This window comes from Amycolatopsis sp. cmx-4-61 (assembly GCF_046548775.1).
In the GTDB taxonomy this organism is placed as follows: Bacteria; Actinomycetota; Actinomycetes; order Mycobacteriales; family Pseudonocardiaceae; genus Amycolatopsis.
The window spans coordinates 57,672-104,000 of the sequence record NZ_JAEBEI010000027.1; the positions used below are offsets into that span (position 1 = coordinate 57,672).

At 70.3% G+C, this 46,329-nt stretch carries 46 protein-coding genes (1 of these 46 cut by a window edge); 14 read left to right on the plus strand and 32 right to left on the minus strand.

Annotation, left to right across the window (positions count from 1 at the left end):
• Positions 1-9,804, minus strand: the 5' portion of a protein-coding gene (locus ACLJOU_RS42445) for an SDR family NAD(P)-dependent oxidoreductase (protein WP_410574938.1). Its footprint begins 8,016 nt before the window's first position; 9,804 of the gene's 17,820 nt are visible here — the first part of the coding sequence; it begins with the start codon at positions 9,802-9,804; its stop codon lies beyond the left edge, outside the window.
• Between the two features lie 327 nt (positions 9,805-10,131).
• Here ACLJOU_RS42445 and ACLJOU_RS42450 point away from each other — a divergent pair, with 327 nt between their 5' ends.
• Positions 10,132-10,278 carry a hypothetical protein gene (locus tag ACLJOU_RS42450; RefSeq protein ID WP_410574939.1) on the plus strand — a complete coding sequence of 49 codons (147 nt, stop codon included), beginning with the start codon at positions 10,132-10,134 and terminating at the stop codon, positions 10,276-10,278.
• Positions 10,279-10,433: 155 nt separating this feature from the next.
• Here the strand turns inward: ACLJOU_RS42450 and ACLJOU_RS42455 are convergent, their stop codons facing one another.
• Complete coding sequence (locus ACLJOU_RS42455; RefSeq protein WP_410574940.1) at positions 10,434-10,637, minus strand: hypothetical protein; 204 nt, start codon at positions 10,635-10,637, stop codon at positions 10,434-10,436.
• A 320-nt stretch (positions 10,638-10,957) separates the two neighbouring features.
• Here ACLJOU_RS42455 and ACLJOU_RS42460 point away from each other — a divergent pair, with 320 nt between their 5' ends.
• Positions 10,958-11,143: a hypothetical protein gene (locus ACLJOU_RS42460; RefSeq protein WP_410574941.1), complete on the plus strand. Its 186-nt coding sequence runs from the start codon at positions 10,958-10,960 to the stop codon at positions 11,141-11,143.
• Positions 11,144-11,924: 781 nt separating this feature from the next.
• Here the strand turns inward: ACLJOU_RS42460 and ACLJOU_RS42465 are convergent.
• From ACLJOU_RS42465 to istA, 3 genes are read right to left on the minus strand one after another with little or no spacing between them, the layout of a single operon-like run.
• Positions 11,925-13,331, minus strand: a complete 1,407-nt coding sequence (locus ACLJOU_RS42465; protein WP_410574942.1) for an adenylosuccinate lyase family protein — start codon at positions 13,329-13,331, stop codon at positions 11,925-11,927.
• Complete coding sequence (locus ACLJOU_RS42470) at positions 13,328-15,127, minus strand: aldehyde dehydrogenase family protein (protein WP_410574943.1); 1,800 nt, start codon at positions 15,125-15,127, stop codon at positions 13,328-13,330. The genes ACLJOU_RS42465 and ACLJOU_RS42470 overlap by 4 nt, the downstream gene beginning before the upstream one ends.
• The gene (istA, locus tag ACLJOU_RS42475) at positions 15,124-16,776 is read right to left on the minus strand and encodes an IS21 family transposase (RefSeq protein ID WP_410574944.1); all 1,653 of its coding nucleotides are present in this window, start codon (positions 16,774-16,776) and stop codon (positions 15,124-15,126) included. The genes ACLJOU_RS42470 and istA overlap by 4 nt, the downstream gene beginning before the upstream one ends.
• Positions 16,777-17,502: 726 nt before the next feature.
• Between istA and ACLJOU_RS42480 the strand changes: the two genes are divergently transcribed.
• A complete protein-coding gene (locus tag ACLJOU_RS42480; protein ID WP_410574945.1) occupies positions 17,503-17,895 on the plus strand; it encodes a hypothetical protein in 393 nt (130 codons plus the stop codon).
• 27 nt (positions 17,896-17,922) lie between these two features.
• Here ACLJOU_RS42480 and ACLJOU_RS42485 read toward each other — a convergent pair whose 3' ends face one another.
• The 3 genes from ACLJOU_RS42485 to ACLJOU_RS42495 are packed head-to-tail and all read right to left on the minus strand — an operon-like array spanning position 17,923 to position 19,993.
• On the minus strand, positions 17,923-18,534 hold the full coding sequence (locus ACLJOU_RS42485) for a hypothetical protein (protein WP_410574946.1): 612 nt from the start codon (positions 18,532-18,534) through the stop codon (positions 17,923-17,925).
• 19 nt (positions 18,535-18,553) lie between these two features.
• Positions 18,554-19,369: an alpha/beta fold hydrolase gene (locus ACLJOU_RS42490; RefSeq protein WP_410574947.1), complete on the minus strand. Its 816-nt coding sequence runs from the start codon at positions 19,367-19,369 to the stop codon at positions 18,554-18,556.
• 24 nt (positions 19,370-19,393) lie between these two features.
• Positions 19,394-19,993, minus strand: coding sequence for a TetR/AcrR family transcriptional regulator (locus tag ACLJOU_RS42495; protein ID WP_410574948.1), 600 nt, complete (start codon positions 19,991-19,993; stop codon positions 19,394-19,396).
• A gap of 664 nt (positions 19,994-20,657) precedes the next feature.
• Between ACLJOU_RS42495 and ACLJOU_RS42500 the strand changes: the two genes are divergently transcribed.
• A protein-coding gene (locus tag ACLJOU_RS42500; RefSeq protein ID WP_410574949.1) for an IS5 family transposase occupies positions 20,658-21,460 on the plus strand; the annotation gives its coding sequence in 2 pieces (ribosomal slippage) (positions 20,658-20,994 and positions 20,994-21,460; 804 coding nt in all).
• An 8-nt stretch (positions 21,461-21,468) separates the two neighbouring features.
• On the opposite strand, the gene ACLJOU_RS42505 is transcribed toward ACLJOU_RS42500, so the two are convergent.
• The 14 genes from ACLJOU_RS42505 to ACLJOU_RS42570 all read right to left on the minus strand — a co-directional run bounded on the left by ACLJOU_RS42505 (position 21,469) and on the right by ACLJOU_RS42570 (position 32,548).
• Positions 21,469-21,936, minus strand: coding sequence for a hypothetical protein (locus tag ACLJOU_RS42505; RefSeq protein WP_410574950.1), 468 nt, complete (start codon positions 21,934-21,936; stop codon positions 21,469-21,471).
• 184 nt (positions 21,937-22,120) lie between these two features.
• Complete coding sequence (locus tag ACLJOU_RS42510; protein WP_410574951.1) at positions 22,121-24,775, minus strand: LysM peptidoglycan-binding domain-containing protein; 2,655 nt, start codon at positions 24,773-24,775, stop codon at positions 22,121-22,123.
• 52 nt (positions 24,776-24,827) lie between these two features.
• Positions 24,828-25,232, minus strand: a complete 405-nt coding sequence (locus ACLJOU_RS42515; protein WP_410574952.1) for a pilus assembly protein TadG-related protein — start codon at positions 25,230-25,232, stop codon at positions 24,828-24,830.
• On the minus strand, positions 25,229-25,648 hold the full coding sequence (locus ACLJOU_RS42520; protein WP_410574953.1) for a hypothetical protein: 420 nt from the start codon (positions 25,646-25,648) through the stop codon (positions 25,229-25,231). Before ACLJOU_RS42520 ends, ACLJOU_RS42515 begins: the two co-directional genes overlap by 4 nt.
• Complete coding sequence (locus tag ACLJOU_RS42525) at positions 25,645-26,016, minus strand: hypothetical protein (protein WP_410574954.1); 372 nt, start codon at positions 26,014-26,016, stop codon at positions 25,645-25,647. Before ACLJOU_RS42525 ends, ACLJOU_RS42520 begins: the two co-directional genes overlap by 4 nt.
• A complete protein-coding gene (locus tag ACLJOU_RS42530; protein ID WP_410574955.1) occupies positions 26,016-26,210 on the minus strand; it encodes a hypothetical protein in 195 nt (64 codons plus the stop codon). Before ACLJOU_RS42530 ends, ACLJOU_RS42525 begins: the two co-directional genes overlap by 1 nt.
• 12 nt (positions 26,211-26,222) lie before the next feature.
• Positions 26,223-27,074 carry a type II secretion system protein gene (locus ACLJOU_RS42535; RefSeq protein WP_410574956.1) on the minus strand — a complete coding sequence of 284 codons (852 nt, stop codon included), beginning with the start codon at positions 27,072-27,074 and terminating at the stop codon, positions 26,223-26,225.
• Positions 27,071-27,922, minus strand: a complete 852-nt coding sequence (locus ACLJOU_RS42540; RefSeq protein WP_410574957.1) for a type II secretion system F family protein — start codon at positions 27,920-27,922, stop codon at positions 27,071-27,073. Before ACLJOU_RS42540 ends, ACLJOU_RS42535 begins: the two co-directional genes overlap by 4 nt.
• Positions 27,919-29,268: a CpaF family protein gene (locus tag ACLJOU_RS42545; RefSeq protein ID WP_410574958.1), complete on the minus strand. Its 1,350-nt coding sequence runs from the start codon at positions 29,266-29,268 to the stop codon at positions 27,919-27,921. Before ACLJOU_RS42545 ends, ACLJOU_RS42540 begins: the two co-directional genes overlap by 4 nt.
• Positions 29,258-30,064, minus strand: a complete 807-nt coding sequence (locus ACLJOU_RS42550; protein ID WP_410574959.1) for a hypothetical protein — start codon at positions 30,062-30,064, stop codon at positions 29,258-29,260. The genes ACLJOU_RS42545 and ACLJOU_RS42550 overlap by 11 nt, the downstream gene beginning before the upstream one ends.
• Positions 30,061-30,726 carry a flagellar biosynthesis protein FlgA gene (locus ACLJOU_RS42555; RefSeq protein ID WP_410574960.1) on the minus strand — a complete coding sequence of 222 codons (666 nt, stop codon included), beginning with the start codon at positions 30,724-30,726 and terminating at the stop codon, positions 30,061-30,063. Before ACLJOU_RS42555 ends, ACLJOU_RS42550 begins: the two co-directional genes overlap by 4 nt.
• The gene (locus ACLJOU_RS42560; protein WP_410574961.1) at positions 30,723-31,604 is read right to left on the minus strand and encodes a hypothetical protein; all 882 of its coding nucleotides are present in this window, start codon (positions 31,602-31,604) and stop codon (positions 30,723-30,725) included. The genes ACLJOU_RS42555 and ACLJOU_RS42560 overlap by 4 nt, the downstream gene beginning before the upstream one ends.
• A complete protein-coding gene (locus tag ACLJOU_RS42565) occupies positions 31,598-32,176 on the minus strand; it encodes a hypothetical protein (protein WP_410574962.1) in 579 nt (192 codons plus the stop codon). Before ACLJOU_RS42565 ends, ACLJOU_RS42560 begins: the two co-directional genes overlap by 7 nt.
• A 96-nt stretch (positions 32,177-32,272) precedes the next feature.
• Complete coding sequence (locus tag ACLJOU_RS42570) at positions 32,273-32,548, minus strand: DUF6355 family natural product biosynthesis protein (RefSeq protein WP_410574987.1); 276 nt, start codon at positions 32,546-32,548, stop codon at positions 32,273-32,275.
• A 405-nt stretch (positions 32,549-32,953) separates the two neighbouring features.
• On the opposite strand from ACLJOU_RS42570, the gene ACLJOU_RS42575 reads away from it, so the two are divergent.
• A complete protein-coding gene (locus ACLJOU_RS42575; RefSeq protein ID WP_410574963.1) occupies positions 32,954-33,226 on the plus strand; it encodes a hypothetical protein in 273 nt (90 codons plus the stop codon).
• A 21-nt stretch (positions 33,227-33,247) separates the two neighbouring features.
• On the opposite strand, the gene ACLJOU_RS42580 is transcribed toward ACLJOU_RS42575, so the two are convergent.
• The 4 genes from ACLJOU_RS42580 to ACLJOU_RS42595 are packed head-to-tail and all read right to left on the minus strand — an operon-like array spanning position 33,248 to position 36,574.
• Positions 33,248-34,462 carry an FAD-dependent oxidoreductase gene (locus ACLJOU_RS42580; protein WP_410574964.1) on the minus strand — a complete coding sequence of 405 codons (1,215 nt, stop codon included), beginning with the start codon at positions 34,460-34,462 and terminating at the stop codon, positions 33,248-33,250.
• Entirely contained in the window at positions 34,459-35,589 is a 1,131-nt protein-coding gene (locus ACLJOU_RS42585) for an MAB_1171c family putative transporter (protein WP_410574965.1), read from the minus strand. Before ACLJOU_RS42585 ends, ACLJOU_RS42580 begins: the two co-directional genes overlap by 4 nt.
• Positions 35,580-36,131: a hypothetical protein gene (locus ACLJOU_RS42590; RefSeq protein WP_410574966.1), complete on the minus strand. Its 552-nt coding sequence runs from the start codon at positions 36,129-36,131 to the stop codon at positions 35,580-35,582. Before ACLJOU_RS42590 ends, ACLJOU_RS42585 begins: the two co-directional genes overlap by 10 nt.
• Positions 36,128-36,574, minus strand: a complete 447-nt coding sequence (locus ACLJOU_RS42595; RefSeq protein ID WP_410574967.1) for an XRE family transcriptional regulator — start codon at positions 36,572-36,574, stop codon at positions 36,128-36,130. The genes ACLJOU_RS42590 and ACLJOU_RS42595 overlap by 4 nt, the downstream gene beginning before the upstream one ends.
• A 152-nt stretch (positions 36,575-36,726) precedes the next feature.
• On the opposite strand from ACLJOU_RS42595, the gene ACLJOU_RS42600 reads away from it, so the two are divergent.
• Positions 36,727-37,179 carry a winged helix-turn-helix transcriptional regulator gene (locus tag ACLJOU_RS42600; protein ID WP_410574968.1) on the plus strand — a complete coding sequence of 151 codons (453 nt, stop codon included), beginning with the start codon at positions 36,727-36,729 and terminating at the stop codon, positions 37,177-37,179.
• Here the strand turns inward: ACLJOU_RS42600 and ACLJOU_RS42605 are convergent.
• From ACLJOU_RS42605 to ACLJOU_RS42620, 4 genes are all read right to left on the minus strand, one after another.
• The gene (locus ACLJOU_RS42605) at positions 37,171-37,800 is read right to left on the minus strand and encodes a prepilin peptidase (protein ID WP_410574969.1); all 630 of its coding nucleotides are present in this window, start codon (positions 37,798-37,800) and stop codon (positions 37,171-37,173) included. The genes ACLJOU_RS42600 and ACLJOU_RS42605 overlap by 9 nt on opposite strands.
• Positions 37,801-37,897: 97 nt before the next feature.
• Complete coding sequence (locus ACLJOU_RS42610) at positions 37,898-38,089, minus strand: hypothetical protein (RefSeq protein WP_410574970.1); 192 nt, start codon at positions 38,087-38,089, stop codon at positions 37,898-37,900.
• Positions 38,090-38,171: 82 nt separating this feature from the next.
• Entirely contained in the window at positions 38,172-38,348 is a 177-nt protein-coding gene (locus ACLJOU_RS42615) for a DUF397 domain-containing protein (protein ID WP_410574971.1), read from the minus strand.
• Positions 38,345-39,181: a helix-turn-helix domain-containing protein gene (locus ACLJOU_RS42620; protein ID WP_410574972.1), complete on the minus strand. Its 837-nt coding sequence runs from the start codon at positions 39,179-39,181 to the stop codon at positions 38,345-38,347. The genes ACLJOU_RS42615 and ACLJOU_RS42620 overlap by 4 nt, the downstream gene beginning before the upstream one ends.
• 179 nt (positions 39,182-39,360) lie before the next feature.
• Here ACLJOU_RS42620 and ACLJOU_RS42625 point away from each other — a divergent pair, with 179 nt between their 5' ends.
• From ACLJOU_RS42625 to ACLJOU_RS42645, 5 genes are all read left to right on the plus strand, one after another.
• Positions 39,361-39,591, plus strand: a complete 231-nt coding sequence (locus tag ACLJOU_RS42625; protein ID WP_410574973.1) for a hypothetical protein — start codon at positions 39,361-39,363, stop codon at positions 39,589-39,591.
• 432 nt (positions 39,592-40,023) lie between these two features.
• On the plus strand, positions 40,024-40,356 hold the full coding sequence (locus ACLJOU_RS42630) for a hypothetical protein (RefSeq protein ID WP_410574974.1): 333 nt from the start codon (positions 40,024-40,026) through the stop codon (positions 40,354-40,356).
• A gap of 168 nt (positions 40,357-40,524) precedes the next feature.
• Positions 40,525-40,746: a hypothetical protein gene (locus ACLJOU_RS42635; RefSeq protein WP_410574975.1), complete on the plus strand. Its 222-nt coding sequence runs from the start codon at positions 40,525-40,527 to the stop codon at positions 40,744-40,746.
• Entirely contained in the window at positions 40,737-41,519 is a 783-nt protein-coding gene (locus tag ACLJOU_RS42640) for a Scr1 family TA system antitoxin-like transcriptional regulator (protein ID WP_410574976.1), read from the plus strand. Before ACLJOU_RS42635 ends, ACLJOU_RS42640 begins: the two co-directional genes overlap by 10 nt.
• A 13-nt stretch (positions 41,520-41,532) precedes the next feature.
• Positions 41,533-41,799 carry a hypothetical protein gene (locus tag ACLJOU_RS42645; RefSeq protein ID WP_410574977.1) on the plus strand — a complete coding sequence of 89 codons (267 nt, stop codon included), beginning with the start codon at positions 41,533-41,535 and terminating at the stop codon, positions 41,797-41,799.
• Between the two features lie 30 nt (positions 41,800-41,829).
• On the opposite strand, the gene ACLJOU_RS42650 is transcribed toward ACLJOU_RS42645, so the two are convergent.
• Both ACLJOU_RS42650 and ACLJOU_RS42655 read right to left on the minus strand, forming a co-directional pair.
• The gene (locus ACLJOU_RS42650; protein ID WP_410574978.1) at positions 41,830-43,032 is read right to left on the minus strand and encodes an XRE family transcriptional regulator; all 1,203 of its coding nucleotides are present in this window, start codon (positions 43,030-43,032) and stop codon (positions 41,830-41,832) included.
• Positions 43,029-43,166 carry a hypothetical protein gene (locus tag ACLJOU_RS42655; protein ID WP_410574979.1) on the minus strand — a complete coding sequence of 46 codons (138 nt, stop codon included), beginning with the start codon at positions 43,164-43,166 and terminating at the stop codon, positions 43,029-43,031. The genes ACLJOU_RS42650 and ACLJOU_RS42655 overlap by 4 nt, the downstream gene beginning before the upstream one ends.
• A gap of 191 nt (positions 43,167-43,357) precedes the next feature.
• Here ACLJOU_RS42655 and ACLJOU_RS42660 point away from each other — a divergent pair, with 191 nt between their 5' ends.
• The 3 genes from ACLJOU_RS42660 to ACLJOU_RS42670 are packed head-to-tail and all read left to right on the plus strand — an operon-like array spanning position 43,358 to position 46,171.
• Entirely contained in the window at positions 43,358-44,755 is a 1,398-nt protein-coding gene (locus ACLJOU_RS42660; RefSeq protein WP_410574980.1) for an NAD(P)/FAD-dependent oxidoreductase, read from the plus strand.
• Positions 44,752-45,606, plus strand: a complete 855-nt coding sequence (locus tag ACLJOU_RS42665) for a phosphopantetheine-binding protein (protein ID WP_410574981.1) — start codon at positions 44,752-44,754, stop codon at positions 45,604-45,606. The genes ACLJOU_RS42660 and ACLJOU_RS42665 overlap by 4 nt, the downstream gene beginning before the upstream one ends.
• 49 nt (positions 45,607-45,655) lie before the next feature.
• Entirely contained in the window at positions 45,656-46,171 is a 516-nt protein-coding gene (locus tag ACLJOU_RS42670; RefSeq protein WP_410574982.1) for an NUDIX domain-containing protein, read from the plus strand.
• Positions 46,172-46,329: the final 158 nt, after the last annotated feature.

Sequence of the window (46,329 nt, forward strand, 5' to 3'; positions counted from 1 at the left end):
CCAGGCAGGCGCGGTCGCGGAGAGCGTGCCGGTGACCAGCGCGCCCCCGCCGTCCGCCAGCCGGACGGCCGGTCCGGCCAGCGGGTGCCCGGACCGGTCCGGCGCCTGGCCGGGGGCCAGCCAGAAGCTGCGGTGCCGGAACGGGTAGGCGGGCAGGTCGGCGAGCCGGCCGCCGGTGCACAGGCTCGCCAGTGCGACGTCGTGGCCGAGCACGTGCAGGCGGCCGGCGGCCTCGACGGCCGTGCGCGCGCCGGGGCGGTCGGCGCGCTGCGCCGGGACGAAGTTGATGGCGGGGTCGATCGCCGGGCCGAGCGCGGACAGCACCCGGTCGGGCCCGATCTCCAGGCACGTGGTGACGCCGTCGGCGCCGAGCCGCGCGACCGCGTCGGCGAACCGCACGGTGCCGAGCACGTGGCCGGCCCAGTAGTCCGCCGTCGCCGGATCGCCGGCCGCGGCCGGCCGCAACGGGACGGCGGGCTCGGCGAAGTTTAGCCCGGCCAGGACTTCGCGGAACCGCTCGACCATCGGGGCCATCAGCGGCGAATGGAACGCGTGCCCGCCGGGCAGGCGTTTCGTCCGGCGGCCCCGGGCAGCGAACTCCGCGGCGACGGCCTCGGCGGCGTCCGCGGCCCCCGAGAGCACGACGGCGGCCGGGCCGTTGACCGCCGCGATCGCGGCCTCGCCGGTCAGCGCGGCACGGACTTCGTCTTCGCTCGCCTCGACCGCGATCATCGCGCCGCCGGCGGGCAGGTCCTGCATCAGCCGGCCGCGCGCCGCGACCAGCGTTCCCGCGTCCGCGAGTGAGAGCACGCCGGCGACGTGCGCCGCCGCGATCTCCCCGACGGAGTGTCCGACGAGGACGTCCGGGCGCAGCCCCCACGACTCGGCGAGCCGGTACAGCGCGACCTGCAGCGCGAACAGCGCCGGCTGCGCGAACTCCGTGCGGGCGAGCGCGTCGCCGTCGGCCACGACCGCCGGGTCGAGACCCGCCGCCGCGCAGGCGGCGTCGAAAGCCTTGGCGTACACCGGGAACTGCTCACGCAGCCCGCGGCCCATCCCTGCGTACTGGCTGCCCTGGCCGGTGAACAGGAACGCCAGCTTCCCGCCGGTCCCCCGCTCGGGCCGGACGCCGGCGAGCGCGGCCAGCAGTTCTTCGCGGCCTTCGCCGACGACGACGGCCCGGTGGGCGTGCGCGGACCGCGCGGCCAGCGTCCGGGCCACGTCCCGGACGGTCAGTTCCGGCCGCCCGGCGACGAACGACCGCACCCGGTCCGCCAGGTCGTGGACGGCCTCCGGGGTCGCCCCGGTCAGTACCCACGGCACCACGCCTGCCGGGCCGCCGTCGGCCGGCTCCGGGTCGGCCGGTGCCTGCTCGAGGACCACGTGCGCGTTGGTGCCGGAGATGCCGAAGGACGAGACCCCGGCCCGGCGCGGCCGCCCGGTCACCGGCCACGGCGCCGGCTCGGTCAGCAGGGTCAGCGCGCCGCGCGTCCAGTCCACGTGGGACGACGGCCGGTCGGCGTGCAGCGTGCGCGGAAGCTCCCCGTTGCGCAGCGCGAGGACCGTCTTGATCACGCCGACGAGACCGGAAACGGCCTGGGTGTGGCCGAGGTTCGACTTGACCGACCCCACCAGGACCGGCCGGTCGGCCGGGCGGTCACGGCCGTAGGTCTCCTGCAGCGCCAGCGCTTCCACCGGGTCGCCCAGCCGGGTGCCGGTGCCGTGCGCTTCGACGGCGTCGACGTCCGAAGCGGACAGTCCGGCGTCCGCGAGAGCCGCGCGGATGACGCGCTGCTGGGCCAGGCCGTTCGGGGCGGTGAGCCCGTTGCTGGCGCCGTCGGAGTTGACCGCCGAACCGCGCAGCACGGCCAGCACGCGGTGGCCGTTCCGCCGCGCGTCGGAGAGGCGCTCCACGACCAGCGCCGCGACCCCTTCGGCGGCCCCGAACCCATCGGCGTCGTCCGAGAACGCCTTGCACCGGCCGTCCGGGGACAGGGCCCGCTGCCGGCTGAGGCTGCGCAGCGCCGCCGGGGTGGTCATCACCGTCGCGCCGCCCGCGATCGCCAGAGAGCACTCCCCCGCGCGCAGCGAGCGCGCCGCCAGGTGCAGCGCGACCATTGACGACGAACACGCGGTGTCCACGGTCATCGCCGGGCCTTCCAGCCCGAAGGTGTAGGCGATCCGGCCCGCCGCCACGCTCGGCGCGCCCGCCGTGACCTGGTAGGCCTCGAGGGCGCCGGGGATCCGGTCCGGCGTCCAGTAGTCGGGCACCTGGATGCCCGCGAACACGGCGGTGCCGCTGCCGGAAAGCGAGTCCGGCGCGATGCCCGCGTGCTCCAGCGCCGTCCAGGTGGCTTCGAGCAGCAGCCGCTGCTGCGGGTCCATCACCAGCGCTTCGCGCGGTGCGATGCCGAACAGGTCGGCGTCGAACCGGTCGATCCCGCTCAGGTAGCCGCCGCCGCGGACATAACTGGTGCCCGGCCGGTCCGGATCCGGGTCGTACAGCGCGCCGAGGTCCCAGCCCCGGTCGGCCGGGAGCCCGCCGACGGCGTCGCCGTCCTCGGCCAGCAACCGCCACAGGTCCTCGGGGTCTTCGATGCCGCCGGGCAGCCGGCAGCTCATGCCCACGATGGCCAGCGGCTCGTCCGCGGGGGCGGCCGGCGCCGAGGTTGCGGCCACGTGCGTGCCGAGGGCGGTGTCACGCAGGTGCGTGGCCAGCGCGGTCGCGGTCGGGTGGTCGAAGACGATCGTGACCGGCAGCACGAGCTCCGTCGCGGCCGCCAGCCGGTCGCGTAGCTCGACCGCCGTGAGCGAGTCCAGCCCGAGCGCGGAGAACGGCCGGTCCGCGGCCACCGCCGCCGGCCCGTCGTGCCCGAGAACGGCCGCGAGCTGGGTGCGGACCAGCGTCCGCAGCAGGTCGTGCTGCCCGGCCTCCGGCAAGTCGCGAAGGCGCTGCCCGAGCGCGGAAGCCGGCTGCCGCGGCTCTGCCGGACGGCGGGTTTCGGCGAGCTCGCCGAGCAGCGGGCTCGGCCGCGCCATCGTGTAGAGCGCGGCGAAGCGGGGCCAGTCGACGTCGGCCACCACCGTGGCGGTCTCGCCACCGCCGACGGCCGTCGCGAGCGCGTCGAGTGCGACACCCGGATCGATCGGGGTCAACCCGCGGGCACGCAGGGCCGTCTCGAACTCACGTGTGACCATGCCGCCGCCGGACCAGGGGCCCCACGCCACCGCCGTCGCGACCCGGCCGAGCGCCCGGCGCCGGTGGGCGAGCGCGTCGAGGCAGGCGTTCGCGGCCGAGTACGCGCCCTGCTCGGCGCCGCCCCAGACACCGGCGGCCGAGGAGAACAGCACGAAGGCGTCCAGCGGCCGGTCGCCGAGCACGCGGTCGAGGACCTCGGCTCCCAGCACCTTCGCGCCGAGCACCTCCGCCAGGTGCGCCGGGTCGATGTCGGCCAGCCGCCCGAACCGGTTCGTCCCGGCGGCGTGCACCACGGCCGTCAGCTCGCCGGGGACCGACGCGACCAGGCCGGCCACCGCGCTCTCGTCGGTGACGTCGCAGGCGGCGACGGTGACCCGGTCCGCACCCAGTTCTTCGGTGATGGCCACGGCTTCCGGCGCCGCCGGGCCGCTCCGGCCGGCGAGCACGACGTGCGCGGCTCCGTTTCCGGCGAGCCAGCGCGCGACCCGGCGGCCGAGCGCGCCGGTCCCGCCGGTGACCAGGACGGTCCCCCGCGGCCGCCAGGCCGCCCGGGCCGGCGGGGCCGGGCGCACCAGGCGCCGGGCGAAGACGCCGGACGGCCGGACGGCCAGCTGGTCCTCGGTCCCGGTCAGCAGTCCGGCCAGCCGCCGCGCGGATTCCGCGTCCGGCTGCTCGGGCAGGTCGGCGAGCCCGCCCCAGCGGCGGGGCTGCTCCAGCGCGGCCACCTGGCCGAGACCCCAGACGGCGGCCTGCCGGGGCGCGCGGACCGGGTCGCCGTCGCCGGTGCCGACCGCTCCGCACGTGACACTCCACATCGGACAACCAAACCGCCGCAGCAGCGAAAGCGTTCCGGTGAGCGCGCCTTCTTCGTCGAGGGCGTGCAGGGAAACGACACCGGCGGGTTCCCCGGTGAAGTCCTCGTCGCGGACGTCGGCGCCCGCCTCCGCCAGTGCCGCGGTGATCAGGGGGCGCCACGGCGACCGGCGGCCGCCGGCGACGAGCCACGTCCCGGACAGCCGCGCGGTGCCTTCGGCCGTCGTCGGCCACCACGCGATCCCGTAGCGCAGGCCGGCGGCGTGATCGGCGCCGGTGCGCGCTTCGGCCGGCGGGCGCCACCAGAACCGCCGTCGCCGGAACGGGTACGTCGGCAGGCCGGTGCGCCGGGCGCCGGTCCCGGCGAAGACGGCGTCCCAGCGCACGGCGGCGCCGCAGGCGTGGGCCTCGGCCAGGGACCGGAGGAAGCGGTCCCGGCCGCCGTCGCCGCGCCGCAGCGTCCCGACGGCCGCCGCGGCCACGCCCGCGTCGTCGAACGTCTCCCGCATCCCGAGCGCGAGCACGGGGTGCGGGCCGACCTCGGCGAACACGCGGTGCCCGGCGGCCAGCAGCCGCCGCACCCCGGCTTCGAAGCGCACCGGCTCCCGCAGGTTGCGGTACCAGTAGGCGGCGTCGAGGACGGCGTGCGGTTCCCCGGTGACGGTCGAGAAGAACGGGATGTCCGGCGGCCGCGGGGTGATCGGCGCGAGCGCGGCCAGGAGCCGGTCGCGGAGACGTTCGACGTGCCGGGAGTGGGACGCGTAGTCGATCGGGATCTCCCGGGCCCGCACGTCGCGCAGCGCGCACGCGGCGACGAGTTCCCGCAACGCGTCCGGGTCGCCGGACACCGCGACCGAGCGCGGCCCGTTGACAGCGGCGACCGAGACGCGGTCACCCCAGCCGGTCAGCAGCTCGGTGACCTCGGCCTCGGGCAGCGGAACCGAAACCATCCCGGAGAGCCCGGCCAGCTCGCTCAGCAGCCGGGCGCGCAGGGCGACGACCCGGGCGGCGTCCGCGAGCGACAGCGCACCGGCGACGCAGGCAGCGGCGATCTCGCCCTGCGAGTGGCCGATCACCGCGTCGGGCTCGACGCTGTGGGCGCGCCAGAGCGCGGCCAGCGACACCATCACCGCGAACAGCACCGGCTGGACCACGTCGTCACGGTCCAGCGCGGGTGCCGCAGGCCGCTCGCGCAGGACGTCGGCGGGAGACCAGTCGAGGTGCTCCGCCAGCGCCCGCTCGCACTCGGCGAACCGGGCCGTGAACACCGGTGAGGTGCCGAGGAGCCCGGCCGCCATCCCGGCCCACTGCGAGCCCTGGCCGGGGAAGACGAAGACGGTCCCGCCGGTCGTGGCGCGCACGACGCCGGTGGTACCGCCACCGGCGATGGAGTCGAGGGCATCGAGGAGGCCGGACCGTCCGGTGGCGACGAACGCGGCCCGCTCGTCGAAGCGGGTGCGGGTGGTGGCCAGGGAGTAGGCGATGTCCGCCGGGGCCTCGTCCGGGTGGTCGGTGAGGTGGTCCCGCAGCCGCCGGGCCTGAGCTCGGAGTGCAGCGGTGTCACGGGCGGAAAGGACATAGGGCAAGGGGGACTCGGGCGCCGGATCAGCCGGGGTTTCCGGTTCGGCCGGGGCCTGTTCCAGGACCACGTGGGCGTTCGTGCCGCTGATCCCGAACGACGACACCGCCGCCCGGCGGGGGCGGCCGGTCTCCGGCCACTCCCTCGCCGAGGTGAGCAGCCGGACCCGGCCGGCCGGCCAGTCGACGTGCGGGGACGGTTCCTCCGCGTGCAGGGTCGCCGGCAGGACCCCGTGGTGCATCGCCTGCACCATCTTCACCACGCCGCCGATGCCGGCGGCGGCCTGCGCGTGACCGATGTTGGACTTCAGTGAACCCAGCCAAAGCGGCGTTTCCCGGTCGCGGCCGTACGTCGCGAGCAGGGCGCCGGCCTCGATCGGGTCGCCGAGCGCCGTCCCCGTGCCGTGCGCCTCGACCACGTCGACGTCCGATGTGGACAGTCTCGCGTCGGCCAGCGCGGCGCGGATCACGCGCTCCTGGGCGGGGCCGCTCGGTGCGGTCAGGCCGTTGCTGGCGCCGTCGGAGTTGATCGCCGACCCGGCGACCAGGGCAAGCACGGGATGGCCGTGGCGACGCGCGTCCGAAAGCCGCTCCAGCAGGACGAGCCCGGCGCCTTCGGCCCAGGCCGTGCCGTCGGCGCCCGCGCCGAACGCCTTGCAGCGGCCGTCCGCGGCCAGCCCGCCCTGCCTGCCGAACTCGAGGAAGATCCCCGGCGTCGCCAGCACCGTGACTCCGCCGGCGAGGGCGAGCGTGCACTCGCCCTGCCGCAGGGCCCGCGCGGCCAGGTGCAGCGCGACCAGCGACGACGAGCACGCCGTGTCGACGGTCACCGCCGGGCCCTCGAACCCGAGCGTGTAGGCGATCCGGCCGGACAGCAGGCTCGCCGAACTGCCGGTGAGCACGTGTCCCTCCGCGCCGTGGCCGGGTTCGTGCAGCCGGGGGCCGTAGTCGCTCGCCGTCGCGCCGACGAACACGCCCGCCGGGGTGCCGCGCAGCGCCGCCGGGTCGAGGCCGGCACGTTCCAGCGCTTCCCACGCCGTCTCGAGCAGCAACCGCTGCTGCGGGTCCATGGCGAGCGCCTCGCGCGGGCTGATGCCGAAGAACTCCGGGTCGAACAGCGCGGCATCGGGCAGGAAGCCACCGCGGCGCGGGATCTCCGCTCCCGCCGCGCCGAGGTCCCAGCCGCGGTCGCCGGGAAAGCCCGTGATCGCGTCGACGCCGTCCGCGACCAGCCGCCACAGGTCCTCGGGCGAGCCGGCCCCACCGGGGAACCGGCAGCCCATGCCGACGATCGCGATCGGCTCGCCGGGTTCGGCGACGGCCACCGGGGCGGCGGGTGCGCGATGCTCGCCACGCAGGTGCTCGGCGAGCGCCAGCGGGGTGGGGTGGTTGAACGTCAGCGTCGGCGGGAGCTCGACGCCGGTCGCCGCGGTGAGCCGGTCCCGCAGCTCGACCGCGGCCAGGGAGTCGAAGCCGAGGTCGCGGAAGGTCCGGCGCGGATCGACGTCGCCGGCGCCGGGGTACCCGAGCACGACCGCGGTGGCGGACCGGACGACGTCGAGCGGGTCCCCGCCGGCGGCAGGCACTTCCGGTCGTTCGTCCATGGTGGACAAGGTGGGGCCGAGCCAGTACGGCTTGCGCTGGAAGGCGTAGCCGGGTAGTCCGATCGCCCTGGCCGGCGCCGGGTCGCCGAACACCGCGGGCCAGTCGACCGGCGCGCCGTCGGCGAAGGCCTGGGCCACCCCGGAAACCAGGGTGCGCGGCTCCGGCCGGCCGGCGCGCAGCACCGCCGTGACCGACACCGCTGCGTCCGGCAGGGTGCCGCGCACCAGCGCGGCCAGCACCCGGTCCGGGCTCACCTCGACGAACCGGGTGGCGCCGAGCTCGTGCAGCGTCCGGACGGCGTCGCCGAACCGGACGGGCTCGCGGACCTGGCGCACCCAGTAGCCGGGCTCGCCCAGTTCGCCGTCCGCCGCGAGCCGGCCGGTGAGGTTGGTGACGACCGGGATCTCGGGCTCGCCGTAGGCCAGCCGCCCGGCCGTGCGGGCGAACTCGCCGAGGATCGGGTCGAGCAGCGCGGAGTGCCCGGCCACGCCGACCGGGAGCCGTTTCACGCGGCGGCCGCGCTCGCGCCATCGGGCGGCCACCGCGAGAACGGCTTCCTCCGCCCCGGAAACGACCGTGGCCCGCGGGCCGTTGACGGCGGAGACGCAGACGCCCTCTTCGACGCCCTCGCCGAGTACCTCGTCTTCACCCGCCTCGATGGCGGCCATCGCCCCGCCGTCGGCGACCGTCTGCATGAGCCGGGCGCGTTCCGCCACGAGGGTGGCCGCGTCCGGCAGGGACAGCACCCCGGCCACGTGCGCGGCGACGAGCTCGCCCGCCGAGTGCCCGGCGAGCAGGTCCGGGCGCAGGCCCCAGTGCGCGAGCAGCCGGACCAGCGCGACCTCGACGGCGAACACGGCGGGCTGGGTGAACCGCGTCTCGTCCAGGAGCGCGCCCCCGGTGAAGACGACGTCCTTCAGCGAGGTGCCCAGCAGCGGGTCGAACGCGGCGCAGACCTCGTCGAACGCGGCGGCGTAGACCGGGAACGCCGAGTACAGCTCGCGTCCCATGCCGGGGCGCTGGCTGCCCTGGCCGGCGAAGAGGAACGCGGTGGTCCCGCCGGTTGCCGTGCCGCGCAGGACGTTCCCCGCGTCGGTGCCCGCCGCGAGCGCGGCCAGCCCGGCCCGGAGTTCGCCGTCGCCGGTGCCGACGACGACGGCACGTTCGGGAAAGGCGGTCCGGCCCGCGGCGAGCGCACCGGCGATCTCGGCCGGCGTGCGGCCGGGCTCGGCCGCCACGAATTCCGCGAGCCGCCCGGCTTGCCCGCGGACGGCGTCGCGGGTCCGGGCGGACACGGTCCAGGCCAGTACCGGCGGCGCGGCCACCGGCGAGCCGCCGGCCGGCGCGGGGCGGGACAGCACCAGGTGGCAGTTCGTCCCGCCCATGCCGAAGGAGCTCACCCCGGCGAACCGGCGGCTGTCCGGCCACGGCGTGTGGCGGCCGTTGACCGCGAGGTTCAACTCGGCCAAGGGGATTTCCGGTGGCGGAGCCACGTGGTTGAGGCTGGCGGGCACTTCGCCGTGGTGCAGCGCGAGCACCGTCTTGACCAGCCCGGCGACGCCCGCGGCCGCGTCGAGGTGGCCGATGTTCGTCTTGACGCAACCGACGAGCAGCGGCCGGTCGCCGGTCCGCGCGGCACCGAGGACCGCCCCCAGTGCGGCGGCCTCGACCGGATCGCCTCGCCGCGTCCCGGTGCCGTGCAGTTCGACGTAGCCGACGTCCTCGGGCCGGACACCGGCGCGGGTGTAGGCGGCGCGCAGGACGGCCCGTTGCGCGGCTTCGTCCGGCACGGTCAGGGCCTCGCTCGCGCCGCCGTGGTTCATCGCACCGCCGTGGACGAGCGCGTAGACCCGGTCGCCGTCCGCTTCCGCGTCGGCGAGCCGCTTGAGGACGACGACGGCGCCGCCCTCGCCCCGCACCGTTCCGTTCGCGCGGGCGTCGAAGGCGTAGCAGCGGCCGTCCGGGGAAAGGCCGCCGAACTCCGCGAAGGCGATCGCGCCTTCCGGCACCAGGTTCAGGTGCACGCCACCGGCGAGAGCCACGGCGGTCTCGCCGCGCCGGAGGCTTTCGCACGCGAGGTGCACCGCGACCAGCGACGACGACTGGGCGGTGTCGACGGTCAGGCTGGGCCCGTGCAGGCCGAGGAAGTGCGAGACGCGGTTCGCGGCGAGCCCGGGGCGCAGCCCGGCGAAGGTGTGCGAGGTGATGGCGGAACGCCCGGCCTGGTGGGTGAGCAGGGCGTAGTCGTCCCCGCCGGTCGCCAGGAAGACCCCGGTGTCGCTGCCGGAAAGCCGTGCCGGAACCACTCCGGCGTCTTCGAGGGCCTCCCACCCGAGTTCGAGCGCGAGCCGCTGCTGCGGGTCCAGCGCGGCGGCCGCCCTCGGCGAAATGCCGAAGAAGCCGGGATCGAAGCCCCGTACGTCGTCGAGGAAGCCACCGCGGCCGGCCGGATCGGCACCGGCGACGGCTCGGGCGTCCCAGCGGCCGGCGGGGACGTCGGTGATCGCCTCGGTGCCGTCCCGCAGCAGCCGCCAGAACGCACCGGGGTCGGCGGCTCCCGGCACCCGGCAGGACAGCCCGACCACCGCGATCGGCCCCTTCGCGATCATGCCGCCTCCTCGTCGCCCTCCCGACCCTTGCAGCCACGCCGGGCCCGTGACGTCTCCGGCGTTGCTGGGCGCATGGCAGCCACGGGGCGCTCTTCACCTACGTCCAGAGCAAGGACGCGCTGCTCTACGTCGCACTGACCTGGACGATCCGGCCGGGCGCCGGCCCGGCAGTGGACGGACGGCGAAGGGTTCCCGAAGCCGGCCGCCGCGCTGACCCGGCGGCGGGTCCGGTCCGCGCGCGAAGAGTTCGGCAAGCTCTACACCTTCATAGAGACCAACCGGGACGTCCTCGCGCTGGTCGCGCAGTGCGCCCGTGAGCTGCCGGAGATGTTCCGGTTCTGGTTCGTGCAACGCCGCCGCGCCCGGCACCGGCTCGGTGACTTCGATTCCGCGATGCTGAGCGACGAGAAGTGCCGGACCACGGTCCGTCACCTCGTTCTCGGCGCCTTCCTGCCGGCGGAGGAGAACTCGTGAGCGAGACCGGAGAAGCCACCGGATTCCGGCAGGAGCGGGCGGTAGCGTGGCGGCCGGTGCCGCCGATCGCTGCCGTCGCGGCCGTGGGTGCACCTCGCGGTCGCCACCCGGTACGGCCGGCACCGCGACGAGTTCTGCTACGTGCTCACCGGCCGTCACCCGGCCTGGAGGTACGTCGACCAGCCGCCACTGACCCCGCTGATGGCTCGGACAGCCGCGGCGGCGTGCTGCCGCTGCGGGTGCTCGCGATCGCGTGCCAGGCCGGCTGCGTCCTGCTCGCGGCGAAGCCGGCCGCCGAGTTCGGCGGCTGAGCCCGCGCCCAGGCCATCGCCGCCGTCGCGGTCGCGGCGAGCGTCCATGTCGGATCCGGGGACAGGGGCGAGTACCTCATCGCCGCGGCCAACCTGGCGTCAGGACTTACCCGCGCCGGCCGAGAAAAATTCTTTGATAGAGCACTGGGATCCGCGTTTTCTTCCATCGAGTCGCACCCAGGACCACCTCGAAAGCGGCTTCAAGCACAGGGTCTGTTTGACCAACAGAACATCGCGCGAACCGTCGAACAACTGGTTCAGGCCCAGCCGACACCGCGGGCGGCTGGGCCTAAACCGGGCCCGAACGGAAGCATCTGGAGGACGCGGAAGCCAGGCTCCAGCGGTTCCAGAACGCCATCTCCGCTAGCGTGCACCCGTCGGCCGTTGTCGAGGGCATCAACCGGGCGCAAGCCGACCGTGCGGCCGCTCAGACGGAACTGATGGCGGCCAACGAGCCTGCCGGGCTCGGCGAGGCCGAGGTCTACGCAATGAGCGACTCCCTCGGCAACGTCAGCGCCGCCCTCGCCGATGGTCAGCCGGGCCGGCTGGCTTAGCTCTACCGAGACTTGCAGCTTGACCTGCGGTTTGACCACAAAAAGAGGCCGTCGACGTGACGGCCTCTCCGCGGTTGAATAATTCGTGTGTCCGAGGACGATCTTGCTCGATACGAACAACCCTTAGCCTCTAAGAGGCCGCACATCTAAGCAATCATTAATTGATCAACCGTCGGCTGCACGCCCGGTTGACAGATCATGGACGGTCTTACTCGCCAGCTACAGCCTGACGGCGCCTCGATGACCAGGTGGCTTCGTATGACTTCAAGGCAGTGACGCGATTCGCGAAGAGACCTTACCGGGACCGAGCTTGCCACAAGCCGCAGCTCACAGTCCACCAAAACAAAGGGCGTCGCCGAGACGGCGCCTCGCGACGTCCGCCCAAAGTCAGAAGGTGAGCTACTTTCAATTAGTAGTAATCGAGACTGAGCGTAATCACAACCGACCAAGCACCGCAGACCGTCACCGCTGCCGCGACAGCGAACTCGACTCCGCCAAGGACGCGGTTGCCCGAGTCGACGAGGCTGGGGAACCGCTGGAGCCTGCGCAAGCTCGACACGTCGACCGTGGATCAGCAAAGTTCGAAAGGACTATCAGGCGCGTTGTCGTTGTCCCTGGAACCCCTCATACCCGACCGGGGTGAGGTTTCCGAGCCGGAGTGGCGGCGTTGCCGGTCGTGGAAGATCTCGACCAGCTTGTGGTGCTGCTCGAGGCAATCGCGCCTCGGTCATCCGTCCAGACGACGAGCGAACTCTTGCTCCCTCTGCTTCCTGGTTTACGGCTATTCACCCACCTCGATCCGGCGAGTGCCGTCTCCGTCCTGCGCGTCGGTTGGCTCCGCGGCAAGCCCCACTGCGCTGCGGACCATGGCCTGGGCACTTCCCAAGTAACCGGCGGGGTCGCACAGGGCGTCGATTCGATCGATGCCGAGAATTGCCACGACATCGGGGGCCTTTCGCAGTTCGACGGCCAACTCGGTGCCGGTATCCCGTACTCGGCTGCAGGCAGCGTAGACGAGTTGGTGGGCGTGCTGACGGCCGATTTCGGGCGCGAGTGCCATCATCACGGCTTCCGCGGCGATGAGCCCGCCGGTCAAGCCCAGGTTGGCTCGCATTCGCTCCGCATCGACCCGCAGACCGGCCATCGTCTGCTCAGCCTGCGAAAGCGACGAGGCGAGCAGCAGGAATGCCTCGGAGACCACCACCCATTCGACGTGCCAGGGGCCGGTGGCGCGCTCGAAGTCCTGCATCATCGCGTCGAGCATGGCGGAGGACTTGTCACGAAGCAGCTTCGCCGCTGCCACCATGACTTCGCTGGAGATGGGGTTGCGTTTCTGGGGCATGGTGGAACTGGCGCCCCGGCCCGGCACGAATGGTTCGGCGAGTTCGCCGAACTCCGTCGAGCACATCAACGCGACATCGGTGCCGATCTTGCCGACCGAAGCCCCGATCGCCGCGAGCAGGCCGACGATCTCGGCCAGCCCGTCCCGCGCGACGTGCCACGTGATCCCGGGGTCGCGAAGGCCGAGTTCCGCCGCCAGTCCGGCCCGTACCCGAAGGCCGGCCGGGCCCGGGCCGAGCGAAGCCAGGGTTCCGGCCGCTCCCCCGAACTGCACCATCAGATCCCGCTCCCGCACCGCGGTCAGCCGATCGGCATGACGGTCCAGCGCGGACAACCAGACGGCCACCCGGTAGCCGAAGGTGACGGGCAGAGCGTGTTGGAGATGAGTCCGGCCGGCGGTCACCGTGTCGATGTGCTCCACGGCCAGCCGGCGCAAGTGCGCGCGCAGGCGATCAAGCGCCTCCGAGATCAGGGTCAGGCCCTCGGCGCACTGGAGAACCGTCGCCGTGTCCATGATGTCCTGGGTGGTGGCTCCCCAATGCAGATATCCGCCGGCGTCACCACACTGCTCGGCGAGTTGTCCGACGATGGGCAGGATCGGGTATCCGACCGTCTCCGTGTCGCGGCGGAGCCGATCGCGGTCGAGCCGCGCCGGGTCGCACGATGCCGCGATCACGTCCGCACTGCGGCGCGGTATGACGCCGGCCTGCGCCTCCGCCTTGGCCAAGGCTACTTCGACGCGAACGACCAGTTCCACATAGGACTGATCGGAGAAGACCGCCCGCATCTCGGCCGTACCGAACAGGTCCCGGAACAGGAACGAGTCGAAAACGGTGCTGCCGGTCATCGCCCGTCCTCCCCACGCCGGGGAGTACCCATGTGGATGGCTACGTACTTCTGCTCCAGGTACTCGTCGATCCCGGTGTTACCCCCTTCCCGGCCGATGCCGGACTGCTTCATGCCACCGAAGGGAGCGCTCGGGTCGGACACGTAGCCGCGGTTGAGGCCCACCATGCCGGTTTCGAGCTGTTCGCTCATCCGGAGCGCCTGCCCCAGGTCTCGGGTGTAGAGGTAGCTCACGAGACCGAACTCGGTGTCGTTGGCGTCGCGCAGGGCTTCGGCTTCGGTGGTGAAGGTCCGGATGGCCGCAACCGGGCCGAAGATCTCCTCGCGCGTGATGCGAGTACCGGCGGGGACGTCGGTGAGCACGGTCGGCGGGTAGAAGTAGCCCGGTCCCTCGGGAACCCGGGCGCCGGTGCGCACCCGGGCGCCCGCGTCGACCGTTTCGTCGACCAGGTCCGCGACCCGGCGCCGCTGGCGTGCGTCGATCATCGGCCCGAGGTCGGAGCCGGGGTCCGTGCCGGGACCGACAGTGATGGTGGCCATGCGCGCGACGAGCTTTTCACCGAACTCGTCGACGACGTCGGCGTGGACGTGGAAGCGATTGGCGGCGATGCAGGCCTCACCGACGTTGCGGAGCTTGGCGGTCATCGCACCCTCGACCGCGGCGTCGATGTCGGCGTCGCGGCAGACGATGAACGGAGCGTTGCCCCCCAGCTCCATCGAGGTCCGCAGGACGGTGCCGGCGGCCTGGGACAGCAACGTGCGGCCGACGGGCGTGGAGCCGGTGAACGACAACTTGCGCAGCCGGCCGTCCAGGAGGAGGGGCTCGGTGATCGCGGCCGCTCGGGTGGTGGGAACGATGTTGAGCACGCCATCGGGCAGGCCGGCTTCGGTCAGCAGCGCCGCCAGCGCAGCTGCCGTCAGGGGTGTCTGCGGCGCGGGCTTGACCACCATGGTGCAGCCGGCCGCCACGGCCGGGCCGATCTTGCGGGCCGGCATGGCCAGCGGCGCGTTCCACGGCGTGATCAGCAGGCAGGGCCCGACCGGCTGCCGGGTGACCAGCACCCGGGCGGTACCGTCCTCGCTGACCTTCCAGCTCCCGTCGATCCGGACGGCTTCCTCACCGAACCAGCGCAAGTAGTTCGCGCCGTATTCGACCTCCGCCCGGGACTCGGCCAACGACTTGCCCATCTCCAGGGTGATCAGCAACGCGAACTCGTCGATGCGCTCGATCAGCTCGAGATGTCCTAGTTCGTCCAAGCAAAGCAGATCGACGCGGCCGTAGCGGGCGATGGTCTTGGACAGGTGTTTGTCGTCGGCGGCCTCGACGAGCTCGTTGACCAGGGCGGCCGCGGTGACGTAGCGGACCTTGAACCCGGCCTCCGCGGCTGCGGTGCCCAGCCCGATCAGCAGGTGGGACTTGCCGGTGCCGGAATCTCCGATCAGGCAGACTGGCTGCCCGGCGCGGATCCACGCGCCTTTCGCGAGGGTGTGCACGAGTGCGGGTGGGACGTTCGGGTTCGCGGCGAAGTCGAAGTCCTTGATGCGTTTGGTGCGCGGGAACCCGGCCTGTTTAACCAGGCGGGCTTTGCGGCGGACCTCGCGGTCCTCGCACTCGATGAACAGCAACTCCGACAGGAAGCTCTTGTAGGTGGCCTGCTGGCGGGCCGCGGCGGCGGCCTGGTCGCCGAACCGGTCGCGGATCGTGGGCAGCCGCAGGATCCGGCAGGCTTGTTCGATCGCGACGTCGGCGGCTTCCTCGGTCATCTGGTCCCGGCCGCGGGCGGTGGTGCGGGTCATGACGCGTTCCCCTTCATGGAAGTGCGGATGGCGCTGGGGTGGGTGAGCAGCTCGTCGTAGGCAGCCACCGACGGCGGCGCGGGCCGGGAGTCCTGCGGCAGATCGGCATCGCGGCGACGCTCCGGCAGGGACACGACCTTGCTGCGGCTGCTCCGGGGCTGCGGCGGCTGGAGTGTCGTGGTGTCGCCGGCCGCGGCGGCGTGCTTGCGGGCCTCGATCGCCACCACATCCGGTGAAACCGACCCGGCCTCGAGTGTGGTGCGGATCCCAGCGATCACGTACGCATGGCTCATTCGCCGGTGCAGCAGCAGAACCTCGATCAGTAACCGGGTGCCGGCCTGGTCGCCGTGCTTCGCGCGGGCGGCGGCCCAGAACGCGTCGTGGGTGGCGGTGAACCAGCCTTTCCGCCGCGCGTGGACCAGCGCGGTCGCTCCGCGCAAGGCACCGGGTTTGCCGGCCAAGACCTCGAGATAGTGGTCCAGCACCAGGTGCTGCCCGCCCTTGGTGGTCAACCGGGGGTGCCGTGCGACCTCGGTCGATCCGTGCAGCACCACCAGTGTTTCCGCGTCGAGCTTCGCCCGGACCGTCTGCCCGATCAGCTGCGCCGGGACCGAGTAGAGCGCTTGGCGGACGGTGATCCTGGCGTATCGGTCGACCCGCGGCGTCGTGGTCAGCGCGATGTCGAACTCGTCGGTCGGCAACGGCGCCAGCAGCGGCGCCTCCAGCGCGAAGTCCTGCCCGATCGTGCTGGTCCGCTGGTCGATGTGGCGGGCGTCCTCGGCCAGGTCCGCCGCAGCCAGCCGGTCATTGATGTCGGCCAGCCCGGAGATATCGGCGATCGCCGGGACCGGGACGAACCAGCGGCGCCGGAACCGGCCGCCCTCGCCTTCGACACCGCCTTTCTCATGAGCACCTTCTTTGCCTGGCATGCAATAGAAACTCGTGACTCCGTAGGCGGACTTGAACAGCACCCACCGGTCGGTCTCGATCCGTGATCTTCCAAAGCAGACTCGTCGGACCGCTGATGAGAGGTTGTCGTAACGGATCTCTCCGGCCGGGACGCCACCCAGTTCGGTGAACGCGGCGACATGACCAGCGAAGAACGCCTCCTGCCCCTGCGACGAATACACGCGATGGATTGCTCTGCCAGAGAACGACATTCGCAACGTGAACAGGAAACACTTCGTGTCGACACCGCCAACGTTCACCCAAACCTCAGCGAAGTCGACCTCCGCGTCCTGGCCCGGAAGATGTGTCTGCGGGACAAATCCGTCCATAACACCCGCTCGGATCCGTGCCTCCGGTGCAATCTGCGATCGACGGGCCGCGACATACTTCGACACCGTGCGATAAGCGATCATCGCGCCGTGCTCGTCGACCAGCCGCTCCCAGATCCGATGCGCGGTATGCCGCTGCTTCCGCGGCGCGTCCAGATCCGCCCGCAGCATCTCGTCCATCGCGCCACGCAGCGGACCGGTCACCGGAGAAGGCCGCGTCGGCGTCTTGCGCGGCGGAGGCACCGCTGAGGCCAGCGCCTGACGGACCGTCCGGCGGTGCACACCGTGCCGGTTAGCCAACGCCCGAACCGAGAGCCCTTCCACCCGGGCATCCCGCCGGATCAGCGCGAACAACTCCACCCTGGTCACCATTCCGGCTCCCAAGCGGACAACCCCTCACCAGCACTGTCCACCCAGGACCCTCATCCGACGCGCCGACGCGCCACACGTCACCGAACAAATCCCCCGATCGGTGGGTCCCACTCGCGGTGCCAAACCGGGGCCAAACCACGATGCCACGGCCAGTCATGGCGCCGACTCCTTCGCTCAAATGACAAGATCCGAGCCAGCGTCTGACCGGGCCTTCGCGCCGTTCCTGGCTCTCGACCTTGCCCCGACTAACGAGCAAGCCTCGATTCATACGGATGGGCGACGACTCGCCCTCCGCGCGAGGGCTCTGCGGGTGGCAGCCTGTCCGCCGTGTCGTACTCAGCCCCAGGCACAGCGGCGCGGGCCGAAATGCGGTTTCGGACTCGAGGGCGGACGCTCGGTCGTTTTTGTCATCGCGCAGAGCGGGTCACAGACCCGGTCGAGGACACCTGGACCGTAGGTCCACCCGAAACGAATGCGACACTTTTGCTGGTCAACGTCCACCGTCTGACAGTCCACCTGCAGCTGCGGCCTGCGCTTGAGCCGCTTACCCGAGGGGACCTCGCGATCGCCCGGCATCGCGACGATGACCGTTTCGGCGTGGCGTACGAACGCAGCCCGCACTCGATCGACCTCACGACGGCCCAGCGTGCGGTGCACAACCTTCTCCCCCGACCACTCCCGGCCCAGTGACGCGGCTGACCGCAATCGCGCTGAGGGGCTAATCGCATGAGGACGCTGCTGGAGGCGGTGCGCGAGGGTGATCCAGGTGTGATCGTCGGCCTGGCGTTGATGGGTCTGGCGCTTGTCGGCGGGGTCTGGGTTCGCTGGGCCAGGCGGCCGGTGAAGCCGCGGAACCAGGCGTACACCGTGGCGAGCATCCAGGCGCGGCTCGAACGCGAACAGGCCACCTTCCAGGCCCAGATCGATCAAGCTCGCAGGGCGGAGTTCCAACGGCGACCGGGTTCGCCGACGATCCGTTCCTGCGGCGGCCCCGGCGTGGACTGGTCGTCGGCGTCACCCAAGGGGACGGGCGCGGTCCCGGCCCCGGTCCGTTCGGGCTGGACACCCGGCAGGCTCGCCGCCGCCTGGCCGGGACACCCGATCAGTCGCGGCTCTTGATGTCGCGTGCCTACGCACTCGACGACCTCACCCTCGGCATCCTCTGGGCAGTGGCCAACCTCGACGAGGCACTGCCGGACGACGACGAGTCCTTGGACGACAGCCGGGGGCAACTGGCCGCCTACGAGCGATTGCCTCGTTCCGCGGCTGGGCGGGAGGTCGCCGGCGACCTCCCGCCTGTGTCGCAGATGTGGCTGGGCTCGCAGTTCTGCGCCAGCCACATCCTGCGTTGAACGAGCGGTCCGCCGGGATGTCCAGGTCGGCCGGCACTCCGTACATCGTCGTCTTGTCGGTCTGGACGGCCGTCATCGTCTTGACTGTCGACGGGTCGAGCAGCCGCAGGCCGTCGACGTCGCTGACGGTGGCGGCGTACATCCGGGCCAGCGGGTGCGCGTCGGCGACCATGTTGGCGGCGGGGAACTCGGCCGCGCGCCAGGCTCGCGTGCGGAAGTAGCCGGTGGCGGGGTCCATGGCGCCGCCGAGGACGCCCGCGCGCATCTGGATCGCGTCCGGCGTCCACATGGATTCGATCCATCTGGTGACGGTGTCCGCGTCGAGGCCGGTGGTCGCGATCATCCCGGCGAGCAGTTCCTCGACGGTGAACGGCGCGGCGTCCTCGGCGCCGCTAGTCGATGGCATTTCCGTGCGTAGTTCTGCGTCACCGGACGAGGGCTGCGAGGAGTTGCTGGGTGAATGCCCGCGGGTGGGTAGTGAATCCGGCGTGGCCGCCCGGGAACTGGGCCAACGCGAGACCGACCAGTTCGGCGAGGACGGCAGCGCAGCGATACGGGAAGGTTTCGTGTCCGGTCGTGCCGCCGGCTAAAGTCAGGCGGACCGGCGATGCCTTGAGCGCCGCGATGTCCGGGGTGAACTGCTCCAGAGCGGCTGCCTCGTGGGTGAAGAAGAACGTGGCGTTGGCCTTGGCCCGAGCAGGATCCTGGGGACGGAGTTTGACTTCCGGCTCGCGGTCGTCGAGGTCGACGTCGAGCATCGCCCGAAAAATATCCATCGCCGCGCTCGGTCCGGCGACGCGCAACTGTTCCAGCAGCTCGACGGGTGCCGTCGGGCGTTCCGCTGGCGGGAGCAGCTGAACTATCGGTGGCTCATGCGCGACAAGGGTGCGCGCGAGCGCCGGATGGCGGGCGGCGAGATCGAGTCCGACCACTGCGCCCGCGCTGGTGCCGAAGACATGAGCCGGGCCGTTGTCCACCGTACGGAGCAGCGCCGCTGCGTCATCGCCATGTGTGGCAACGGTCTGCGGCGCCGCAGGGTCAGCCAAGGGGCTTCGGCTGTAGCCGCGACGGTCGTAGCTCACGACCGTGAAGTGCTCGGCCAGAGCGGCAACCATGCCGTCGAAGCTGTTCGCGTCGCCGTGCCCGCCGGACATCAGAAGCAGGGTCGGTCCTGCGCCACGGACTTGGTAGTACAGGTTTGCTCCGGGCACGGCAAGCGTGCCCTCCACGAGGGTGGTCATGATCTGCCCTTTCGTAGGGATGGGTCAGGATCGGTCGGCCACGACCGACCTGATGGCGCTGTGCAGGATCGATGGCAGGCCGTTTGCCGGTCCGTGGTTCAGCCAGTGGGCGACCGCCACGCGGACCGCTCCGGACACAGCTGCGGCGAGTACACGTGGGCCGAGGTCGTCCGCCGGTACGCTGATCCGCTGGGCGATGGCCACGGCGAGCGCCTGCTCTGAAGACTCGAGCGTCTTTAGGTACTCGCCACGCAGCCCTGGTGTGGACATGGCCAGCCGGACCCCGGCCAACCAGCGGTCGTCGAGGTCTCCGTCGAAGCCGTACTGCTCGGAGAAGACCGTGGCCAGAGCATCCACGAGCGACTCGCCGGCTGGGCGACGACCGAGCGCGGCGCTGATCGCAGCCGCCCGTTCGACACCGACGGACATTATGGCTTCTTCCTTGCTGGCGAAATGGTTGTGGAAAGTCCGCAACGCGACGTCCGCCTCAGCGGCGATTTCCTCGACGCGGACGTGCGCCGGGCCGCGTTCAACCGCCAGGCGCAGAGCCGCCCGGCTCAGCTGCTGCCGGGTGGCCAACTTCTGGCGCTCGCGCCGGTTGGCTGAGCGTTCATCGGCTCCCACGACACCAAACTAGCGACTCGATGCACATAGTGCAAGATTGCACGTCGTGTACTGAAGGTAGGTTCCGACCCTCAGGCCAGCTGAGTTTTCAAGCATTCGCAAGACGGATCTACGAGCAGATCTGGTACGTCTGTTGGCTGTGTTGGCTTCAGGGAAGGCCTTCTCTGTGAAGGCAACCGGTATCCTGGCACCATGACCGCCCAGGTGACCGAGATCGAGGCTCGGCCGGATCGGCGCAGATTGCCTTCACGAAAAGTTGGGCCGCTGCCGATCGGCGGTCTCGCCGCCCCGGACGCGATCGAGGTCTGGGCCGGTCGGTACCTCGACGCTGCCGTCGAACAAGACCTACCGCGAAGTTGCCGCCGATATCCTCGGGACATTCGGCGCAACCTGCGCGAAGCCTCCATCAAACTGTCCAACGCCCCCGTCAGCCTCGACGGCCCCGCCGCCGATGACCAGGGCTCAGCGACAACCGCGGTAACGCCACGGCTTCTTCGCCAAGGGCGTCAACGGCGACGTCAACACCAGCGCCGCCAAAGCTTGACCTCAGGGCGCTTGTCGGCTCGTCATCCGTGCGGTCCGACAAGCGCTTGACTTAGAGGTCAGTTCAGAATGAGTCGGCGTGTCGTCTTTGCGTGGACTGCAGGTTTTCCAGAATCTTGGTATGCGTGAGGAGGTTCTGACCGACCAGCTGTGGGAGCGGCTCGAGCCGCTCCTTCCGGTGCGCCCACGGCGGTTCCGCTACCCGGGCCGCAAGCGTGCCGACGACCGCGCCGCACTCGAAGGCATCCTGTACGTGATCCGCACCGGCATCGGCTGGAACCGCCTGCCCGCGGCGTTGTTCGGCGCCTCCGGAGCCACCTGCTGGCGGCGGCTGACCGAATGGCACGAGGCCGGCGTCTGGCAGCAGCTGCACGAACGCCTGCTCGCCGAGCTGCGTGCCGCCGGACTGCTGGACCTCTCGGCCGCGCTGGTCGACTCCACCCACCTGCGTGCGCTCAAAGGGGGGACCACACCGGGCCCAGCCCGGTCGACCGCCGCAAACCCGGCTCCAAGCACCATCTGATCACCGACGCCACCGGCATCCCGCTCGCCGTGACACTCACCGGTGGCCACCGCAACGACGTCACCCAGCTGATTCCGCTGCTCGACGCCATCCCGCCCATCCGCGGCGCGGTCGGCAAGTCACGTCGCCGACCGCGGCGGCTCTACGCCGACCGCGGCTACGACCACGACAAGTACCGCCGCCTGGTCCGCGCCCGCGGCATCACCCCGCTCATCGCCCGCCGCGGCGTCGAGCACGGCTCCGGCCTGGGCCAAGTTCGGTGGCCGGTCGAACGCACCTTCGCGTGGCTGAAGAACTTCCGACGCCTGCGCATCCGCACCGAACGACGAGCCGACGTCCACCAAGCCATCCTCAGCCTCGCCTGCTCCGTCATCTGCCTCCGCAAACTCATTCTGAACTGATCCCTTAGTCACAGCCGGCCCACCCAGTGGCGGATGTCGGCAAGGACCATGGCGTCGAGAGCCGCCCTGCTGTGGACGATGATCAGGTCGTGCCTCGGTGCGGCAGAGAGGAGGACTGTGTCGCCCTTTTCGATCCTGGCAGCCTGCCTCGCATTCAGCGGGATGGCCAGGAATCCGTTACCACGGCAAAAATGTGTGCCTGTCGACGTCCTGGCCAGAACTACTCTGTCCTCTTGGGCCCGAGCCGATATCGCGTCTCCTCGCTTCCAGGCCAGCTCGCTCAAGAGACCACGTGCGGAAACCCGGCCCGAGCAATCGACTCGTCCCAACGCGTGGTGCATCGACAGATCAACGCCTTCGGAACGCAGCAGGCCGAGCGGTAGCGGCGCCACAGGCTCGTCGATTCGACGCGGCTCAAGAACCAAGGCAGCGAGAAGCTGCTCGCTGCTCCCCTGAGCCGCTGACCGTACGTCCACCCTGTCTCCTATCCAGACCGAAGGCGGGCACCTCGCCTGGCTGAGTCACGGGTTCACGGCAGTGGGAATGATGCATCCGGATGCTGCATTCGCTACCGAAGCGTGAGCCGGATAGTCTCGAGCCTGCGAGACCACGGCGAGACACGTCACGGAACTGACCCGCCGGTATCGGGGAACTTGTTCGCTACGACCGGCCCGCCAAAAGCGTGCTCACCAGGGCGCTCGTTTCCTGGTCCAGCTCCACGTCGAGCGAGTCCGCAAGGGCCGCGAGCTTGTCGGCCGTCTCGCGGACGGCGGCGAGATTTCCGGAGCGATACTCGGTGCGGAGCAAGTCTCGGTAGAGGATCTCGCTCACAGGTTCGGCCAACAGCCCGCGCATCGCCGCTCGGCGCGCCGCCGGGAGATTGCCAGCCTTCTGGTAGGCGTCGGCCAGGGTGTGCGCGACATCGACGATTGCATCGATCATCTCTCGCTGGAGCCATGAGCTCCAGGCATATCGGCCGGGTGGGACGTTGCCGAACGGCGTTCCCTGGACCAGGTCCAGAGCTTGCTGCAGGTCCGAGACCACGCAGTCTCGCTCGGCGAGACCGCAGCGCGCGAGGTCTCGAAACCTCTGCCAGTCCGAGGTGAACGAGTGCGACATCCGGTAGCCGCCATGGCGGACGTCGACGTTCGGCACGTACAGCTCGCCGTTCTCGTCGCGGCCGAGCCAGGTCCGGAGCCGTGAGATGTAGCCCTGGCGGGTTGCTGCAGACCAGGACTGCGCATCGGTGCCGAGCTGGCGGGAAATCTCATCGGCCGTCACCCCGGGATGCAGGGCGAGGAACGCGGCCAGTTCGGTCAGGCGGTTGAGCTTCTTACCCTCCACCGCTTGCGGGTCGGCGCCGTGCAGCCGGACCGGTCCCAGCAATTGAAGTGAAGGCGTCGCGGTGGGGTGCAATGAGACCGCGACCGCAGGTTCACGTACGCGGACAGGGTCCGGCACGTCGCTCTCCTCCTGCGGAACATTTCGGCGCCGGTCGGCTGGCCCCTGATCGGGCTCGTCCGCGTCGGCGAGCGCTGCGACGAGTTCGCCGACCTGTGCCGGGGAGAGCCTCTGCAACTCGACGTCTTCGCCCAATGTCTCCACCGGCGTGTACTGATTCGCCACGTCGAGGTGCCACGCACCCGGCAGCCGGACGTCGTAGCCGTGAGCCGCCACGACGGCGTCCAGGCCACCGGGCAGCAGCCGTTGCGCGATGTCGCTGGTCAACGGGATGGTTGACAGCAGCACCTGGGGCCGGTCCGATGGCGGTTCGAGCGAGGCGATGGCTTCGTCCCAGCCCGGCACGAACCGGAAGCGATCCGGGTGACGTTCGGCCGACGTCTGCCCCGTGCCGACCAGCGTGACCTGCGTCCGCGCAGCCCACGGAGCCGTCGCGAGCTCCCACGCCATCGCGAGTACGACCGGCTCGACCGCAGCGCGGTCGCCGCCGAGGGTGAGGACGCCGGCCTCTCGCAAATCGATCAGTACGAGCTCACGGTCGACGGTGTGTCCGAGTGACACCAACGTGGGATATGGCGGTGCGACGTGCTCGCCGTCGAGGTGCGCCGCCGGGTCCAGCTCCCATTCGGACGCACCAGTTTTGACGAAGGGTTCGACCGGCTTGCTCGGCCCGGCGAGCTGAAGCTTGATCCCGTCGGCTCGGACCTTGACCGCCCGCAGCTTCGGCAGATCACCTCCGACATGTCGCGCGAGCGTTCGCAGGGCCTCGTCGAGGTCTTCGACGGTGGCAGGTTGTGCCGCAGTGTGGAGGGCGCGCTCGAGCTGGCCCGGCTGCAGGCTGCGGGAGCCTGGACGCCGGCGTTGCTGAGCGCGTCGTCGACGGACCGCCAGGAGCGTTAGAAGGCTGGCGGCGAGCAGTCCGCCGACGCTCACCATCACGGTCGAAGATCCGTCGTCAGCGTCCGCAGGCGGCGAGACCGAACGCGAAGGATGGTCGCTCGGAGCCAGCGGCCGCACGCTCGGCGGCGATGACGGTGGCGCTGGTGGTCGGGGAGGCGGGGGCGGAGGTGGTTCGGGAGTCTGGCAGGTCTCCGAAGCACGGAGGAAAGTGGCGGCCGGAGCTCCGCCGCCGCCCGCGGCCGGCTGCGCCAGGCGGGGTATGCGAAGGATGTCGCCGGGGCGGATCGTGTCGGGATCATCCAGCTGGTGTCCGGTCGGCTGGGGTCGTCCACGGTTGAGGTCGAAGATCTCGCGGTAGCGTGCAGCGTCGCCGAGTTGTTCGCGGGCGATCTGGGACAGCGTCTGGCCGGGGCGAACGACGATTTCTTCGCAGTCGGAGTCGCGTGGCAGCTGCAGGACCCAGCCGGGCCGGAGCAGGCCTGGGTCCTGCAAGGAGCGACCGTCCGGTTGTCGGACGCCGTGGTTGAGGTCGAAGACCTCGCGGTAACGTGCCGGGCTGCCGAGTTCACCTGCGGCGATCTTCGTCAGGCTGTCGCCGGGGACGACCACGTGCGTGGGCTGAGCTTCGTCGCCGGGCGGCTCCGCTGCCTCGGCCGCCGTGCCGGTCAGCATGACCAGCAGCAGAGCCGCGGCGATGCGCTGGGCCCAGCCGAAGCCGGGCAGACGAGGAGCGTTCAACCCGCGGAGCCGGGCGAGCACCTCCAGCACGATCGCCACGACCAGTTGCAGCCAGGCGACTATGCCGGCGCCGACCAACAGGAGCAGGAAGAGCCGGCCGTTGTCCTCGCTCGTCAACCACGCGACTGCCTCGGCGGCGTTCGGCATGTGGTCGGGCAGGTACGCCGACCGGAAGTGCCACAGCGCCAATGGCGGCGCCACGATGATCGTCACCACGATCGCCAGGACCGCTGCAAGCCGTGTAGCCCTCGTAGGCATCGCACTCCTCCTATCCCGCGGAAACCACGGCCGCCGTTCCGCTGCCGTGGACGGTGAACTCGGAGATGCCGATCGAGCCCAGGAAGACGGTCGACCGGGTGATCGTGGTTTCGACGACGAGGCGGCCGCCTGACCAGCGCGCCGTCCCACTCGCTCCCGATGCAGCGATGTAGCGCTGCGCCTCGACCACGGCTGCCTGCGGATCCACGTCCACGTCGGCGCCCTCGGCCAGCGCACGGGCGCGCAGTGCTTGACCGCCGGCGCGCGCTGCTTCCTCTGCGATCGACGTCGCCTGGGAGTACGCCTGCCCTTTTCGAGTACCGTCCACAGCGAACCCGACACCGATCAGCACGGCGACGCTCAGTCCGATGATCAGCACCGACGCCGAGCCGCGTTCACCGCGTAGCGACCTCATGACCGGGCTCCGAACCGGTCAATCGGTGACCGGAACTCCGAGCGGAGCGTCTTCGAACCACCGATCCCCGGGACCACGTCGGAGAGAGGCACGATGCAGGTCACGGTCGCGACGACGTATCCGGTCTCGCCGAGCGGCTTGGCGAAGTCGCGGGCGTCAACGTTCACGTCCAGGCTGCTGCACGCGAGCCGCTGCTCGGCGAGCACCGCGCGGGCGCGACGATCCGCCTTGATCGCGGCGGCCTGACCGTCGTGGGCGATCGACGCCGCTCGGGCTGCTGAGCGAGCCGCGTCGTCGATAGCCGCGTCGGCAACGAGCACACGTAGGCCGGCCAGGCCGAGCCCGAAGATCAGAAAGAGCGCGACGACACCGACCACCGCTTCGACGGTGATGTCGCCCCGCTCGGACGGCTTCACGGCTGCAGCTCCTCGATCGGGCCGGACGAGGTCTGGCTGATCGAGAACCGCGCGAAGGGCACCAGCGAAACGGCCACACCGGTGACCGTGACGGTGACGTTGCGGCCGTCGGTCCCGGCGTGCGCGGCGATGTTGTTCAGCCACGATCCCGTAGCGCGAGTGACGTAGCCGGTCGCGGCGGAGGCGGCGGCCGCAGTGTCCACCGGCGGAAGCCGCGCCGCGCGGACGCCATCGCGCGCGGCCTCGATCGCGACACCGCGACCGAGCAGCACGACAGCGACCTGGAGGATCGCCCAGGCGACCAGCAGGATGGCGCTGAAGACGATAGCTGCGGCGACGTTGTCGTCGCCGCGTTCACCGGACAGCATCAGTGGCCGCCGATCAGCGGGAGTTTGCCGTTGACGAAGGCCGTGATCCCGGCGCCGATCAGCGTGGCGACGGTGATGCCGAGCGCCGCGTAGAACGCCTTGGTGATGTTCTCGTCGCCCCGTTCACCTTCTTCGGCGAACTGGCTCAGGCGCGCCTGGAGGTAGAGCCACCCGCACGTGATCTTGTCCAACATGATCTTCTCCCTTCAGGTGTGGAGCATCAGGTAAAGGCCGGGGAACGCGAGAAAGGCGATGAAGGCAAGCCCCAAGAGGGCGACGGGCATGTCCATGCGGTCCGAGCGGACCGACGAGCCGGTCTTGCGGTCGGCGAGCTGCTTCTCGTCCAGGGCAGCGGCCTTGGCTCGGAGGGTGTCGACGATGCTCGCGCCGTCCTGGCCGGCGCTGGCGATGATGTGCCCGACGTCCTTCAATTCGCGGATGCCGGTTTCCTCCGCCAGCTCGCCGAAGCCGTCCCAGGGCATCCGGCCGCGGAGCACGGCTTCGTCGATGGTCAGCTTGATCCGCCGGAACGCCCAGCCCGAGCCGAGCGTGGCCGGGTAGCGCAACGCCTCCACCGGCCCGCGGTCGCCGAGCCGGCCCAGCGCAACGAGTCGGCAGTAGGCGGCCAGCGCCCCGGCGAACGCGGCTCGGGCGTGCTTGACCTTGGTTTTCAGCATCACCACGGGCAGCTGCCAGCCGACGACCGCGCAGCCCACGGACGCCGCGGCCGTCAGGACGATCGGCGGTGCGGCGCCGATCAGCGTCAGCACCGTGGTCAGGGCCGGGATCCACAGTGCCCCGCCGAGCAGGAAGCCGACTCGCTGGACCACAAAGGACTCGCGGGACTGCCCGACCAGCGTCAGATCAGCGGGCTTCGCGGTCAGTTTCAGCCGGTCAGCGCGCACGAGGATGGCATCGAGCGGCCCGTCCGAACCACGTGGAGCCTCGTGGAGCACATCCACAAGCCGCGGCCGCGTGGGTGCGAAGGCCGCCACGACCGCAGTGACGCCGATCGCGGCCGTGATCGCCAGGACGATCAGCACAGCCTCGGTACTCATGACCGCTCCCGATGAAGGAACCGCGGCGCCGGTGGCTCGACGCCGAGGCGACGCAACCAGACCACCGCGAGGCCGACGACACCCAGCACCAGGGCGAGCACCAACTGCCCGCCGACCGAGCTGTAGACCGAGGTGTAGCTGTCGCTACCGAAGGTGGCGAAGCCGACGAACATCACGGCCCAGAGCCCGAGCAGGATCCGGGCGGCGGACCGCCTCCGGGCGCGTTCGGTCTCGGCGTCCCGGCGCGCCGCGACGTCGGCAGCGATCTGCCTGGCCAGGGTGGTCAGCAGCTCGGCGGTACCGGTCCCCTGCTGGTGAGCGACACACAGGCCGGCCGCCGCAGCGTCGCCGATCTGGTCGTCGATGTCGTCGGCGAACTGCAGCAAGGCGTCGGCGACGTCCCAGGTGCGCAGCCGCTGTCCGAGCGTGGTCACCTCGGCGCGGATCGCGGGTGCCACGTCGTTGGCCGAGCTTTGCAGGGCGCCGACGAGGCCCGCATTGCCGGCACGCAGGATGTCCGCGAGGCCGCGCAGCCAATCTTCTAGGGCCTCCAGCCGTTCGATCCGCTGTGCGGCGACCTTGCCTGCGCTGAACAGCCACGGCAGGAACGCGGCCGCGGTCGCGACAGCGATACCGGCGACCGGCCAGCCGCTGACCAGCCAGACAAGTGCGCCCGCACCGCAAGCCAGCCCCCACCGCGCCGAACTGCGTCGCTGGACCGCCAGCCACCGTCGGTCGCGCCGGAACGCCGGCAGACCGTTCGGCTCACGTCCGTAGAGGCCGAGCACGGCCAGGGTGATTCCCAGGCCCGCTCCGGCCCCGGCCAATGCCAGGACGAACTCGGTCATCGTCGGCTCCGATCGCTCAGCCAGCCGCCGTCGCCGCCGTTCGTTAACCAGCTCCGGTCGAAGCCGCCGCGCTCGTAGTCTTCGATGTCCGTCGGCAGATTTCCGGTCGGCGTTGAACGTCGGCTTTCGGCTGGAGCGAACAGGTGGGTGCGGGCTGGGCGCCCATACTCCCCGGGTTCGATGGAAACGACTTCAGCGACGTGACGATCGAGGCGGCCGGGTTCGTGCACGAGGTCGACGTGCACGATCAGGTCGATGGTGTTCGCGACAACCTCGTAGGCGAACTCGGGCGTCCACGCCGCGTTCGTCTCCAGACACAGCAACACCATGCGGTGGATGGCCTGCGCGGCGCTGCGCGCGTGCAGCGTGGACAGCGACCCCGCGCCGCCCGCGGCGAGGGCATTCAGCATCGGGACGATTTCGCCGCCGCGGACCTCGCCGACGACGGTACGCGCGGTGTGCATCCGCAGCGACTGCCACACCAGCCGCGGAAGGTCCACGCCGCCGACCGGCCGGCCGTTCTCCCACCGCTCGGTATTGCCCTCGCGCTCTTCGAACGCGACTACGGCGGGGAACCGGTCACGATGGCGGTGCAGGCCGAGTTCGAACTCCGTCTCCAGCGTCGCGAAGCGCTCGGTGGGCGGAACCTCCCAGCACAGCGCCCGCAGCAACGTCGTCTTCCCGGCCTTCTGCCGTCCGCAGATGACGATGTTCTTCTCCGCCCGGACCGCCGAACGCAGCAGCGCGAGCTGGGCCGTCGACAGCATCCCGCGCTGCCACAGCTCTTCCAGGCCGGCTGTGGGCAGCCGGTGCCGGCGGATCGAGATGTGCGGCCGGTCGGTGACACCGATCGCCGCGGCCAGCCGTTCCCCGCCGGGAAGTTCCATGTTGAGCAGCGGCCGGGCGTCGTTGATCGTGTGCTCGGTGCGGCCCATCCGCGCAGCGATCCGCTGCAGCCATCCGACGACAGCCTGGTCGGTCGCGGCGATCCGCGGCGCCCGCCCGACGCGGCCGTCGTGGTAGGACAGCCACACCGGGTCGCTGCCGATGATGTCGATGTTCTCGACCGCGTCGTCGGCCAGCAACGCTTCGAGCCGGCCGAGGCCGAACATCTCCGCCAGCACGGCCGAACGAACCGCCTGCTCCTGGTCGAAGTCGAGGAACGGGCGTCCGGATCCCGCCCACTCCTTGATCACCGTCGCGAGGACGTCGTCGAGCAGGATTTCCGCGATCGCCCGCTCGTCCCGCTCCCCTGAGGCGATCTTCTGCTGCACGAGGGGCGCCAGGCACTGCTGCGCCCGGTCGACGAGCTCGTCGATGTCCGCGCAGGCGGCGTCAACGGACATGACCGCTCACCACCGGCGGTGGCTTCCGCAGCCAGCTCATCCGCTGCATCGCGCGACGGCCGATCTCGTCAGCGGTTTTTCGCGCGTGGGCCAGCAGTGGCGAGGTCTCGAATTTCCGGCCGGGCCGGTGCAGGTCGGAGAACTGTGCCGCGTTGGCCGGGTCCCAGGGCAGGGCGCCAACGACGTGCAGACCGAGTTCCTTACCGATCTCAGTGTGCGGGTAGCGCTGGTGAAACCGCGGGTCCGGGTCGGTGATCAGGACCACGAGTCCTTCATCGTCGAAAACACCGTGCTCCTCGCGGATGACGTCCACGCCCTTCGCAAAGGCTTGTAGCGAACCGCGGCGGTTGCTTACGACCGCCACGACGAGGTCGGCTTCCGACAGCGCCGCAGCCGCAGCGGCCCGGCTACGGAACCGGCCGCAGTCGGCGAGGACGTCGACCGTCTCGAGATCCAGGAACAGCGAGGTCAGCCGCCGCCAATCCAAACTGTCGGCTTCGCGCGGAGAACTGACCCCAGGTAGCAGGTGATGGCGACCGGTGCCGTCCGGCAGGACGAGCAGCTGGCTCGACATCGCCCGGTGCAGTGGCATGGTCCGCGCCTGGAGCATCAGCTCAAAGACGCCGGTCCGGCCGTGGCGGCCGTCCGGGTCGAAGACGCTGAGCGCGCGGCCGCCGGCCGGGTCGCACTCGGCGACGACCGCGTGCCGCGGCCAGACCCAGCCCAGCGCCAGTGCCACCGTCGAGACGCCGGGACTGCCGTTCACCGAGATGAAGGAGATCAGCACGTCGATCACCGGTCCTTCGGCAGCACGACGATCGCGACACCGCCGGCCGACGCGCGGGATGCCAGCTGAACGCCGTTCGCTTCCGGCACCACGACGTCGACCACCTGCGTCGAGGTCGCATCGCGCTCGCTCACGCTGATCACCGCACCGCGAACCGGCGGCCACGCCTCGACAGCGGCTCCTGCAGCGCCCGCGGGGACAAGAAGAATCGGCTGGCGAGGTTGCAACGGCGTCGCGGGCAACTGCCCCGGCTTCACCGGCACACCGATCAGCTGCTGCCCGGTACCCGGCACCGTCGCCGAGTCCAACACCGCGTCGGGCGTCACGAGCTCGCCCGGCTGCAAGTCCGTCGGCGATGTCCGGCCGACGACCTCGAACCGCCTCTCCCACGGCAACGGCCGAACACCGGGGTCGGGCCGGACCTGGACCTCACGCAGCGCCGCAGCCGTGATCACCTCTCCATACCGGACCGGCAGGGCCACACCGACCGCGGCCACCGCCTCGTCGGTCGCACGGAAGACCCACACGACACCGGCAGCGGAGAGCGCGGACAACACGACGCCGAACAGGACCAGCAGCTTCGACCGTCGACGGCGCGGCGGCCGCAGCGGAACCGGCGCCTGCGGCGGGGCGTCCGGCACTCCGCGCAGCTGCTGCACCCGCGTGGTCATCGCGGGCCCCTGGTGTTCAGCGTGCGGATCTCGCGGACGGGCAGGCGCGCCGACGAGGTCAGAGCCATCGTCCGGAAAGCGCTCTGCCCACCACCGGACCAGCGGATCTCCCAGCGACTCGTCGCCTTGATCCCGGCCACTCCCCCGGCGACGAGGCCGCGGTAGACGTGACCGCAGGTCGGCGACGGCTGCCCGGCCAGGTCGTCGCTGAACTCGGTGCCAGGCCCTGGGCAGCTGACCGTCGTCCCGTCGCCCAGGGACCAGTCGATCTTGGCCAAGGTGGCCGTGGCGGTCACCGTGATCGAACCGGCGCTGGCGGTCCGCGTCACCGGGCCGACGGTGGCTTCGCGGCGGGTGGTCCACATCCAGACCGGAAAGCCGATCGTCGCGCCGTGCGGCGAGTCCGCCGGGGGTGCGAGCCGGATGTCCGGCGCCGACAGCCCCATCTCCGAGATGGCCTGTTCGGCCAGTTCCGCCGGGGATACCTGAGGGACGACGACGGGCTGTCCGTTCGGTGCGAACACCACCCGCGGCCATCCCAGCAGAGCGCCGCCACCCTGACAGATCAGGAGCTTCAACGAACCGTCGGACGGCGAGTGGCCACCCCACAGCGGATCACCCGCAGGCGGCGGCGTCCACTGCTGGTCGACGCACGCGAACTGCGGCTTCCCCACAGCGTGGCCGCCAGCTTGCTGAGCCGGGCCGCGTCCGGGATGCGCGACACCGTAGGCAGGCCGACCAGGGTCGGTGGCCTCGACCCAGCACATCCCGTGGGTGCCGGCCGACGTGCACCCACCCGGTCCCGTCTGGCCGTACGCCGCGGCGGGCAAGGCCACCGCGACCAAGCCGACGGTCAGGAGGCAGCTTCCCTTCAACATGGTTTCTCCAGACGTGGTTGGACTTGCTGCACCAGCCAGCGGTCGGGGTTCGGATAGCGAACCATCTGGGCTTCGAACTCGTACCGGCGCGGCTGGTCGGGGTTGTCGAGGTACCGGCCGGGCTCTTGAGCCTTGTCGCTTAGAAGGTGCACGTCGGTCGCATCGAGGCAGTCAGTGACAACCACCCGCGGCGGCTCGCCAAGCGACACCGACGTCACCTTCGGCGCCCGCCCGTACCGGCCAACAGTGTGCGCCGGCACGGAGACGAGGTTGGCGACCTCGTTGACGTAGTCGGTCAATGCCGGATCGGCCATGGCTTTCGCCAACTCCGGGCGCCAGTCTTTTTGGCGGGGAGCGCGCCCGGCTTGTTCACTGATCTGCCAGTAGAGCTCGTAGGCGGCCAACGCGGCGTGGACGGCTTCATCTTCGGGCTGGGCGGGCTTCGAGCTCGACGGAAGCGACACCCCAGAAGGCAGGGCGCTCGGCGCCTCCTTCCGCGTTTCTCCCGCACAACTCGCCAAACCCACCGACACGAGAATGAGCCCCGCGACCGAGAACCAGCTTTGCGTCATTGTTCCACCTTCCTGACGAACCGTTGATCAGGTTCATCAAACCGGGCAATCACTACGCGATGAGCCGTCACCGTTCTGTTCACTCGAATGTGTGCTTCACGCCGGTCCGTAGTAGCCGGGGGCGCAGCCCACGCCGCCGTTCCACCAGGCGCCGGTGACACGCCACCTGATCACTGGCTGAAGATCGGTGATACCTGGCCCTACGCAGTAGTGGTAGATGTTGCCCCAGATGTCTTGGACGTCCAGCATGACGGTAGAACCTGTGCCACCGTCGCAATGCCGGTATTCCCCCCAGCTCTGATACCCGCAAGAGTTCCTCAAATCGTGGCTGACAGCAGCGTCCGCGGCCGGCGTCGACGCCGCGCCGAGCATGGCGATCACGACAGAACCCGTGGCAGTGATCCGAGCCGCCAGGCGAACAGATTTCGAATTCGACATTCCAGCCTCCAAGCGATCCATATCCCTGCTATGAATCCGGTCTACAGGCCGCAACCCCACGCACTGCAAACGGCGCATGACGGGGACTTTCAGGTACGCATGGCAGCGTCCGTCGAATTCACCCGTTCATCCGGCAGGCGTTGTCCTCAACTGCTCACACCGATCAGCAACGGCGTGCCGCGAAGCAGCCGAGCCGCCTCGCCGCGGGATATATCCTCGGTGCGTCACGGTCGCTGTCGGGAAGAACCAGCGATTGGTCTTGGCGGCTGTGGTGGTGGCCGGCGTCTGGGTGCCGGGGCGCAGGCGAAGGGGCGGCGCTGCCGCCCAGAGAAGATCACCGTGCGTGACAACAAGACGGATGGTCGAGGAATCCGCGCCAACGTGGTCGGCACCCCTGCCGAAGGCGGTCATTTCTCGTACACGCTCTCGGATCCGTCCCACGACGGCAACTACGTCTCCGCCCACGGCAGCTTTTTCGCGGACGGATACGAGGCCAGCGTGGCCGTGTGGGAGTACTGGGGCGACAACACTGCGGCCGATGCCTACGGGCAACGGTGTGGCATAGCGTTTCGACGGGGTGACGACTCGGCGGTCACCCCGTCGGCCGTGTAAGCACCTTCACGGCGAGCTGACCTAGCGGCTGTCGGCGATCGAACTCCTTTGACTGGTGCAGGAAGCGTCCCAGTCGATGTGGTACTGCGTCAGCCATGCCGCCGTGTTTCGCGGGCCACTCTTGAGCCGTTTGGAGATCGCCATGTCGCGGATGAGCCGCTTCATCGGACCTGGTGTGGCCGTGCCGCCCATCTTCGCGCTGGTGGCCACCAGACGTTCGACTCGCTCCCGGCGCTGTTGCTCGTAGGCCCGGAACGCCGCCACTGGTTCAGGCATGTCGCGTAGGCATTTGGCCAGGACGACGGCGTCCTCCATGGCCATCGACGCACCGTGGCCGGCGTTCGGCGCCGCAGCGTGGGCGGCGTCGCCGATGACGATCATCCGGCCGGCGTGCCACCTCGGCGTGGAGGCGATGTCGTAGCCGTTGCTGGCGCGGATCTGCTCCGACGCCTCGACGATCCCCGCCGCCGGCGACCGGTCCCGTCGGAGCAAGGCGGTCGCTTGCCGCTTCCGCTCTTCCAGCGATGTTGCCGCAAGCTCTGCCTTCGACAGCTCGGGACGCGGCAGGTTTACGAACCACCACGTCTCACCGTCCGGCGCGGTGGTGTAGGCGAAGAACACGCGCTTGCCGTAGATCATCCGGTACACGCCGGGCACCGGGTCGACCGGCGCCTGCCGGGCATAGCCGCAGAGCACCACCGTCCCGGTGTAGCGCGGCTCGGGCGCCTCCGGGTCGATGAGCACCCGGGTCGCCGAGTGGATGCCGTCAGCGCCGATCAGCAGGTCACCTTTCCGGCGAGAGCCGTCCGCGAAGATCGCCGCCACGCCCTGGTCGAGATCGGTGTCGACGTCATCGAGGCGCTCGCCGTGCTCGATCTGGATCCCGCGCTGGGTGGCTTCTTCGTGCAGCACCCGGTACAGCTCGGCCCGCTTGATGGTGTGCGGCCCGTACGCGCCCGCGGTGCCGCCGCCGATGGGTGCTTCGCCGAGCTTCTTGCCCGAGCCGCTCCAGAAGAACGCGCGGTCAGCCGGGAACGACGCCTCCAGCACCGGCTTGTCGGCGTCGATCGCGTGCAGGGCGTCGAAGCCGTTGTTCATGATCGTCATGAAGGCGCCGACGTCGTCCGCGCCCGTCTCGTGGGCTTCGTAGACGACGGAGTCGATGCCCGCCTTCTGCAGGGCCATGGCCGTGACCGGCCCTGCGATGCCTCCGCCGATGATCAGCGCCTTGGTCATCTTGCTCCCCTCGTCTCCAGTCCTCTTGCCAGTTGCACCAGCTCTCGAACGTCAGCGTCCAGCCCGTCGCCTTCCGGCAACGCCACCGGCACCGCCTTCGCCGGAACGCTCTCACCGGCCGCGTGGGCGGCGAGCGCCTGCTGCAGACGGCTCGGGAGGTCGACGGCGCTGTCGGTCCGCGCCAGGTACGGGCTGATCCGCACCAGGCCGTCGCGGCATTCGACGACTCGGCGGTAGTACCGGCGGTGCGTTCCGCGTAGACGAAGCGCGTCCCGCCAGGGCGCGGCCGGCACCCGGTCCAGTGCGTCATCGGGAAACTCCGAGTGCAGCACCGTCCACAGTGGCGCCAGCTGCCGGTACCCGCGGCGGTGCCGCCACCAGATCCGCAGGGCGCCCACCCTGGCCATCGCGGCCGGGTAGCTGACGCCGGCCAGGAACAGCAGGACGCCCGGCATCAGCAGGACGGTGACCGCGATGGCGCCCACTACTGTCCCGGCGGATCCGGTTCGGTCAGCGACCCCGACGTGGTAGATCAAGCCGAGCACGATCGCGGGCACGAAGACGCAGTTGGCCAAGACGATTGCGGCGAGGCCGACGGCGGCGATGCGCAGCCCGCGGGCCAGCCTGCCACCGGCTTCGCGGGCGTACCGCCAAGCCCAGACCGCCGCCGTGGCGAAGCCGGCCGCCATGAAGACGTCGGCTGCGATGAAGAAGATCGCCACGCTGGGCACCGATTGGTCGTTGGTCCGGGCGGACGCCGGTGTCGCCAGCGCGGCGACGAGGAGCACGACCTCGGCCGCCAGCAGCAGGGCTGCGTACCAGCCGGCGCGCCGCCGGGCGACCGATCGCTCCCGCGCCGAGAACAGGAAGAAGCACACGAGGTTGTAGACGCCGACCAGCAGAAGACCGTGCTGGATCAGCCGTGAGATCATCGGCGGCAGCCCCAGCACGTGGGCCCCCTTGTTAGCCGCGGCACCGAACGGGAACGCCACGGCCAGGCACGCCACGAACACCGTCACGGCGCGCAGGGCGGCGTTGCGCGGGTTCCGCGCGAGTCTCCCGGCCAGCCACAGCAGCAAGGCGGCCGACGTGATCCCGTACGCGAGGACCAGAGGTGTCACAGCCACCCCAACCGGCCTTCGAGCGCAGCTCCCATCTCCCGGGCGGCGTCGCTCGATTTTCCGCGGGCACCGACCTGGTCGAGGACCGATGCGCACTCCAGGATGATCGTCGCCGTGGTTTCGGCCTCGCGCTCCTGGTCGGTGTCGTAGGAGGTACGCCGCAGCGCGCGACGAACGGCGTCCGGCTCGAGATCCGGGTACCGCTGACGCAGGCTGTCCGGCGACATGTCCGGGTACAACCCGGCCAAGAGCTCGTCGTCGCACGGATCGCTCTCGTGGCCGGCCAGCAGGTGGCCCAGCTCGTGCAGGATGATGTGGTTCTGGTGCGGTCGGCTGGTTTCCTGCTGGTAGAGGATGTAGTCCGCCGGACGGGTGCTGATCCACACGCCGAACGGGCCGGGCACCGGGATCGAGTGGGCGAGCAGGCGGATCGGCTTGCCGCGGCGTTCACCGACGCGCCGGCACAGCTCGACGACGTCCAGCGGAGGCCGGATCTCCAGCTCCTTCAGCAACCGTCGGCATCGCCGCCGCAGCAGCCGCTCGTTCACCGCTCCCCTCGCTCCCGCGCTGCCTGCTGATCGCGGTAGACGACGTCGAGCAGGTCCATGACCAGCTGACGGCGATCCGGCGTCAGCTCCCCGGCGCGCATCGCGATTCGCTGCGCTTCCTGGTCACCGACGTTCGCCTTGAGGCGTTCCTGCTCTGCGGCCAGGTCGCGGAGCTGCTGGTCGACGCGGTCGGTCACGTCATCGTCGAAGAAGTAGTTGACCGGCACCCCGAAGAACCTGGCCAGCCCCTCGACGTGCTTGATCGTCGGGTTGTCCCGCTTGCGCTTGCGCAGCTGCCAGATGTAGGTGCCCGAGATCTTCGTACCGGCGACCGTGATCGAGTCCGCGGCGAAGTCGTTGCTGTACTCGTCGCCCTCCGGCGATTTCGTGACGGCGAACAGGTGGTTCAGCTTGTCCGCGAAGTCACGCCCGCGTTCGGCCATCACCCCTCCTCAGCTCCCCTCGAAACTACCGCCCAACAGGCCACTTAACTCAGATTAAGACCCGATCAGGTGAACACCCGTCCGATAGTTGAGACACCACCTGCGGAAACATAAGATCAACGGCCTGGGGTGATCGAACCGGGGAGGGAACGATGACTCGACCGAACACACAGGCAATCACCGCCGAGGACGCCGAGCGCCTGCGCAAGCTGCACGACGCGAAGCAACTCTTCGGCGGCGACTGGATGACGGCAATCCTGCTGGCACTGAAGAGCGGCCCAAAGCACTACACCGAACTGCTCGACATGGTCAGCTCGCTCAACGACGCCGCCGCCGCGAACAATTGGTCCGGGCGCCCGCGGGTGCTGCACGCCAGCGTGCTGACGCGCACGCTGAAGACAATGACGGCCGACCGCTTGATCGTCCGCAACCAGGAGGCGGGCGTCTTCCCGCCGTCGGTCATCTACTCGCTGGCGCCGGCAACCCGGGAAGCACTCGAAGCCATGCAGCCGCTGGCCGACTGGGTGAGCGAGCACACGGACATCGTCGACCAGGCACGGCATCGCCGGAGCCAAGACTCCGAAGGCGCCCGCCGCTCAGCCTGATCCGAGCTGGGCCAGCGTGCCGCACACGAAGGCGACGACGATCATGGACGGCCCCATCGGCACTTGCCCCTCCCGGAACGAGTACTTGCGAAGGAGCACTCCGATCAATCCCGCTACCGCGGTGAGGACGTACGTCGCGAGGAAGCCGCCCAGGAGCCAAGACCAGCCGAACCAGCCGAGCAGGATGCCGATACTGGGAGCGAGTTTGACGTCTCCAGGTCCCGGCTGACCGGTGAGCACGTAGGACAGCAGCAACGCCGCGCCCCAAATCGCACCGCCGGCGAGGGCACGCAGGCCACCTCCGACGTCATCGCCCACGATCGCAGCAACGATTGCGGCGACAACGGTAGCGCCGCACAGTGGGAGACTGACCAGGTCCGGGATGCGATGCTCGACAGCGTCGACAGCCGCCGCCGGGATGCCCAGTGCGACGAATGCAGCGCCGAAGGCCATGGCGACCGGCGTCCAGAGCGCCACGACCGCTCCACCGCCCACGACGACAACAGCAATCCACACGCTCGACAGCCTGGAGTTCGTCGACCGGCGCAGCAGGCACACGATCACCGGCGTGAGTGCCAGGCTCACGCCCAGTCCGACGGCCAGACGAAACATCCACGTCATCCGGCACCCACCTCGCGATCGCCGCACCCGAGGTGATCATCTTAGGAACGGGGCAGTTCGCTCGCCACGCGGTGATCTTCAAGGCCGCCGAGCGGGCTTACGAGGTGCTAGCGCAGGCTGCCGACGTCCGGCGGGAGCCGGGGAGGCCGTCCGGCGCCCCGACGACTTCCTCATCGAGGACGTGGAGCTCGAACCTGGCGGTGTCGTAACCGCCGGCCTCCCAGGCGAGGTCGCTGTCGCCGATGCGCCACTCGCAGCCGGTGACTCGCTCCCTCAGCAACCACGCCACTTCGACCTCCCGGAACCGCTACCTCGAACGACGTGAACCTACCACGCGGCTAGAACATGCGTTCGATCAACGACGTGCTGGGTCAGGCTTTCGTGAGGCGTTCCAGGAACGCGCCCCAGGCAGCCTGGTCGACTGAAAGCTGCCCGCCGGACGGCGCCTTCGAGTCACGCACGCCGACGTCGTCACCGAGACGAACCTCAACGCAGTCCTGCGTTTCGGTGCTCCAGCTCGACTTGAACCAACCGGTCGAGTTCGTCATTGCTTCGTCTCCAACAGCTCGCTCTTCACCTTCGCAATGAGCTCGAGACTCTTCTCCACGCTCATCGCCTTGCTGCGCGCCGCCTCGGCCTTCTGCCGATGCACCACGATGTCTTCCTCGGCGTAAAGCATCAGGCCGCCGCGATGCAGCTCGAGACTGATGATCGACGGCGCCTGAGCAGAGTCGAACAGGATGAACGAGCCAGCCAGGAGCGGCGTCCATCCGGCTTCGAACGAGATGATGTGCACGTTGACGTTGGGCAGCTCGATCATCTCCGAGAGGTACGTCAGCTGCTCCGCCCAGACATCCCGACCTCCGATTACGTGCCGGATCGCCGCCTCGCCAAGCAGCACATCAAGGGTCGCCGGAGCACTTCGAGTGATGAGGTCGCGTCGTCCGATCCGGATCGCGACTCGCTCGTCGATCTCATCGGCGGGTACGTCGCCCTCTTCCATCATGGCGCGGATGACCGCACTGGTCTGGAGAACGCCGGGAATCAGCAGCGGAGCCAGGTGCGTGACGGTCGTCGCCGTCCGCTCCGCGGCCAGCAGCGCGTTCATCTGCTGTCGCCGCTCGGCCACCGTCACGGCATGCCAACGCCCGCTTTGCCCGGCATTGGTGGCCAGCGCCATCAACTCGGCGCCGGCATCGTCGCCGATGCCGAGCGCTTCGACGATCGAGGCCACGTCGTCCGGCTTGGGGTTGCGCTCGCCGGTTTCCCAGCGCGAGATCAGCCCGGAATCCGACTCCTTGCGACCGATGAGCACGGCCAGCTTCCGCAACGAAACTCCACGCGACTCGCGCGCCTCCTTCAGGGCGTCGCCGAGGTTCATCGGCGCCTCGCGGTGCTACCAGCCATGCAGCACATGCTAGTGCAGGTGGAGCCAACCGCAGAGGTCACCCGATTAGGTCATTGCGCAGCCACGCTACCAGCGCTGACACTTGCTACCAACATTCGGTAGCACCGTCAGCGCCCAGCTCATGGCCCTGACAGCCTAACGGGGAGGCGCACATGCGAGGACACCGCTGGAGCGGGACACCGCTGATCGTCCCCGCACGAACTCCCGCAGGCTCGGCGACGCAGGTCACATTGGGCCTGATCGACACGACCGACGGGCCTGTCCGCGCCGTCCGGGTCGGCGCCGACGGACCGCCCGCCTTCCTGCCCCGGCAAGCGATGGCCGAGCTGGTCAGCCACGCCCAAGCGATGCTGACCCTCGATCTGCCGGGAGACCGCAGATGACTGGCTCCAAACCCGCGTCAGCGGCGAGATGACCGCCGCCCTGATCAGCCCGGTCGGTGCGCTTGCCCCCGACCCAGCGCACCGGCCGGGTGTTCACATTCCTTTCGTTCCAGCTTGACCGCGGAGATTTCACGATGGCTACCGCACCTACGAAACGCCGTACGCCCCCACGCCTGCTGTGGGTTACCGAAGCGTCGACCGGCACCAACCACCTCGTCACGGAAGCGGCTTTCGTCGACGGAATACGAGCTTCCGGCTCGTACCGCGGGATCTGCGGCGCCCAGTTCTCGGCTGCGCCGATGATCGCTGCTCCGCGTTGCGCGTGCTCGGCATGCCGCGGGCGCCTTGCCGCCGATCGAACGTCCTGCCGCAGTAAGCCGCGCGGCACGTCGTGGTGGCGACGCCTGCGACGGTGCAATCCACGGAGGCACAATGACCGACTCTGATCGTTGGAACGAAGCTGTCCTAGCCTGGGAGCGATCCAGCGCGGCCATCGACGAGTCCCGCCGCCTCGGCTGGGAGTGGAGCCGGGCGCCCGCCGGTTCATCGGAGCCCGAGACGCTGGTCGGCCACCGGACGACCGAGACCCATCATGACGTCGTGCGCATCGAGATGCTGAAGACCTCGGTGCGCGCGATCGGCGCCCGTTTCGCCTTGGGTGACTGGGGAAAGCATGAAGCACTCCCGCTGCGAGGACCTGTCGACGGCCCACCAGAAGATGTCCTGCGTCAGGTGATGGGCTGGTCCAACGATGCGCCGCGCTGAACTTTCCCGAGGTGGTGGAGCACCGTGGCGTCAACGACGATCACCTGGCCGTCCGAAACCGACCTGTCCTTCGCAGAGCACCCGGACTATGCCCGCCTCTGCAGGGTTCTCGTCGGGCTGCGCCGACTTTCCGATCAGGACAGACCTGCTGTCAGGTCCGGAGCTCGCATGACCCGCGACACCCAGAAACTCGTCGACGCTCTCGAAGCAGCTCAACTTCGAATCTCCTTGCTGGTCATACAACTTCGAGACGGCACCGCAACCCCGGACGAACACCACAACCTGGCCGACGTGATCGGCGAGCTACCCGATCTGCTCCGCTCCCACGGCGATGACATCGCCGCCGGGATCATCCCGCCACCTCGCGACATGGAACGAGAATGCGCATGACCAAAGCAGGCCCCTGCCTTCCGGCTCTGCTCGCCTTGAGTGCCTCTCTGCGTACTGCCCGAACCACAGAAGGACTGGGACTGCGCAAACTGGCACACAAGCTGGGCGTCTCAGCCCAAGCCTTGTCTCTTTGGGAGACGGGAAAGCGCGCACCGGCGATCGAGGACGTGGCCCACGTCCTCGGATTTCTCCGGGTGAGCCCAGCCGAGTACAACCGCGTCATGCGGCTCCGGCAGCAGCTCGAGGACCCGATTTCCATTGAAACCCTGGACGCGGGTTCGACCAGTCAGCGGCGAACCTTGGAGGAGCTCGCGGTTCGCACCTTCGAATGGGCGCCACACGTCGTCCCGGAGCCGCTGCAGACGCCGGATTACATCCGGGCGATTGCGCAGGATCATGCAGCAGCGCCGGATGACCTCGATCAGGCGATCTTCGAACACCAAGTCCGGCAGCTCGACCAGGGCTGGACCGGCCACCGCACCGTCCTGGTGGGCGCTGCAGCGTTGGCCCCGGCGATCGATCCGCAGCTACAAGCTCTTCGGGCAGCAGCCGACCTTCCCGGCCTGGCAGTCAAGATCGTTCCTCCGAACGTCGCGAAGGCGATCGATCCCTTCACGATCTATGAAGGCCAGAGCAGCGCCTTCACCGTCGCACTGCGACACCAAGACAACGTTATCTTCATCAGCGAACCCGACGCAGTCCAGAGCTACCGGTCGACCTTCAAGGCTCTCGAACGCGGGTCAGTCACCTGCGCCGACTTCCGTTTTCCCTGATCGGAGCGTCGCGATGGCCGCACTGATCTACCTCGACGCGCAGACCGTTCACCCGGTCATCAACGGCGAATGGCACCGCCTCGCGGGAGCACTCGAACCGGCAGAAGCGATCACCACGCTATGCGGTATCACCGACACTCCGGTGTTCATGCCGTTCAGCGAACGACGAAGCCACGGCATCCCCCGGCAGTGCGACGAGTGCGACACGATTTACCGGCGAGGCCACGGCATCCCGTCACGACGGGACCGGCTCAGCGGCCGTCGGGCCACTCAGGAGTAACTCGAAGCCTCGATCTGCCCCGACCAGGCGTCAGCTGGCGACGTGCACGCGGGCGGCGAGGTCGCGGATGCCCGGGACAGGAACGCGAACCTGGGTGAGCAGCACTCCGACGATGTCCCGGACGGCAGATCGGGTGTAGACCTCCCCGGGCGCGCGCCGTTCGGCGGCCAGCAGGGTGTTGTACGCCGAGGCGGGGTTACCGAGGTCCAGGTGGACGGCGGCGAGGTCGACCAGGAACCGTCCTTCGCGCTCTACGTCGGGGAACCTCACCGGGCCGGCGGTACGAGCGTGCTGGATGGCCGCGGCCGGGTCACCCAGCAGGTGCTCGACGGAGACACGATGGCTCAGCAGGTTCGCTCCCGCCCGGGCGCCAGCATCACCGGAGAGACGCGCCGCCGTCGTGGCGGCCGCGTCGAGCAGGTCCCGGGCGCGAGGACCGTCGCCCGCTCGGGCGGCGGCGTAACCGCCGGTGCACAGCAGGCTGGAGTGCAGCACCAGATGCCGAGGGTCCCGCCCGTCGAGCGTGAGCCGGTCGGCGGCACCGACGACGAGTGCCTGCGCCTGGGCGTGATGACCTGCGCGACGGCACACACCCGAGAGCATCCGTTCCGCCTCGGCGAGCACCAAAGGCTGCCCGGCCGCACCGGCGGCACGGACGGCCCGATCTGCACTGATCCACTCCAGCCCGTTGGGCATCAGCTTCGCGAGGGCACGGGTGACCAATGTGTATGCCTGGGCCAGCGCCCCGGGATCCTGGATGGCCTCGGCAGCGCGCACCACCGGGGGCAGCACGTCGGCCAGGGCGAGGAAGTCGGATTTGCCGAACGCGGTGCGCGCGGCTGCGAGACCGCGGGTCAGCTGTTCGGCGGGCATCGTCGGCCCGTGAGCGGCCGGGGTACCGACCAGGACGTCGGAGAGGCGCGCGGCGAGCACGGTGGCGGGGTCCGGCGCCAGGGCGGCTGGGCCGGCTGCCGCGGGCGTCGCGGCGCCGGCGACGGTGGCACCGACAGCCAGGCTGCCGGCCTTCAGGAAGCTGCGCCGACGCACGTCGTCCTCCTCCCGGTCGGGACTGCCGATCACCCTAGAAGCACTGGGCGTGCTGCGCCGGGATGCCACGCCTTCGTGGTCGTGGAGTCCGAACGCTTCCATGGGCACCGGGAGGATCTCGGCCAGGCGCTGCAGTGTCTTGACATCGCGCAGCGGCCGTCGTCGTGACTCGAACCGCGAGATCACGCTCGGGTGGAAACCCAGGCGGTGGCCAGCTCGGTCTGGGTCCATCCGGCCAGCTCCCGGGCGTGACGCAGCACCGCCGGGTAGTCCTGGCGCGCGATCGCTTCCCGCAGCGGCGCCGGCATGATCGGGGACATCGGCGTGTCCTCCACCTTCAAGAGGCCGACTCACCCAGGGTAGCCGTCCAGTGACGTGAAGGGCCCGTTGTGCCGAGGTGGCACAGCTGTGCCGGACCGGCACGACAGGCGACCACAACGGCTGGCGGCGCGGTTTCCTCGATCGCACCAGGGCCGGCGCCGCGCCTGCCCGGCGAGGCAAGGAGGCCCCTGTGGAGGCGACACGGACAGCGGACGTCGCGATCGTCGGTGCGGGGATCATTGGGCTGGCCTGCGCGCTGGAGCTGGCGCAGAGCGGAACCACGGTGGCGCTGATCGGGCCGCGCACCGGCCAGCACCCGGGACAGGCAAGCCGGGCGGCCGGAGCGATGCTGACAGTGTTCTCCGAGGTCGAGGCCGCACATCCGCAGGAGCGGGTCGCCGTGGAAGTGGCCGAACGGGTCGCCGCCCGCGTCGGCTACGAGGCCTGGCTGGACCAGCTCACCGAGGCCGGCGGCGGGCCGGTGGCACTTACCCTCGGTGTGTGGGTGACCGCCAGCACGCCCGCTGACCGGGCCGAACTGGCCGCGATCGCCGACGCGGCCGCCGGCGCGGGCGTTCCCGGCGAGCTGCACACCCCCAGTGACGTGCCCGGACTGGTCTCCGAGACGGTGTTCGAAGCGCTGTGGCTGCCCGGCGAAGCCGGCGTCGACGCCGAAGCCCTGAACGCCTCGGCCACGGCAGCGGTGCTCGCACATCCGCGAATCTGCTGGCTCGACACCGACGCCATCACGGTCACCGAAACGGCATCAGCGATGCAGGTCGCCACCGCCGCCGACGCGACGATCACCGCCGAGCAGGTGGTGCTCGCCGCCGGCGTCCAGATCCCGGCGTTGCTGCGCCGCAGCCGGGGACTGGAGCTCGCGGCCCCGCCGGTGCTAGCCGGGCGCGGGGTCAGCATGGTCCTCGACGCCGCCCCGGCCCTGGTGGCCTCGCCGATCCGCACGCCCAACCGCGGGTTCGCCTGCGGCGCCCACCTGGTCGCCCGCACCGACGGCGGGCTGTACCTGGGCGCCACCAACCGGCTCAGCACCCACCCCGTCCTGGACCGCCGCCCCGGCGTCGACGAGATCGCCACCCTGCTGCACGACGCCACCCACGAGCTCAACGCCGATCTGCGGCACGCCCAGATCCGCGATGCCAGGGTCGGGTACCGGCCCTACACGACCGACCATCTTCCCCTGGTCGGCCGGACCGGGCACCCGAAGGTGCTCCTCGCGACGGCCACCTACCGCTGCGGGATGCTTCTCGCGCCGCACGTGGCCCGTCTCATCGAACGCGAGGTCGACCACCCGGGCGCCCTGCTCGATCACCCTTACTCGCCGCGGCGATCAATCCAGACGCCCGCCTTGACCGAGCTGCTCATCGCGCATGGCCTCGCCTTGGCGGACGTCATCTGCCAGCCTGGCGGCTCGCTGCCCGCCGGTGCCGCCGCCGCACTCGGGAGGACTTTGTGCGCCGCGCTGGCTCAGCAGCTGGCTGACCCCGCGGCGCAGCGGCTCGCCGCCTCCGCCCCGGTCGAAGAGGTCCTGCCGCTTCTGCTGGACGTCGCCGGGCGGAGGATCCGATGACCCTGCCTGCTCCCCTGATCGAGATCGTCACCGCGCTGCGCGCACCGGCCGGATCACTCACCCCGGCGTCCACGTTGGACGAGATCGGCCTGGATTCGCTCGACCGGGTCAGGCTCGCCGCCGCGCTCGAATCGGCCTACGGCGTCGTCATCCCCGACGCCGTCCTGGCGGACGTCCACCGGCTCGGGGACCTCACTGCGGTCCTCGACACCCGCCCACCGGCCGAAGGCCCGTCGCTGATCGGCGCCGACCAGATCCCCGCCCCGCCCGAGGCACCCGTTCGGCTGCCGCCGGCGGTCGTGCACCCGAGCGCCGAACTCGGCGAAGGCGCTCACGTCGGGCACGGCAGCCACGTCTGGCGCCGCGTTCAACTCGCCGAAGGCGTCCGAGTCGGCGAGCAGTGCACGCTGGGCACCGGCGTCCACCTCGGAACCGGAACCCGGGTCGGCAACCGAGTCAAAATGCAGAACCTGGCCCAGGTCTTCGGCGCGGACATCCACGACGACGTCATGCTCGCACCCGGCGTCCTCATCTTGGAGGATCCCGCACCCCGCGCCGTCACCCCGGCGGGGAGCCCGCAAATACCAGCGGACTGGACGGCGCGAGCGGTGACGGTCTGCCGCGGCGCCACCGTCGGCGCCGGCGCCATCCTGCTCCCTGGTGTCCGGATCGGCGCACACGGTCTGGTCGCCGCCGGAGCGGTCGTCGACCACGACGTCCCGCCGCACGCCCTGGTCGCCGGCAACCCCTGCCGCCAGATCGGCTGGGCCTGCCTCTGTGGCCACCGCCTCACCGACGACACCTGCCGTCGTTGCGGCACCCGCTACCAGCGAGACAGCCACTCAATGTAACGAGAAGGCAAGCGGGCAGTGACGATCCCTGCGGGCTAGCCTGCTCTCCGTGACGACGCCCACCGCGACCCAGCGGGAATTCTTCGAGAAGTACCCGATGGCCATCCCCTCGGCCGGGGTGCTCTTCTTCGACACCCCCGACCACGAGCGCGTCCTCATCGTGAAGCCGAACGGCCGCACCCTTTGGGAGATCCCCGGCGGGGTCACCGAAGCACGCGCCGGGGAATCACCCGTCGCGACAGCCCGCCGGGAGATCGCCGAAGAACTCGGCCTCGACATCACCGTCGACCGGATTCTCGGCATCGACTCCGTCCCCGAAGGCCCCGACCACGCACCGATGATCGCCTTCCTCTACTACGGAGGCATCCTCACACCCACCCAGCTCAGCTCGATCCGCTACGTCGACCACGAAATCGGCGACAGCCGATTCGCCCACCCCGACGAACTCGCCGCGATCATGGTGCCCCGCCTAGCCCGCCGCGTCGCCGCCTGCGCCCACCACGCCCGCACCGGCAAGCAGACCCCACTCCACCTCCAACACGGCACCAACCCAGCGACCATCTAGTGTCCCGGTCTTGAAATGCGTTCACAAAGTCGGGGACTGTTCCAAGATCGGTGTTTGCGGCCCGACACGCCGGGCCGAAGGTCCGGCGGGATGGGCACTGTGAGTGATGACATCGGACCTTGTGAGTCCACGTAAGCGTGACGAGAAGCCGGCGCGGG

Excerpts from the sequence above, each read along its gene's own strand:
- ACLJOU_RS42450 (WP_410574939.1), top strand. The coding sequence starts at position 10,132 with ATGTTCCGGTTCTGGTTCGTGCAACGCCGCCGCGCCCGGCACCGGCTC.
- ACLJOU_RS42455 (WP_410574940.1), bottom strand. The coding sequence starts at position 10,637 with ATGGACGCTCGCCGCGACCGCGACGGCGGCGATGGCCTGGGCGCGGGC.
- ACLJOU_RS42465 (WP_410574942.1), bottom strand. The coding sequence starts at position 13,331 with ATGACCGGCAGCACCGTTTTCGACTCGTTCCTGTTCCGGGACCTGTTC.
- ACLJOU_RS42470 (WP_410574943.1), bottom strand. The coding sequence starts at position 15,127 with ATGACCCGCACCACCGCCCGCGGCCGGGACCAGATGACCGAGGAAGCC.
- istA (WP_410574944.1), bottom strand. The coding sequence starts at position 16,776 with ATGGTGACCAGGGTGGAGTTGTTCGCGCTGATCCGGCGGGATGCCCGG.
- ACLJOU_RS42480 (WP_410574945.1), top strand. The coding sequence starts at position 17,503 with ATGAGGACGCTGCTGGAGGCGGTGCGCGAGGGTGATCCAGGTGTGATC.
- ACLJOU_RS42485 (WP_410574946.1), bottom strand. The coding sequence starts at position 18,534 with ATGCCATCGACTAGCGGCGCCGAGGACGCCGCGCCGTTCACCGTCGAG.
- ACLJOU_RS42490 (WP_410574947.1), bottom strand. The coding sequence starts at position 19,369 with ATGACCACCCTCGTGGAGGGCACGCTTGCCGTGCCCGGAGCAAACCTG.
- ACLJOU_RS42515 (WP_410574952.1), bottom strand. The coding sequence starts at position 25,232 with ATGAGGTCGCTACGCGGTGAACGCGGCTCGGCGTCGGTGCTGATCATC.
- ACLJOU_RS42525 (WP_410574954.1), bottom strand. The coding sequence starts at position 26,016 with ATGCTGTCCGGTGAACGCGGCGACGACAACGTCGCCGCAGCTATCGTC.
- ACLJOU_RS42530 (WP_410574955.1), bottom strand. The coding sequence starts at position 26,210 with ATGTTGGACAAGATCACGTGCGGGTGGCTCTACCTCCAGGCGCGCCTG.
- ACLJOU_RS42535 (WP_410574956.1), bottom strand. The coding sequence starts at position 27,074 with ATGAGTACCGAGGCTGTGCTGATCGTCCTGGCGATCACGGCCGCGATC.
- ACLJOU_RS42540 (WP_410574957.1), bottom strand. The coding sequence starts at position 27,922 with ATGACCGAGTTCGTCCTGGCATTGGCCGGGGCCGGAGCGGGCCTGGGA.
- ACLJOU_RS42545 (WP_410574958.1), bottom strand. The coding sequence starts at position 29,268 with ATGTCCGTTGACGCCGCCTGCGCGGACATCGACGAGCTCGTCGACCGG.
- ACLJOU_RS42555 (WP_410574960.1), bottom strand. The coding sequence starts at position 30,726 with ATGACCACGCGGGTGCAGCAGCTGCGCGGAGTGCCGGACGCCCCGCCG.
- ACLJOU_RS42560 (WP_410574961.1), bottom strand. The coding sequence starts at position 31,604 with ATGTTGAAGGGAAGCTGCCTCCTGACCGTCGGCTTGGTCGCGGTGGCC.
- ACLJOU_RS42565 (WP_410574962.1), bottom strand. The coding sequence starts at position 32,176 with ATGACGCAAAGCTGGTTCTCGGTCGCGGGGCTCATTCTCGTGTCGGTG.
- ACLJOU_RS42570 (WP_410574987.1), bottom strand. The coding sequence starts at position 32,548 with ATGCTCGGCGCGGCGTCGACGCCGGCCGCGGACGCTGCTGTCAGCCAC.
- ACLJOU_RS42580 (WP_410574964.1), bottom strand. The coding sequence starts at position 34,462 with ATGACCAAGGCGCTGATCATCGGCGGAGGCATCGCAGGGCCGGTCACG.
- ACLJOU_RS42595 (WP_410574967.1), bottom strand. The coding sequence starts at position 36,574 with ATGGCCGAACGCGGGCGTGACTTCGCGGACAAGCTGAACCACCTGTTC.
- ACLJOU_RS42600 (WP_410574968.1), top strand. The coding sequence starts at position 36,727 with ATGACTCGACCGAACACACAGGCAATCACCGCCGAGGACGCCGAGCGC.
- ACLJOU_RS42605 (WP_410574969.1), bottom strand. The coding sequence starts at position 37,800 with ATGACGTGGATGTTTCGTCTGGCCGTCGGACTGGGCGTGAGCCTGGCA.
- ACLJOU_RS42615 (WP_410574971.1), bottom strand. The coding sequence starts at position 38,348 with ATGACGAACTCGACCGGTTGGTTCAAGTCGAGCTGGAGCACCGAAACG.
- ACLJOU_RS42620 (WP_410574972.1), bottom strand. The coding sequence starts at position 39,181 with ATGAACCTCGGCGACGCCCTGAAGGAGGCGCGCGAGTCGCGTGGAGTT.
- ACLJOU_RS42625 (WP_410574973.1), top strand. The coding sequence starts at position 39,361 with ATGCGAGGACACCGCTGGAGCGGGACACCGCTGATCGTCCCCGCACGA.
- ACLJOU_RS42630 (WP_410574974.1), top strand. The coding sequence starts at position 40,024 with ATGACCGACTCTGATCGTTGGAACGAAGCTGTCCTAGCCTGGGAGCGA.
- ACLJOU_RS42635 (WP_410574975.1), top strand. The coding sequence starts at position 40,525 with ATGACCCGCGACACCCAGAAACTCGTCGACGCTCTCGAAGCAGCTCAA.
- ACLJOU_RS42640 (WP_410574976.1), top strand. The coding sequence starts at position 40,737 with ATGCGCATGACCAAAGCAGGCCCCTGCCTTCCGGCTCTGCTCGCCTTG.
- ACLJOU_RS42645 (WP_410574977.1), top strand. The coding sequence starts at position 41,533 with ATGGCCGCACTGATCTACCTCGACGCGCAGACCGTTCACCCGGTCATC.
- ACLJOU_RS42655 (WP_410574979.1), bottom strand. The coding sequence starts at position 43,166 with ATGTCCCCGATCATGCCGGCGCCGCTGCGGGAAGCGATCGCGCGCCAG.
- ACLJOU_RS42665 (WP_410574981.1), top strand. The coding sequence starts at position 44,752 with ATGACCCTGCCTGCTCCCCTGATCGAGATCGTCACCGCGCTGCGCGCA.